Origin of the sequence: Serpens gallinarum, assembly GCF_014836765.1 — a bacterium.
Lineage (GTDB): Bacteria > Pseudomonadota > Gammaproteobacteria > Pseudomonadales > Pseudomonadaceae > Serpens > Serpens gallinarum.
On sequence record NZ_JACSQG010000012.1, the window covers coordinates 1 to 57671 of the forward strand.

Here is a 57671-nt window from a genome sequence, read left to right on the forward strand (position 1 = left end):
CCGATGAGTTTCTTCACCGTTTCCGGGGTCGCAGCCACGCGGGTTTCCCCGGTGTGAGTTTCTAGAGGAATGCCGATGTGCATAGTCTTTCCTGAGGGCGGATCAGTTGCGCAGTCAGGCTGAGCCTTTGCCATGACGAGGCGAAGAAGGCGCAGACTGGTTTCGGATAAAACGGCCAGACGAGCTTCCCGAACTCCGGAACGATCTCGAACAGATCGCCCACCAGGCCGTAGTCTGCCACCACGGCCAGCGAGTTCAGCTCGTCAGCGGACTCGACCAGGATGGCCCGGTCGGCGCCCAGTGCCAGTGCGGTGCGCAGTTGTTCCTGGACAGCGGTCGGCCCTACGGACACGGCAACAATTTCGCTAACGACGCCCTTTTCCTTTAGGCGTACGGCCTCTTCCACGGCAATTTCGCAGAAGGGGTTCATGGACGTCTTGACGTTGGCGAGATCGACGCCGGAGTTGTCCGCCTTGACGCGAACCTTGACGTTGTAGTCGACCACCTTTTTTACAGTAACCATGATTTTCAAAATGAAGTCTCGTTGCACCAAATGGCGCTGGTAGTTCCAGTCGTACAAGCAACCGCATGAGCTGCTCGGAACTGGCGGGTGCCAGCCGAGCGAAATGCATCCTCGCTAGGCGTCGATTCTCTCGAAAATGGCAGCGATGCCCTGTCCGCCACCAATGCACATCGCTACCAGTGCGTAACGCCCTTGCACGCGTTGCAGTTCGTGAATCGCCTTGGTGGTGATGATCGCGCCGGTGGCGCCCACCGGATGGCCCAGCGAGATGCCCGAACCATTGGGGTTCAGCTTGTCCGGGTCCAGGCCGAGTTCCTGGGCCACGGCGCAGGCCTGGGCGGCAAACGCCTCGTTGGCCTCGATGACATCCATCTGCTCCAGGCCGAGCCCGGTCCGCTGCAACGCCAACCGTATTGCCGGCACCGGCCCGATGCCCATGAAGGCGGGCTCGACGCCCGCATGGGCATAGCCCACGAGGCGGGCCAGAGGCTGCAGCCCCAGCTCGCGCGCAACGCCGCCCTCGGCAAGCACCACGGCGGCGGCGCCGTCATTGAGGCCCGACGCATTGCCGGCGGTGACCGTGCCGGCGGCCTTGTCAAAGACCGGGCGCATGCTGGCGAGCTGCTCGGCGGTCACGTCGTCCCGCACATGCTCGTCCGTATTGAACAGGCGCGTGCCTTTGCGCGTGCTCACTTCGACCGGGATGATCTGAGTGGCGAAGCGCTGCTCGGCGAGCGCGCGGGTGGCGCGTCGCTGACTTTCAAGGGCCAGGGCGTCCTGTTGCGCACGGCTGATGCTATAGCGCCTGGCAACGTTTTCCGCGGTGATGCCCATGTGGATCTGCTGCCAAGGATCGTGCAGGACGCCATTCATGTAATCGACGGCGTTGGCGTCGCCCAGACGCTGGCCCCAACGCAGCCCGGGGAGCATGAAGGGCCCCCGGCTCATGCTTTCGGCCCCGGCGCCAATGGCAATGGAGGTGTCGCCCAGTTGAATGGCCTGCGCCGCCGAAATGATTGCCTGCAAGCCTGAGCCGCAGAGCCGGTTGACGTTGAAGGCCGGCGTGGTGACGGGGAGGCCCGCATCGATGGCCGCGATGCGGCTGAGGTAGGCATCCTTGGGCTCGGTAGGGATCACGTTGCCCATCACCACATGCCCGACTCGCTCCGGGGCGACCCCGGAACGCTCCAGTGCCGCGCGGACCACGGTGGTGGCGAGCGAGGCGAGGGGAACATCCTTCAGCGAACCGCCAAAAGTCCCTATGGCTGTGCGAACCGCCCCGACGATGAGAATTTCGCGCTCTGACATGACATCGTCCGTTCCAGAAGTTTGATGTGTTGCTGCAACTGTGCAGCGATGCGTTGCCAGCATTCTTGGGAAGTCGAACGCCGCCGACATCGTCCACACGGCTTAGTCAGAGGCGTTGAGCCGAGGTATGGCGAATCTGGCCGACGCGAGGGAGCATGCTGCCTTTCCACGCCTTCGGAGCTGCTTCCCAAGAGCTGGACATGCACTGGCACTGGCACCCGCTAAAAGGGGTGCCAGGTATGCCAGTGGCAAATGATGGGTGGCCGACCGTGGCCAGGTTATCGGGGCGGATCACCGCCCCCTTACCGTTTTGCTGGTTGGAGCGCCGACCTCCGATGGGCGCCTTCGATGCGTCGATAGGTGCGGGAGATATCGGCTCAGGCGTTCGCCTGGCGCTGCTTGACCAGCGTCAGCGCGGTGTCCTCGATCATGTCTTCCTGACCGCCGACCATGCCGCGGCGGCCCATCTCGACGAGGATCTCGCGAGCGGACACGCCGTACTTCTTCTCGGCCCGCTTGGCGAACAGCAGGAACGAGCCGTAGACCCCGGCATAGCCCATAGTCAGGGCGTCGCGGTCGCTGCGGATGGGGAAGTCCATGATGGGCACTACCAGATCTTCGGCGACGTCCTGGATGCCGAACACGCTGACGCCGGTCTCGATGCCCATGCGGTCGCAGACCGCCACCAGCACCTCCATCGGAGTGTTGCCGGCGCCGGCGCCGAGGCCTGCGCAGGCCGCGTCGATGCGGGTCGCCCCGGCGCCGATGGCCGCGATGGAGTTGGCCACGCCCATCGACAGGTTGTGATGGCCATGGAAGCCGATCTCCGTCCCCGGTGCGAGCGCCTCGCGCAGGGCGGCGACCCGGGCGCCGACGTCGTCCGGCAGCAAATAGCCGGCCGAGTCGGTGATGTACACGCAGTTGGCGCCGTAGCTTTCCATCAGCTTGCCCTGGGCTGCCAGGCCTTCGGGGCTGTTCATGTGCGCCATCATCAGAAAGCCCACGGTGTCCATGCCCAGGCCGCGGGCGTGGCTGATGTGCTGCTCAGAGACGTCCGCCTCGGTGCAGTGGGTCGCCACCCGAATGGTGGAAACACCGATTTCATGGGCCATTTTCAGGTGATCGACCGTGCCGATGCCCGGCAGCAGCAGGGCCGACACCTTGGCGCGCTTCATCAGCGGAATGACCGCCGAGAGATATTCCTCGTCGCTGTGTGCAGGGAATCCGTAGTTGACCGAGCTGCCGCCCAGGCCGTCGCCGTGGGTGACCTCGATCAGCGGGACGCCGGCAGAGTCCAGGCCCTGGGCGATACTTTTCATCTGCTCCAGGCTGATCTGGTGACGCTTGGGGTGCATGCCGTCGCGCAGGCACATGTCGTGTACGGTGATTTTCTTGCCGCAAAGGTCCATGGCGCGCTCCTTAAAGCTCGGTCTGCTTGAGCAGTTCTTCGGCAAACATCTCGGCGGTGCGGGCCGAGGCTGCGGTCATGATGTCGAGGTTGCCGGCGTACTTGGGCAGGTAATCGCCCAGGCCTTCCACCTCCATGAAGATGGAAACACGATTGCCGTCGAACACCGGCCCGTTCACCAGCTGATAGCCCGGCACGTACTTCTGCACTTCGGCGATCATGGCGTGGATCGATGCGGTGATCGCCGCTTCGTCCGGCGTGCCTTCCACCAGGCAATGCACGGTGTCGCGCATGATCAGCGGCGGCTCGGCCGGGTTGATGACGATGATCGCCTTGCCCTTTTTCGCGCCGCCCACCTGCTCCACGGCACTGGCTGTAGTGCGGGTGAACTCGTCGATGTTCTTGCGCGTGCCGGGGCCAACCGACTTGGACGCGGCGGTGGCGATGATCTCGGCATACTCCACCGGCTGCACGCGCGACACCGCCGCCACCAAAGGAATGGTGGCCTGGCCGCCGCAGGTGACCATGTTCACGTTCATCGCCCCGGCACGAAGGTTGTCCTTGAGGTTCACCGGTGGGACGCAGTAGGGGCCGATGGCCGCGGGGGTCAGGTCGATCATCAGCACGCCCAACTCGTTGAGCTTGCGGCTGTTCTCGGCATGCACATAGGCGGAGGTGGCATCGAAGGCGATGCGGATGTCATCGGTCTTGATGTGCGGCAGCAGGCCGTCGACGCCCTCGGCGGTCACTTTCAGGCCCAGTTCCTCGGCGCGTTTGAGGCCTTCGGAGGACGGGTCGATGCCGACCATCCAGACCGGCTCCAATACCTCGCTGCGCTTGAGCTTGTACAGCAGGTCGGTGCCGATATTGCCGGGCCCGATCAGGGCGCAGCGGATTTTCTTGCTCATGGTGTTCTCCTGATTGAGATGCAGGTCACTCGACGAAGCGCAGGCTGGATTCACCGAGTCCGCTGAGGGTCAGGCTGACCCGGTCGCCGGCGGCGACCGGGACCAGAGGAGCCAGGGCGCCGGAGAGGATGATTTCACCCTTGCGAAAAGGGATGCCCAGCCGGCCGAGGGTGTTCGCTAGCCACGCGACGGCTGCGCAGGGGTGGCCCTGCACGGCGCTGCCCAGACCGCTGCCGGCGGGATGGCCGTTCTTGAACAGCTCCAGGCGCACCTGGGCGAGGTCGATCTCCCGGGGATCGATGCGCTGCGCGCCCAGGGTGAAGACGCCGCAGGACGCGTTGTCGGCGACGGTGTCCTGGATGCGGATCTTCCAGCTGTCGATCCGCGAGTCGACAATTTCGAAGCAGGGCGCGACGTACTGGGTGGCATTGAGCACGTCGTCGGCGCTGATGTCGGTGCCGATCAGGTCCTCGCCAAGAATGAAGGCGATCTCGCCCTCGGCGCGGGGCTGGACCAGGCGGTACTCGGCGAAGCCGACGTCGCTGCCGTCGGCGACCTGCATGCGATCGGTGAGGAAGCCGAAGTCGGGCTGATGCACGTTCAGCATGTCCTGGACGGCCTTGCTGGTGACGCCGATCTTCTTGCCAATGATCTGCTCGCCGAGCTGCTGCCGGCGTTCGAGAAAGCGCAGGGAAATGCGATAGGCATCCTCGAGCTGGATATCCGGGTGACGCTCGGTCAGGGGCGACAGGGTTCGCCGGCCTTGCAGGGCGTCGAACAGCTCGTCGCCCAGGGTCTCGATCAGGTTAAGGTTCATAAGCGCGCTCATGTCAGTGCGATGGGTGGGGCGGTCTTAGCGCGGACCCCAGAGGTCCGGAAGGCCGCAATCGGTAGTGGCAATCAGGCGCTTGAGCAGGACCTTGAGCATCTTGGCGTCCACCTCGCCAAGACGCGCCACCACGTCCTGCTCGACCGCTTTGGCCAGCGCGATTTCTTCCAGCGAGGCCTCGCGTCCGGTGCCGGTGAGCACATAGCGGTTCACTCCGGCGATCCGTTCGATAGCGACCAGGCCCTGCTTCTCGAGAAAGCGCATGGTGGCCGGGGTGACGGAATAGCCGGTGTAGCCGACAAACTGGTCGAGCTCTTCCAGCGTCAGCGAATCGCGGATGCACAGCACCGACAGCACGAAGAAGGCATGCTCGTCGAGTTGCTGGCTACTCAGGCGCTGACGCAGCTCGTCGAGCAGTTGGTAATGGGCGCGCCCCAGCAGATAGCCGAGCAGGTCCTCGGTGTAGCTGCATTCGGGGGGCGGCGGGCTGCCCAGGCGCAGGGCATTGCCCGGTTGGCGCGTGGCGAGCGCGTACTGGCCGCTCTGGAAGGCCAGGGGTGCGCGATCACAGTAATCGAAGGCCAGCACTTCACCGACGAAGATCACATGATCGCCACCTTCGTACTGGAACGCCGTGCGGCACTGAAAGCGTGCGGTGCACTGCGGCAGGAGAGGTGCGGTGCTGATGCCCTTGTCCAGCTCGATGCCGGCGAACTTGTCCTCACCCTGGCGGGCGAAGCGGCTCGAAAGCTCTTCTTGCTCATGGGACAGCACGTGGACGTTCCAGTGTTTCGCTTGGCTGAAGGTCGAAAGGCTCCTGGCATTCTTGGCCAGGCTCCAGAGCACCATGGGTGGGTTCAGCGAAACCGAGTTGAAGCTGTTCGCCGTAACACCCACTGGCTCGTTGTCTACGCCACGGCTGGTGATGATGGTGACCCCGGTAGTGAAGGTACCGAGGGCGGCGCGAAAGGATTGAGGATCGAAGCTGGTGTTTGCGTTCATGGCTTGCCCGCCGAGCTGGGATTACGTGAATTCAGTATCGAGAGGCCATGGTCGGCCAGCATCGTCTTAACGGACTAACGCTGGAGTCGCCGTTCGGGTCGTCCGTTTGGACGTGGCGCGGTCCCTGGTGGGGCGGCATGTTCCGGCGTTGGCGCCCGGTCTGAGCGCGCCCCGCGCCTGCGCGAGGTGCGCTCACTGGGACTGGCGCGGTCAATTCCGCCATACAAGGACATCCCGATGCTCAACCGGATCACCATCGCCCAGCGCCTCTGGCTCTGGGCCGTGCTTGCCAGTTTTCTGTTCTTCTCCGCCGTGGCGCTGGGCTGGCATGGCCTCTACCAAGCACGCGACAGCCTGCGCGTGGTGCATGACCAGCGGCTGCGGGCCCTGGAGGATTTCGCCGAGATCGGTCGGCGTCTGGATGAAAACCGCCGGCTGGTGCTGCTGGCCTTTCAATACGACCCCAGCGGGCAGCTGGTGCGGGCCCATGAGCGTCCGGTCGGAGTGCATCTGGATGCCATCGAAGCCAACAACCAGGCCATTGCCGGGCTCTGGGCGCGAGCGACCAGCTGGCCCGGCGAGCCCGCGCATGCCGAGGCGTTCGAGGCGAGTTACGCGGAATGGCTGCTGGAACTCGACAGCGTGCTGGCGTCGCTGCGCCTGGATGACTTCCGCTCCGATGGCATGGTTGCGTTTCTCGGTATCGGCATGCCGCTGGGCGAACAGGCGATGCGGGCGCTGGACGGTCTGCGCCAGGCTCAGCGGGCTCTCACCGAACAGGACTATCGAGCGGCGGAGCGGCGCTACCAGTGGGTGGTGATGGCCTACCTGGCGCTTGCGGTGTTGGGCGTGGTGGCCGGCGGCCTGACGGCGTTCTCCGTCGTGGGCCGCCTGCGGCGCGCCTTTGCCGTGGCCAGCGACAGCCTGGGGGCCATGGCGGCGGGCGACCTGTCGCGTCCCGTCCCCCAACTGGGCCAGGACGAGGTCGGCAGCATGCTGCGCGATATGGCGTTGATGCGGGACAGCCTGCGCGGGCTGATCGCCGCTGTGCGCGAGCAGATGCAGCGCCTGGAGCGGGAGGCGCGGCAAATGGCTGACGTGGCGTCCGGCTCGTCGGTTGCCACACAGCAGCAGGCGGTGGCGGTCGACGCCATGTCCCGGCTGATCATGGAGCTGTCGCGCTCCATTGAGCGGGTCGAGACCCATGCGCAGGCCACGCGGCGGATCACTGTGGAGTCGGCCAGTCGCTCCGCCGAAAGTGAAGGCGCCGTTCGTGCCATGAGCGACGAGATGCAGGGCATCTCCGAGGTGGTGGCGGACACGGCGCGGCACATTCGTGAACTGGACGCCCTTTCCAGCGACATCAGCAGCGTGCTCGGGGTCATCCGGGAAGTGGCCGAGCAGACCAATCTGCTGGCGCTCAACGCCGCCATTGAGGCGGCGCGGGCGGGCGAGCAAGGCCGTGGTTTCGCCGTCGTGGCCGATGAGGTACGTCTGCTGGCCAGGCGAACCGGGAACTCCATTACCGATGTCGGCGACATCGTCGCGCGCATCCAGAACGGCACCCAGGATGTGGTGCGCAGCATGGATAAGGCCGTACAGCGGGTGCGGGATGGGGTTGGCCTGGCGGACAAGGCCGGCGCCTCAATCGCGCAGATCAGGCACGGCACCGAGCAGGTGATCGAGGCGGTGAGCGGCATTGGCGATGTCGTCCAGGCCCAGGCCGAGGCCATGCGCGAGATCACCGAGCAGGTCGAGGGGGTGGCCAGTGGCACCCGGGAGTTGTCGCAGAGCGCCGGACGCGGCGCCGTGGCTGCTGCGGATCTGGACCGCCTGGCCGCCGAGCTGGCTCGCCTGTCGGCGCGCTTCATTGTCGAGAGCGCGCCCTCCGACGTTGCGACTAGTCCGCTTTGACGATGAATCGTCTCCTCCTCGCATCCGATTATCCAGTCACGCCTGCGCAACTGCGCATTACAAGAGAGAGCTGAAGGATGACTGCGATTCGGGAAAAAACGCCTCAGGAAATCGAATTGATCGAGCGCGCACGGCGCTTGGTGCCGCAGCTCAAGGCGCGTGCAGCCCAGGCTGAGCGCGAATTCAAGGTGCCGGTCGAAACCATTGCCGATATGCAGGAAGCGGGGCTGTTTCGTGCCCTGCAGCCCAAGGCCTTCGGTGGTTACGAGATCGATCTGCGTGCCTTTTTCGAAATCCAGATGACCCTCGCCGAGGGCTGCATGTCCACCGCCTGGGTCTACGGTGTGCTCGGCGTGCATCCCTGGCAGCTGGCGCGCTACCCGCTCGAGGCTCAGCGCGATGTGTGGGGCGAGGACAGCGGCACCCTGATGTCCTCCACTTACATGCCGGTGGCGAAGGTGACCCCGGTCGACGGTGGCTACCGCATCAGCGGGCGCTGGGGCTTCTCCAGCGGCAGCGAACACTGCAGCTGGTGTCTGCTGGGCGGCATCGTCCCGCCTGAAGGCGACCAGCCCGCCGAGCACGGCACCTTTCTAGTGCCGCGCAGCGACTATCGCATTGAACACAATTGGGACGTGCTGGGCCTGCGCGGCACCGGCAGCCACGATATCCTGGTGGAAGACGCCTTCGTGCCGGCCTACCGGGTCCAGCGCACCAACAACTGGACCCTGGAGGCCACCCCGGGTCGCCTGGTCAACACCAACCCGATCTACGCCATTCCCTTCGCCCAGATCTTCGCTCGCGCGGTGTCCACCTCCGCAATGGGTGCGCTACAGGGCGCGATCAACGAGTTCCGCAGCAATGCCGCGCAGCACATCGGCAAGCACGGCGCCAAGACCGCTGAGGACCCAGGGGCGCAGAACGCCGTGGCCGACGCCACCATCACCCTGGACATGCTCAAGCTGGTGCTGGAGCGCAACTATGGGCAGTTGATGGAGCTGGCGCAGGCCAACGAGTATCCGGACGTGGAGACGCGGCTGCTGTACCGCTTCCAGTCCTCCTACGTGACCAACATCTGTGCCGAAAAGGTCAACGAGCTGCTGCGCTGCATGGCCGCCTCCGGGCTGTACAGCAGCAACCCGGTGGCGCGGATTTTCCGTGACCTGCACCAGGCGCGTGGGCATATCGCCAACAACTACATGGCCTACGGCCGCAGCTACGGCGCGGTTTTGCTCGGTCTGCCCAACCCCGATCCCTTCGTTTGACGGCGACCGTACCGTTCGGCATCCCGACGCCGGCGGTGCGGTGATGGATTCCCTCTCTCGTGCAAGGCAAAACAACAATGACAGGCCAAGCTTCGACTGAAACCCGTTACGACGTCATCGTCGTAGGCTCCGGCGCTGGCGCCATGACGGCGGCGCTGTTCGCCGCTGATGAAGGACTGTCGGTCCTGATGATCGAGAAGACCGCCCAGTACGGTGGCACCTCGGCCATTTCCGGCGGCGGCATCTGGATTCCGAACAACCACCATTTCCAGGCCAAGGGCGGCAACGACAGTTTCGACAAGGCCTGGACCTATCTCCAGGCTGCGGTTGGCGACCGGGTCGACGAAGCACGCCTTCGCGCTTACCTGGAACAGGCTCCGCGAATGGTGCGCGAACTCGAGAAACACAGCCGCGTACGTTTCGCCGTCGCCGAGAAGTACCCCGATTATTATCCGCATCTGCCCGGCGCCTTGCCCGGCGGACGCTCGCTGGACCCGGAAATCTTCGATGCCAGCGTGCTCGAAGAGGAATTCGCCAATCTGCGTCCGGCATCACCAACGACGCTGCTGATGGGCAAGATCGCCTGGACCGCGCGCCAAGCACACAAGGCCATGTCGCGCAGTTTCGGCTGGCGTTTCGTGCTCCTGGGCCTGATGTTGCGCTACCGCCTGGATTTCAAGTGGCGGCGCAAGACCGACCTTGACCGCCGAACCGCCCTGGGGGCTTCGCTGGTGGCCTCGCTGCGCCGTTCACTGATGGATCGCCAGGTGCCGCTGTGGCTGCGGACCGATTTTCGCGAGCTGCTGGTAACGGACGGACGTGTCAGCGGCGTTCGCGTCGAGCGTGATGGCGAGCTGATTGAACTGCATGCCTCGCGTGGGGTGATCCTTGCCTCCGGTGGTTTCGAACGCAACCAGGCCCTTCGCGATCGCTACCTGCCCAAGCCCACCTGCGAGGCCTGGAGCGCGACGCCACCGGGTGCCAACACCGGCGCCGCGCTGGAGGCGGCACTGGCCGAGGGGGCCGCCACGGATCTAATGGAACACGGCTGGTGGGCACCCACCATTGCCGTGCCCGGCGAGGAAAAGCCCAGGCCGATCTTCGCCGAACGCGCCTTTCCCGGCTCCATCGTCGTAAACGGCCGAGGCCAGCGCTTCGTCAACGAGGCGGCGCCCTACCTGGAATTCGTGGCGGCCATGTATCGCGACAACCAAGCCACGGACGGGCAGTCACTGCCGGCCTGGGTGATCTTCGACGGGCGTTTTCGTTTTCGCTACGCCATGGGACCGCTGATGCCCGCCCAGATCATGCCGGATGAGCGCCTGCCAGCGGAGTGGCTGAACAGCCTGTATTTCAAGGCAGACACCCTCGACGCGCTGGCGCAGCAGATCGGCGTGGACTCGGCAGGCCTTCAGGTGAGTGTTGCGCGTCTCAACGGTTTCGCCCGGACGGGCGAGGACTTGGAGTTCGGCCGCGGTGGCAACGTCTTCGACCGCTACTACGGCAGCGTCGACGTCAAGCCCAATCCCTGCCTCGCGCCGCTGGAGAAGGGGCCGTTCTACGCGATGCGCATGGACGCCGGAGACATTGGTACCAAGGGTGGGCTGCTGACCAACCAGCATGCCCAGGTCCTGCGCACCGATGGCCAGGTGATCGACGGGCTGTACGCGATTGGCAACACATCCGCCTCGGTGTTCGGCACTACCTATCCCGGCGCAGGCGGGACACTGGGCCCAGCCATGACCTTCGGCTACATCGCCGCCGGACACCTGGCCGGCCAGCGCTGAGGAGCAGGACATGAGCACTTACGATGACGACAGCGTGACCGAGATCCTGCCGCCCTTGCGTGTGGAGGATGCGGATCGCCACGCCTGGGACGATACCTGTGACCTGCTGGCGGCGGGGTGGGGAGCTGCCGGTGCCTGTACCGCGCTGGAAGCTCACGGACGGGGCCTCGAGGTTCTGATAGCTGACCGCTTCCAGGGCGGCGGAGCCAGCGCCAAGAGCGGCGGAATCGTCTATGCTGGGGGCGGCACGCGCCAGCAGCGCGACGCCGGTTTTGCCGATACGCCTGAGGCCATGTTCGATTACCTGCGCCATGAAACGCAGGGCGTCGTCAGCGATGACACCTTGCGGCGTTTCTGCGAGCAAAGCGTGGAGAATCTGCAGTGGCTGGAAAGCCATGGTGCTGAATACGGCTCGAGCATGCCGCCCGGTGGCGGCAAAACCTCCTATCCGCCGGATGGTTACTACCTCTATTACTCGGGCAACGAAAAGGTGCCGGCCTATGCCGGTCCGGCCTCGCCGGCGCCCCGTGGCCATCGCACCGTGGGCAAGGGCCAGAGCGGCCAGGTGCTTTACGATCAGCTGCGCGACGCCTGCCGGCGCGCCGGCATTCGCACGCGGCTGCAATCCAGCATCCGCCGCCTGGTGCTCGACGGCCAGGGCGCGGTGGTGGGCGCTGAGCTCTGGTGCTTGCCTGCAGAAAGCCCTCAGGCGCGCGAGCATGCTCGTCTGGCTGCCGCTGCCGAGCGCTGGCAGAACCTCGCGCCGGCCTACAGCGACCGGCTGCGTGGACGCCTTGCCCGTATAGAGCGTGACTACGCACGGCCGCTGGCGGTTCGTGCCCGTTGCGGCGTGGTGCTGAGCACCGGCGGCTTCATCTTCAACCCGCAGATGATGCGCGAGCATGGTTCCCGCTACGTGCGCACCTTCAAGGTGGGCGCCACCGGTTGCGACGGCTCGGCCATACGCCTGGGTAGCAGCGTCGGTGCGGCCAGCGGCCAACTCGAACGGGTTTCCGCCTGGCGCTTCCTCAGCCCGCCATTGTGCTGGCCCAAAGGCATGGTGGTGAACAGCCTTGGGCAACGCGCCTGCAACGAGGAAGTCTACGGCGCCACCCTGGGCGTGCGTCTGTGCGAGGAACACGACGGCAAGGGCTGGCTGATCCTCGACCGGCGCCTGCGCCGTCAGGCGCTGAAGGAAACCCTGCGCGGCGGCTACTGGTGGTTCCAGACGATGCCGGCGTTACTGCTGATGCTCTTCGCCCGCAAGGGCAAGACCATCGAGGCGCTGGCCCGGGTGATCGGCGCTGACGCCACGACGCTGGCCGACACCCTGGCCCGCTATAACGCCTCGGCGCGGGGCATGGCCGAGGACGAGACGGGCAAGTCGGCGGACAGTCGCCAGGTGCTGGAGCAAGGCCCGTTCTATGCCTGCGACATTTCCGTTAGTAGTTCCGCCTACCCCATGGGCGGACTGACCCTGGGGGGGCTGCAGGTGGAGGAGACGAGCGGGGCAGTGCTCGATCGGGCCGGCAGGCCGATTCCCGGCCTCTACGCCGCAGGCCGTGCGGCAGTCGGCATTCCCTCGCACATGTACATCAGCGGTCTGTCCCTGGCCGACTGCGTGTTTTCCGGTCGGCGTGCGGCCCGCGCCGTCGCGGCCGTCACCGCGACGCCATTGCCGGCGAAGGCTTCCGTATGAGCATTCCACGCATGCCCGCCTGCACCGCCCGCGCCGGACAGGAGCCTCAGCCCTGCGTCCGCTTGGGCGCCAATCGGCGCGTTCACATGAGTATTGAGCCATGAGCAACTACATAGCACTGCGTGTCGCGCAGGTCATCGAGGAAACCGCCGATGCACGCTCGCTGGTCTTCGAGGTTCCGCTGAGCCTGGCCGAAGCGTTCCGTTATCGGCCAGGCCAGTTCCTCACGTTGCGTGTACCCCACGGCGATGGCTGGCTGCCGCGCTGCTACTCGCTGTCGAGTACGCCGCTGCTGGATGAGCCGCTGCGGGTCACCATCAAACGCGTCGCTGACGGGCGCGCGTCGAACTGGCTCTGTGGCCAGTTGCGCGCCGGAGACAGTCTGGATGTCATGGCGCCGGCAGGTGTGTTCGTGCCCAAGCGACTGGACGGCGACCTGCTGCTGTTCGGCGGCGGCAGTGGCATCACGCCGGTGCTGTCGATCCTGCGCTCGGCGCTGCTGGCCGGCAAAGGCCGCATCCTGCTGATCTACGCCAACCGCGACGAAGCCTCGGTGATTTTTCGCAACGAGCTGCGCGAGCTGGCCAAGGCCCATCCGAGCCGCTTACAGGTGGTGCACTGGCTGGACTCGATCCAGGGCATCCCCAGTGCCGAACAGCTTGCCGAGCTGGCGCGCCCCTTTATTCGGGCCGAAGCCTTCATCTGCGGGCCCGGGCCCTTCATGGACACCGCAGTCAGCGCGCTGAAGGCCCTGGGTATGCCAGGGCCGAACATTCACGTCGAGCGTTTCGTCTCGCTGCCCGGCGAGGGCGAAATCGTGCCCGTGGCCGCCAGCGAGGCGGCTTCCGCGGCGGCGGTCACGGTGGACCTGGACGGCCAGCAACATCAGCTCGAATGCGAGGCCGGAGAGACCCTGCTGGCGGCAATGGAGCGCGCGGGCCTCAAGCCGCCCAGCGCCTGCCGCGTCGGCGGCTGTGCCTCGTGCATGTGCACCCTGGAAAAAGGCCAGGTCGAGTTGCTCGTTAACGATGCGCTGGACGCCTCGGAGCTGGACGAGGGCTGGATCCTCACCTGCCAGGCCGTGCCCACCAGCGACCAATTGCACATTCGTTTCCCATGATCACCAGGCGACTCCGACCATGACCGACACTACTTCGCCCCAGACACTGCTTGAGCCCACAGCTGCCGCAGCGCCCATGACCATCCCTGCGCTGCTGTCAGAGGCGTCGCGGCGCTTTGCCGGGCTTGCCGCCATCGAAGAGAACGGCGTGGTCACCGGCTACGCCGAGCTCCCCGAACAGGTGATGGCCGTGACCCGTGGGCTGCTGGCCCGAGGCATCCAAGAGGGCGACAGAGTCGCTATCTGGGCACCGAACTGCCGGGCCTGGATCATCGCTGCCCTCGGCATTCACTGCGCGGGCGCGGTGATGGTGCCGATCAATACCCGCATGAAGGGTCCCGAGGCCGCCGATGTGCTGGCGCGCAGCGGAGCTCGGCTGCTGTTTGTGTGCCGTGAATTCCTGGGCGTCGATTACCCCCAGCTGCTCCAGCCCTTCCGGCCGCAAAGCCTGGAAGACGAGATCATCCTCAATGAGCGTGTCTCGATCGATGGCCGGCAGGGGTGGCAGGCGTTTCTCGCCGAGGGCGCCTCGCTGGCTCCCGAGGTGGTCCAGGCCAGAATGGCCGCAGTAACGCCCGAGCACGTCAGCGACCTGCTCTTTACCTCCGGCACCACCGGCAAGCCGAAGGGCGTGCTGAGCACACAGGGCCAGCTGCTGCGCGCCTTTTATGAATACGGCAAGGTGATCGGCCTCGGACCGGGCGATCGTTACCTGATCGTCAATCCGTTCTTTCATGCCTTCGGTTACAAGGCCGGCTGGATCAGTTGCCTGCTGGCTGGCGCGACCATTCTGCCGCACGCGGTGTTCGATGCCGACGTCGTTATACGGCGCATCGTCGAGGACCGCATCACCGTGCTGCCGGGGCCGCCGACCCTGTACCTGTCGATGCTGGCGCATCCGCAACTGGCGCAAACGGATCTTTCCTCGCTGCGGGTTGCGGTCACCGGTGCGGCCACCATCCCGGCGGTGTTGATCGAGCGCATGCGCGCCGAGCTGGGCTTCGAGGTGGTGACCACGGCCTACGGCCTTACCGAATGCGGCGGCTTGGCGACCATCTGCGACCCTGGCGCGCCGGCCGAGGTGATCGCCGCCACCAGCGGTCGTCCCATCGCCGGTACCGAGGTGAGTATCCGCAATGCCGAAAACCAGGTTGTGCCACAGGGCGAGACCGGCGAAATCTGCCTGCGCGGCTTCCACGTCATGCGCGGGTATTTCCAGAACCCCGAGGCCACCGCCGAGGTGATCGACGCCGAGGGTTGGCTGCACACCGGTGATGTGGGCCGTCTCGACGAGCACGGCAATCTGCAGATCACCGACCGCCTCAAGGACATGTTCATCGTGGGCGGATTCAACTGCTACCCGGCAGAGATCGAAGCCGTGCTGCTCGAGCACCCGGCCATCGCCCAGGTGGCGGTGATCGGCGTGCCGGACGAGCGCATGGGTGAGGTCGGCTGCGCCTGCGTGGTACGCCACGCGAACCAGCCGCTGGAGGTGGCGGAGCTCATCGCCTGGAGCCGTGAGCGAATGGCCAACTACAAGGTGCCGCGCTTGGTGCGCTTCTTCGAGGCACTCCCACTGAACCCTTCCAACAAGGTGGCCAAGAACGACCTGCGCGCGCTGCTGGCGACCTGAGCCGCAGCAGGCACTCTCAGTTTCCCTGCCTGCCGGTCACCGGCAGCCACATGGAGCGATAGCAGCACAATAACAAGAATGGAGATAGCTATGAGCGTGAAGAAAGCGAGTTTTGCCCTGCATCTGCTGGGTGTATCGGTAGCCATCGCCAGCGGTGCGGCGATGGCCGGCCCTTCCTTCGAGATTGGCGAAAGAACCACGGTCGATACCACGTTGACAGTGAACTACACCGCGTCGGTGCGAACCGGCAAGCCTGCCAAGCAATACCTCGAAAGCCTCAACAACGATGATGGCACGCGCAACTTCGATCGCGGTTCGCTGATCACCAACCGGGTCAGTGTGTTCGGCGAAGTGCTGGTGCGGCACGACAACTTGGGGGCGGTGCTGCGCGGCAGTCATTTCCACGATGAGGCCTACCACGGTCGCAACGATAACGATTCGCCGAGCACGGTGAACAAAGGTGGCCGCAACGACACCTTCACCCGCGACACCCGGCGTGACAGTGGCGGCCGCGCGCGCCTGCTCGATGCCTATGTGTACGGCAACTTCGACGTTCTGGACGGACAGTACGTCTCGCTCAAAGCCGGTCGGCACCTGGTGGCCTGGGGCGAGAGCTTGTTCTGGCCCAACATCAGCCAGGGTCAGGCGCCGGTCGACGCGACCAAGTTCAACGTACCGGGCACCGAGGCAAAGGACGCTTACCTGCCGGTGGGCCAGTTCTCCGCCTCCTGGTCGCTGAACGAGGACCTGGCATTGCTGGGCTTCTACCAGTACGAGTGGGAAGAAACGCAGCTCAATCCGGTCGGCGATTATTTCAACAGCAGCGATATCTTTGGCCCTGGCGCCGAGTACTTCCGATTTGCGGCTGGAGATCCGCAATTCACAGCGCTGTCCTATGCGGGCGAGGAAAAGCCGCGCGACAGCGGCCAGTGGGGTCTGGGCATGCGCTACCGCCTGACCGACAGCACCGAGGTCGGCCTGTTCCACTACCGTTACCACGAGCGCGTCGGTGCGCTGTTCTTCAATTTCGGCGGCGACACCCGCTATTCCTCCCTGTCCGGCAGCGTGGCGCCCGGCACCTTCAAGCTGGGGTACTTCGAGGACGTGGAGCTGACCGGCGTGAGCTTCAGCTCGAAGATTGGCGACGCGGTGCAGTTCGCCGGCGACCTGAGCTATCGCGATGGCTCGGCGGTCTACCTGGACAACGGCACGCCGGCGCGTGGCGAAGTCTGGCAGGCGAACCTCAATGCGATGTACCTGATCGGCCCCACCTGGCTGGCGCACCAGACCTCGCTGTTCGGCGAGGTGATGCACCAGCACATCGAATCCGTGGACCCGGTGGATATCACCGTCGACGGTGTGAATATCGGCAGCTTCGACAGCTTTATCTATGACGGCCAGACCCGTGGTTCGACACTGTTTGGCCTGGGCGCGCAGATGGAGCACCCGAACCTGTTCAGCGGCTGGGATCTGGCGACCAAGGTCAACTGGCAGCAGAACCTCGACGGCAGCGCCCTGCAGGGCATCGGCCGTGCCGAGAAGCGCCTGACCCTGGGCGCGGACCTCAAGTACCTGGGCAACTTCCAGGTGGGGATGACCTACGTCGACTACCTCAGCTCGCCGAACATCGCCAAGGGTCGGATGATGGCGGACCGCGACTACCTGTCGTTCAACGCCAAGTACTCCTTCTAAGGCGACGCCACGCAGCGCCGCCGCGGTGCTCCTGCGGCGGCGCTGTACCGCGCGCTCTTCACGCGAGGAACTTGCATGCAGACGTCCCCTAGAATCACTTCGGCCTTCGAGCCGCTGCGCATCGGTCCGCTGACCTTGCGCAATCGTTTCATCAAGGCCGCGACCAACGAAGGCGCGGCGCTCGACGGCATTCCCACCGGCCAGTCCCTGCGCCTGCACGAGCGCATCGCCGCCGGCGGCGCGGCGATGACCACGCTGGCCTACTGCGCTGTCAGCCCCGACGGGCGCACCTTGCCCGATCAGGTGGTACTCGACCACAACAGCCTGCCGCACCTGCGCGCGCTTACCCAGGCAGTGCATCGCCATGGCGCGGCGGCGTCGGCGCAGATCACGCATGGCGGTTGCTTCACCTTCCTGCCGCCGAGTCGTTCCGCCTTGCCGCTGTCGGCCAGCGGCGGCTTCAACAAGGTCGGGATCTTGAGCGGCATGCTGCGCAAGCAGGCCATGAGCGAGGCGGACCTGTCGCAGGTTGCTGATGAGTTCGTCCGCGGCGCGCGGCTGGCGCGTGAGGCAGGCTTCGATGCCGTCGAGCTGCACATGGGTCACGGCTACCTGCTCAGCCAGTTCATCTCACCGCTCTACAACAAACGCCATGATTGCTACGGCGGGACGCTGGAAAATCGCATGCGCTTCCCGCTCATGGTTCTGCGCCAGGTGCTGGACGCCGTGGGGCAGGACCTTGCGGTGGTCTGCAAATACAGCGTCACCGACGGCGTGCGCAGCGGCAACCGTGCAAAGGATGGCGCCGCCATCGCGCGCCTGCTCGAGGCCGAAGGTGCCCACCTGCTGGTACTCAGCGCGGGAATGAACGTGGAGTCGGTCACCACCATGTTCGGCTCGTCGTTTCCCAAAGAGAACCGCGTCAGTACCGGCAAGCCGTTGATCGATGCCGTGGTGGCCCTGAAAAGCCTGCTGGAGCCCCATGTGCAGTTTCGTGAACTCTACCTGCTCGAACACTCGCGTAAGGTCCGTGCCGCTGTGCGCATGCCGCTGGCGTACATCGGCGGCGTGAAAAGCCTGGAGGGTATCGAGCACCTGATGGCGCAGGGCTTCGATGCGGTCGCGCTCGGGCGGGTGCTGCTCGCCGAACCCGATTACGTCAACACGCTGCAGTCGGGTGCCCGCCGGGACTCTATCTGCACGGCGTGTAATCGCTGCGTGGCGATGATGTACACGCCGGGCGGCACGTCCTGCGTGTTGGGCGAGCCGGGTGATGCGCAGCTCAACAGCGTCGGGGCCGCCTTGCTCTAGTGGCCTGTTTGGCTAGTTCAGTTAGTCAATTTCGGCGCCCGAGGCCCCGATACTGCGTTGCCACTCCTCGCCATAGCCCTGCTATGACTCGTCGTGGCGCCTTGTCTCGGAACCTCAGGCATCCGAACTTGAGGGAACCAACTAACCGCACAGGCCACTAGCGGCCTTCGAAACGGGGCGGGCGTTTATCGAGAAACGCCTGCATGCCTTCCTTCTGGTCGCGGGTGGCGAACAGCAGTGCCGCGGCTCGCCGTTCCAGTGCAAGGCCGGCGTCCAGCGACGCATCCATGCCCAGGAGGATGACTTCCTTGATCTGCTCGGCGGCAAGCGGCGACATGGCGGCTATCGAGCGGGCCAGCCCCAGCGCGTGGCCAAGCACTTCGTCGTCGGCGACCACCTCGCTGACCAGTCCGGCGATCCACGCCTGTTCGGCATTCAGGGGCAGGCCGGTCAAGGCCATGTGCATCGCCTTGGCCTTGCCGACCGCGCGAACCAGGCGCTGGGTGCCGCCGATGCCGGGCATGATGCCGAGCCGGATTTCCGGCTGGGAAAAACGTGCGCTGCGGCCAGCAATTATGATGTCGGCGAGCATCGCCAGTTCGCAGCCGCCGCCATAGGCATAGCCGCAAACCGCCGCAATGACCGGCTTGGGGCAGTTCCGGATCGGCGCCCAGAGCCGTTCGGTGTGGCGCTTGTAGAGGTCCATTGCGCCGACCTCAAGCATGTCCTCGATGTCACCTCCGGCCGCGAACACCTGCTCGCCGCCTGTGATCAGGATGCAGCGGGTCTGCGGATCGTCCGACAACATCGAAAACTGAGCGGCCAGCATCGCCTGTAGGTCGGGACTGAGCGCGTTGCGCACGTCCGGGCGATGCAGGCGCAGCAGGGCAATGCCGGGCTCCGGTCGCTCCAGCAGAACGGGTTGGGATAGATCCTTCATGCCATGACTCCGATGCTGGCGGGACGCCGATTGTCAGAGGGGCACGATCAGCGCTCATCGTCCGTTCAGACGACGAGCGCGCCAGCAGTGTTTGCCCAGAATGCAGACAACATCGCAACAGGAGCAATTTATGGATATCCACGCGAGCTTGGACTACAGCGGCAAGGTGGTGCTGGTGACAGGCGGCGCCAGAGGCGTGGGCGCAGGCATTACGCGCACCTTTCTGGCGGCCGGTGCGCAGGTGGTGGTGTGCGGACGCAACGAGCCGGAGGCACTGCCGCAGGTGGCTGAAAACCGCGCCAGCTTCATTGCCGCCGACGTGCGCGATCTGCAATCACTGGAGGCTCTGTTCGGCGAGATCCGTCAGCGTTTCGGCCGCCTCGACGTGCTGGTCAACAACGCAGGCGGCAGCCCGCCTGCGGACGCCGGCAGCGCCTCGCCACGTTTCCACGAAAGCATCATCCGGCTGAACCTCATTGCGCCGCTGAACGTGGCCCAGCAGGCCAATGCGCTGATGCAGGAGCAGGCCGAAGGTGGAGTGATCGTGTTCATCGGCAGCATCAGCGCGCTCCGGCCGTCGCCCCTGACTGCCGCCTACGGCGCGGCGAAGGCGGGCATCCTGTCGCTGGCCAGTTCGCTGGCCGTGGAGTGGGCGCCGAAAGTGCGGGTGGTGGCGGTCAGTCCCGGCCTGGTGCACACCGAGCAGTCGCACCAGCACTACGGGGACGAGGCGGGCATCGCGGCGGTGAGTGCTACCATTCCTGCCAACCGCCTGGCGCAACCCGAGGATATCGGCGCCGCCTGCCTGTTCATCGCTTCCCCGCTGGGTGGCTACGCCAGTGGCTGCAACCTGCTGCTGCATGGTGGGGGTGAACGCCCGGCCTTCCTCGACGCATCGAACGCCTGAGTTCCTGCCCGGCAGCGGGGTGTGCAGATGCCACCCCGCTTGTGGCACTCAACCGTGCTGGAGGAAGTCCAGGCAGCTGCGGTTGAACAGCTCGCGGTGTTCGACCTGTACCCAGTGACCGCAGCGGTTGAGGATGACCACCTGTGCCCGCTGGGCGTTGTCGGCAATGTGCCGTGCACCGCCGACCGGGTTGAAGTTGTCGTTATTGCCCCAGAAGCACAGGATCGGGCAGTCGATTTCCTCAAGGCGCGAGGTCATGTTGGGGATCATCATGGTGCTGAAGAGATTCTTCGGTTGGGTGACTGCGACCGCTACGCGCTCGGCCAGCAGTTCCTCGGGCAGGATCGAGGGATCGAACAGCTGCAGGCTCATCATGCTGCGCATCTCTGGCAAGCCGATGGGACCGGCGCCGAACAGCGAGACCATGCGCTGGATGCCCGGCATCTGGAAATAGGTCTCGCGCTCCTCCACGCCGCCAGGCGCCAGCAAGATCAGTTTCTCCGCCAGCGCCGGTTCGGCCAGCGCCAGGCCCAATGCTATGGCGCCGCCCAGCGAGTTGCCCAGCAGGGTGCAGCGCGTGATGCCCAGTGCCTGGGTGAATGCCTGAAGCGTGGCGACGAAGAACGCCAGGTCGTACTGGCCATCGTCCGGTTTGTCGGAGCGGCCGAAGCCTGGCAGGTCGAGCACGATATTGCGGTAGCCCGCCTTTGTCAGCAGCGGATAGTTGCCCTTGAAGTTGCTGAAACCACTCGCACCGGGGCCGCTGCCATGCAGCCAGAGCACCACTGGGCCCTGGCCCTCGTCCAGGTAATGCAGGCGCAGGCCGTTGTGCAACGTGAGGTAATGGCCCACCGGCAGGGGCAGGTCTTGGTACTGGGTCATCGCGAATTCTCCGATAGCTGGGAAGGGGCATCGGCGCGCCCGGCGCCGTTACTCCCGTCACGCGATGGTCGGACGCTGGGTGGCGAAGGGCATCGTTCGTTCAGACGAGTCGGGAGCAATCGCAGGCCAGGCGGCCCCTTTAGTCTCCTTGGACGATGCGGCGCGTGGCGGCGACCCGAATCATGCGGGCAAAACAAGAACCAGGGCGTCAAGCCCGTCCGTAGGAGACTCGTTATGAAATTGCAGGACAAAGTAGCGTTCGTGACCGGCGCCGCCCAGGGTATGGGCCTGGCCATTGCCCGCCGCTTCGTGGAAGAGGGCGCACGGGTAGTGGCAGCCGACATCAACCTCGACAGCCTGCGCGAAGGCCTCGGCGATCTGGGTGACAAGGTGTTGCCGGTGGTCTGCAACGTGGCCGACAGCGCATCTGTGGCCGACGCGGTGAGTCTCGCCGAGAAACACTTCGGTCGCCTCGACATCCTGGTCAACAACGCCGGCGTCGGCGGCCTGGACAGCTTCCTCGACACGCCCGACGAGAGCTGGCAGCGGGTCATCGGCGTCAACCTCACCGGCGCCTTCTTCTGCGCCCGGGAAAGCGCCCGGCTGATGGTCAAGGGCGGCGCGGGCGGCAGCATCATCAACCTCTCCAGCACGTCGGCGCTGACGGGGGAAGGCCCCAATCACTACTGCGCTTCGAAGGCCGGAATCATGGGGCTGACCCGTGGTATCGCCAGGGAGCTGGCGGGCCATGGTATTCGCGTCAACACCCTGGTGCCCGGTCCGACCGACACGCCGATGATGGCCGGCATTCCCGACGAAATGATGGCGGACCTGCTCAAGGGCGTACCGCTGGGTCGCCTGTGCAGCACTGACGAAATCGCCCGCGTCGCGGCCTTCCTGGCCAGCGAGGAAGCCAGCTTCATCACCGGCCAGAACATCGCCGTCAACGGCGGCATGGCCTTCATCTGATCAGGGGAATTGCAATGTCACGTCTCGCAGGAAAAATCGCATTTGTCACCGGTGCCAGCTCCGGAATCGGCGAGGCCACGGCCGTTCGTTTTGCCGAAGAGGGTGCTTTGGTGGTGCTCTGCGGCCGCCGCGAAGAGGCCCTGGCTGTTGTTCAGGAAAGAATTCTGAGCGCCGGTGGCAAGGCTGAAATCGCTGTGGCTGACGTCAGCAACGAGGCCGCTTATGTCGGCGCGATCGAAGCCACCGCTCAGCGTCATGGCCGCCTGGACATCCTGGTCAACAACGCCATGGCCTTTACCTGGGGCGCGGTGGACAGCATGTCCACCGCGGACTGGCACGCCAATTTCAAGACCACCGTGGACGGCACCTTCTGGGGTACCCGGACCGCGATGCGTCTGATGAAGGAAAAGGGTGGCGGCAGCATCGTCAACATCTCCTCGATCTGCGGCCAGTTCGGCACGGCCTGGATGAGCGGCTACTCGGCTGCCAAGGCCGCGGTGAACAACTTCAGTCGGGCGGTGGCCAGTGAAGGCGCGCCTTACGGCGTGCGCTGCAACGTTGTCGTCCCGGGCGTGGTCGATACCCCCGCCATGGCCGGCATGATGAGCGATGACAAGGCCCGCGGTAACACCGAAAAACTCATCCCGATGAAGCGCGTGGGCAAGCCGCTCGAACTGGCCAACGCGATCCTGTTCCTGGCCAGCGATGAAGCGTCCTACGTCACCGGCGCCTGCCTGAACGTTGACGGCGGCCGCAGCTCCGACCTGTACACCGTGTTTGAGTGAGGTGCCCATGAGCGATCAGGATCTTTTGACGCGTATCGACCGCCTGGAGTCGCTCGACGCGATTCGCCAGCTGGCCGGCAAGTACGCACTGTCGCTGGACATGCGCGACCTGGATGCCATGGCCAACTGCTTCGCGCCGGACGTGCGCGTGGGCCGTGACAAGGTGGGCCGCGCGCATCTGAAGGCCTGGCTCGACGACACCATGCGGCTGCAGTTCCACGGCACCTCCCATCACCTGGGCCAGCACATCATCGAGTTCAGCGATCCGGACCACGCCACCGGCGTGGTGTATTCGAAGAACGAACATGAAACCGGCCCCGAGTGGGTGATCATGCAGATGCTCTACTGGGACGACTACGAGCGTATCGACGGGCGCTGGTGCTTCCGCCGCCGACTGCCGTGCTACTGGTATGCGACCGACCTGAACAAGCCGCCCATCGGCGGTTTGAAGATGCGCTGGCCGGGCCGCGAACCCTATGCCGGGTCTTTCCATGAGCTGTTCCCGTCGTGGGATGCCTTCTGGGCCAATCGACCGAACAAGGACGAACTGCCCCAGGTCGCGGAACCGGCGCCGCTGGAAGGCTTCCTCGCGACGATGCGTGGCGGGGCGGCCGATCCGAAAATCCGCGTGCGCTGACCTTACACCCCCCTTGCCCATTCGCCCGCCCCGGCGGGTGGGCTTTTTTTTGCCGCCTGGCATCGCCGAGGCCGCTTCTCGGCGTCGGCCCCATTGAGGATCGATCGATGAATCCATTGTTCCAGCCGCTGCAGCTGGGTGAGCTGCAGCTCGCCAACCGCGTCGTGATGGCTCCGATGACCCGCAGCCGCGCCGATGCGCGTGGCGTACCGACCGCCGAAATGGTCGATTACTACCGCCAGCGTGCCGGGGCGGGCCTGATCGTGGCAGAAGGCACCGCGCCTTCGCCTGAAGGCCTCGGCTATTGCCGCACGCCAGCGATCTACGATGAGCAACAGGTCGCCGCCTGGCGCGCGGTAACCGATGCCGTGCATGCCGAGGGCGGCCTGATCGTCCTGCAGCTGATGCACGTCGGCCGTGCCGCCAGCCGTCACAACAAACCCGTGGGCGCGCGCACCGTCGCACCATCGGCGCTTCGCGCCAACGCCCAGGTGTACAGCGACGCCGCAGGGATGGTGGACACCGAGGAACCGCACGCGTTGGGCACCGAGGAAGTGGCCGAGGTGGTGCGTCAGTATCGCGACGCCGCCGTGCTGGCCCGTGAAGCCGGATTCGACGGTGTCGAGCTGCACTGCACCAGTGGCTACCTGCCGATGCAGTTCATGGCCAGCGGCAGCAACCAGCGCGAGGACTGCTATGGCGGTTCCGTGGAGAACCGCGTGCGCTTCCCTGCCGAGGTGCTGGCGGCCATGGCCCAGGCCATCGGTGCGGGTCGTGTCGGCTATCGGATGTGCCCGGGCAATCCGTACAACGACATCCAGGACGAGGATCCCGCCGGTACGGCCATTGCGCTGATGAAGGCAGTCGCTGCGCTGGGGCTGGCTTATCTGCATATCATGCGTTCACCTGTCGATGGACTGGATGCCTTCGCCCTCGCGCGCGAGCACGGCAACACGGCGCTGATCCTCAACGATGGCTTCGATGGCCCCGCCGCCGCCGCCGCGATTGAGGCCGGTCAGGGTGAAGCGGTGTCCTTCGCTCGCCACTTCATCGGTAACCCCGACCTGCCCCTGCGTCTGCGCAACGGCTGGCCGCTGGCGGGTTTTGACCGCAAGTCGCTCTACAGCTCAGGCCCAGCAGGTTATAGCGACTATCCTGCGTGGTCGGCTTGAATTCACGCTGGAGCGTGCGGCGGTAGAGAAAGAAAAAGCCCGCTTCGCTGAACGCGAAGCGGGCTTTTTCTTCGAGGGAGCACGGGTTGAATCAGCGTGCCCGCGGCTCGCGGGGCATGCCCAAGGCGCGCTCGGCGATGATGTTGCGCTGGATCTCGTTGCTGCCGCCGTAGATGGTGTCCGAGCGGGTGAAGAGAAACAGCGACTGCAGCCGTGACAGCTCATACGGCGCACCCTCCAGCAGCTCCGCCTGCGGGCCGAGCACGTCCATGGCCAGCTTGCCCAGGTCCCGGTGCCAGTTCGACCAGGCCAGCTTGTAGATCATCGCTTCGCCGCGCAGGCTGCCGTCCTGGGTGCCGGAGAGCATGCGCAGCGAGTTGTAGCGCAGCACCTTGAGGCCGACCCAGGCCTGGGCCAGGCGCTGGCGGATCAGCGGGTCGCGGTCGGCCCCGTTGTCTTGGGCGGCGCGGATGACCTCCTCGAGTTCGTTGCGAAACTGCATCTGCTGGCCGAGGGTCGACACGCCGCGCTCGAAGCCGAGCAACGTCATGGCCACCTTCCAACCATCGCCCGGCGCGCCGATGATGTTGTCCGCCGCGGTGCGGGCGTCGCTGAAGAACACCTCGTTGAACTCGCTGGTTCCGGTCAGCTGCTGAATCGGCTGCACGGCGATGCCGGGCTGGTCCATCGGTACCAGAAGGAAGGTCAGGCCCTTGTGGCCCAAGCTTCCCTGTTCCGTGCGCGCCAGCACGAAACACCACTGCGATTCATGGGCCAGAGAGGTCCAGACCTTCTGCCCGTTGATGATCCACTCGCCATTTTCCAGCTGGGCGCGGGTCTTGACGCCGGCCAGGTCCGAGCCCGCGCTGGGTTCGGAATACCCCTGGCACCAGAACTCGCGACCTTCGAGGATGCCGGGGAGGAACCGCTGTCGCTGCTCCTCGCTGCCCAGCGCGACCAGCGTCGGTCCGATCAGACCCTCGCCGATGTGGCCCATGCGGCCGGGGCCGCCGGCGCGGGCGTACTCTTCATGGAAGATCACCTGCTGCGAGATGGACAGGCCGCGGCCACCGCACTCGCTGGGCCAGCCGATGCCGATCCAGCCGCCTTTGGCCAGCTCTCGCTCCCAGGCTTTGCGCTCCTCGGGGAACATGTGCTCATCGCCCGGTCCGCCGCGAAAACGCAACGGCTCGAATTCACCGCACAGGTGCGTCTGGAGCCAGTCGGCGACCTGCCGGCGGAACGCTTCGTCTTCGGCACTGAATCCAATTTTCATGGGCGGGACTCCAGGATGTGGGCGGCCAGGCGTTCACGGTGCCAGGCCGGGGTGCCCAGCAGCTGCTCGCTGGCGCGGGCGCGTTTGAAGTAAAGGTGGGGATCGTATTCCCAGGTGAAACCGACGCCGCCGTGCAGCTGGATGGACTCGGCGGCGCAGAGCATGAAGGCCTCGCTGGCCTCGCTCTTGGCAATGGGGGCGGCTTCGCTCAGTTCGGCCTTGAGTTGCGGGTCGCCGTCCGGCGCCAGCACCTGCTGGGCGATACAGGCGGCGTAGTAGGCGGCTGAGCGGCTGTTCTCGATGTGCAGCATGAGGTCCGCGCAGCGGTGCTTGATCGCCTGGAAGCTGGCAATCGGACGGTTGAACTGCTGGCGCTCGCTGATATAGCTCAGGGTGAGGTTGAGGCAGCGCTGGGCGGCGCCGGTCTGCTCGCAGGCGAGGGCGATGGCGCCGATTTGCAGCGCTTGTTCCAGCAGGGCGGTGGCGTCCTGGTCGAGCGTCAGGCTCTGCGCCGGCGCGACCGCCACGTTGGTGAGCCTGATCCGCGCCAGCCGGCGGGTCTGGTCAAGGGTCGGCAGGGCGCTGCGCTCGATACCGGCCTGGTTCGCGGGTACCGCGAACAGGGCAAGACGACCGTCCTCGTGCTCGGCGGCAAGGATCAGCAGATCGGCGCTGGCGCCGTCGAGCACCGCGTCGTATTCGCCCTCCAGTCGCCAACCTTCGGCGTCTACGCGTGCGCTCGGTTGGCGGGAGGCCAGCCAGCCGTTGCGCTCCTGCCGGAAGGCGAGGGTGGCGGTCATCGTGCCTGCGGCCAGCTCGGGCAGCCAGGCTTCGCGCAGGGGTTCGTTGCCGCCCAGCAGCAGCGCCGGCGTGGCCAGGCAGGCGCTGGACAGGAAGGGCGCGCAGAGCAGGTGTTGGCCCATCTGTTCGAGCAGGACCGCCTGCTCGACGAAGCCCATGCCGACGCCGCCGTACTGTTCGGGAATCATCAGGGCAGGCCAGTAAAGTTCCTCAGCAATCTGCTTCCAGACCCCGACGTCGTAGCCCTGCGGGCTTTGCATGGCGGTGCGTACGGCTGCCGAGTCCGACGCTTTGGCCAGGAAGCCGACGGCGCTCTCTTGAATCATCAATTGTTCTTCGTTGAAGGCGAAGTCCATGAACTGGCTCCTTAGGTAATTACGCGGCGAGTGTGGCCACTGAGATGCCGATGCGAATCCCCAAAAAGGACTAGCCCGGATCCGGGCCGCTGCCGACGTGAACGTCGCTGAAAAGCCCGGGTTCACGAGGCGGTCACCCGTAGTCTCAATGGACGATGAACCCACGGCGCGCCTTTCGCAGAATGCCGCTCAACTGGCCAGAAACCTTTGCAGGAGCAGCGGCATGATCAAGATCCGTGGTTTGAGTTACCTCGTCGCCCAGGTGCAGAACCTGAGCGAGTGGCAGCGTTACGCCGAGGACGTGCTCGGCATGCAGGTCAATCCCGCGCCGGGTGGCGGCCTCTATGTGAAGATGGATGAGCGTCCGTTTCGCATGCTCATCGTTGAAGGTGCGGATGCGCGTTATGTTGCCTCCGGCTGGGAAGTGGCCGACGAGAAGGCCTACGCGCAAGCGCTTCAAGTGTTTGCCGACAAGGGTGTGGCCGTTGAGCAGGGCTCAGCCGCCGAATGCGGCCAGCGCGGCGTGCAGGCGCTCGCCGTGGTCGTTGACCCCTCCGGCAATCGCCACGAACTGTCGTGGGGCCATCGTTCCGACTGTCAGCCCTTCGTCTCGCCCCAGGGCGTACCGCGCTTCGTGACCGGCGACATGGGGCTGGGTCATACGGTGTTGCCCGCGCCCAACTTCGACGCCACGTCGGCGTTCGCGCGCGATGTGCTGGGCTTTGAGGTCTCCGATGTCTTCAATTTCCGCCCGGCGCCTGACGCGCCGCCAGTTCGCATCCACTTTCTGCATTGCGCCAACGCCCGCCATCACAGCCTGGCCCTGGCCGAGTACCCCGTGCCCAGCGGCTGCGTGCACGCCATGGTGGAAGTGGACTCGATGACCGAGGTCGGTCGCGCCCACGACCGCATGCAGGCCGCCGGCGTAGCGCTGTCGGCGACGCTCGGTCAGCACCTCAACGACCGCATGACCAGTTTCTACATGAAGACTCCGTCCGGCTTCGATCTCGAATACGGCTACGGCGGCCTGCAAGTGGACTGGAACGAGCACAGCACCTTCGAATTCACCCGCGTGAGCATCTGGGGGCACGACTTCTCGGTCGGCCGCCAGCAATAAGGAATCGCCATGAACAAGCAGATGACAACCCAGGAGGCCGTGGCCCTGCTGAAGGACGGCATGACCGTAGGCTTCGGCGGCTGGGGCCCGCGCCGCAAACCGATGGCCGTGGTGCGCGAGATCCTGCGCTCGGACGTCAAGGATCTCACCGTGGTCGGCTATGGCGGCCCGGAAATGGGCATGCTGTGCGCCGCTGGCAAGGTCAAGAAGCTGATCTTCTGCTTCGCGACGCTGGATGCCATTCCCCTGGAACCCTGGTTTCGCAAGTGCCGCCAGGCCGGCCAGCTCAAGGAGCTGATGGAGCTGGACGAAGGCATGTACCAGTGGGGGCTGCGGGCCGCCGGCATGCGCCTGCCATTCCTGCCCACCCGCTGTGGCCTGGCCACCGACGTGACGCGCCTGAATCCCGAGCTCAAGACCATCCGCTCGCCTTACGACGACGGTGAAGTGCTGCTGGCGATGCCGGCGCTGAACCTGGACATCAGCTTCCTGCATGTCAATGAGGCTGACCGCCTGGGCAACACCCTGATCACCGGCAACGATCCCTACTTCGATCATCTGATGGCTCGGGCCTCCGCCCAGTGCGTGGTGTCCTGCGAGCGCATCAGCGATCGGCTGGAACTCTCCGCCGAGCAGGCGCGCTTCAACCTCTTCGAGCGCTATCTGGTGACCGGCGTCGTGCATGCGCCCTTCGGCGCCCACCCGACCATCTGCGCACCGGAGTACGGCTGGGACATGACGCACCTCAAGCGCTACGCCGAGTCGGCAGAGGGTGAAGGCGGCTGGGCGGCTTACATGGACGAATACGTCCACGTCAGCGAGGCCGATTACCAGACCAAGAACGGCGGCCAAGACCGCCTGCGTACGCTGGCCCTGCCGGTGTTCTGAGGAGTTCGACATGAGCGTTGCAGAGAATTATTCACTTGCCGAACTGATGATCGTCGCCGCCAGCGAGGCCTGGCGCGACAACGGCGAGGTCTTCGCGTCGGGGCTTGGCATATTGCCGCGGCTGGGCGCCAGCCTCGCCAAGCTGACCCACACCCCCGAGCTGCTGATGACCGACAGCGAGTGCTTCCTCGTGGAAGAGCCGATTCCGGTCGGCCCGCGTGGCGACTACGTACCCAAGTATTCCGGTTATCTGGGGTTTGAGCGCGTGTTCGAAAGCGTGTGGGGCGGGCGCCGCCACGCGATGATCGGCCCGACCCAGGTCGACCGCTTCGCCCAGACCAACCTGTCGGCCATCGGCGGCGACTACTACCAGCCGAAGATCGCCATGCTCGGCGTGCGCGGCCTGCCAGGCAACAGCATCAACCACAAGAACTCCTTCCTGGTGCCCAACCACTCGACCCGCTCGCTGGTGGCGGACGTGGACATGGTGTCAGGCGTCGGCTTCAACCCGGAGCGCTGGGAGGAGGGCATGGACGCTTCGCTGATGTCGGTGGGCATTCTCCTGACCGATCTGTGCGTGATCGACTACAACGGGCCGAACCATGCGCCCCAGGTGCGTTCTCTGCATCCCGGCGTGAGCTTCGCGCAGGTGCAGGAAAACACCGGCTTCGAGCTGCTGGCCGCACCGGACATGGGTATCACGCCGGCGCCCACCGAGGCCCAACTGGAACTCATCCGCCGCCTGGACCCGCACGATCTGCGCAGCAAGCAGCTCAAGGGTAATCCGCCCGGCATTCGTCAGGCCTGAATCGGGAGCCGCGTCAATGAGCGAATTTATCGAACGCGTGGACGCCAGCGAGTACGAGACCGACGAGCCGGTGCGCTACGCGGTGCAGGACGGCATCGCCACGGTGACCATGAGCCGCCCCAGCTTCAACAACGCGCAGAACTCGCAGATGACCTATTCGCTGGATGCGGCCTTTCGCCGGGCGGTGGCCGATGACGCGGTCAAGGTCATCGTCCTGCGTGGCGAAGGCAAGCACTTCTCCGCCGGACACGACATCGGCACGCCGGCCCGCGATATCAACAAGTCGTTCGACCGGGTCAATCTGCTCTGGGATCACACCAACAAACCCGGCGGCGAGTTTCTTTACATGCGCGAGCAGGAGGTCTACCTCGGCATGTGCCGGCGCTGGCGCGAGATGCCCAAGCCGACCATCGCCATGGTGCAGGGCGCTTGCATCGCTGGCGGGCTGATGCTGGCCTGGGTTTGCGACTTCATCGTCGCCAGTGACGATGCCTTCTTTCAGGACCCTGTGGTGCGCATGGGGATACCCGGCGTTGAATACTTCGCTCATCCCTATGAAATGAGTCCGCGCATCGCCAAGGAATTTCTCATGACCGGCGATCGCATGGGCGCGGCGCGGGCCTACGAGGTGGGCATGGTCAATCGCGTGGTCCCGCGCGAGGCGCTGGAAAGTGCTGTGCTTGAGCTGGCCGGCAAGATCGCCGCTCAGCCGCGCATGGGGCTGGCGCTGACCAAGCAGGCGATCAACCACGTCGAGGATCTGGCCGGCAAGCGCACCGCCATGGATGCCGTCTTCGCCTGGCACCACTTCGCCCACACCCACAACGAACTCTTGTCCGGCGACAAGCTCGGCGGTTACGACGCCAAGGCCATGGCCGCGGCGAACAAGAAATCCGCGGGAGAACGCTGATGTCCTGGCTCGAGACGGAACTGACGCGGCGCCTGGGTTGCCGCTATCCGGTGGTGCAGACCGCCATGGGCTGGGTCGCCGATGCCAACCTGGTGATCGGTACCACCCGTGGCGGCGGTTTTGGCTTTCTCGCCGCCGCCACCCTGAACACGGCGCAGACCCGCAGCGAGATCGAAAAGATCATTGCCGCCACCGGCAGCCGCAACTTCGGCCTGAACTTCCACATGTTTCAGGAGAACGCCGCCGATTGCGTGGACATGGCCATCGAATACGGCCTCAAGGCCGTCAGCTACGGCCGTGGCCCGGATGCCGCGACCGTGCAGCGCTTCAAGGATGCCGGTGTGCTCTGCATCCCTACCGTGGGGGCGATCAAGCATGCGCTCAAGGCGGTGCAGATGGGCGCCGACATGATCACCATCCAGGGCGGCGAGGGCGGCGGCCACACCGGCGGCGTGCCCAGTTCGATCCTGTTGCCCCAGGTGCTCGATGCGGTGAACGTGCCGGTCATCGCCGCCGGTGGCTTTTCCACTGGGCGAGGGCTGGCCTCGGCGCTGGCCGCAGGCGCCTGTGGCATTGCCATGGGCACGCGTTTTCTGATGAGCCAGGAGTCACCGACCCCGGCCCAGACGCTGGAACGCTACCTCAAGGTGACTGACCCGCAACAGATTCGCGTGACCCTGGCGGTCGACGGCATGCGCCACCGGATGATCGAGAACGCCTTCATCAATCGCCTGGAAAAGGCCAGCGGCCTGGGCCGGTTGCTGATCGCCCTGCGCAGTGCCTGGAGCTGGAAGCAACAGACCGGCATGAGCAGCGCACACATGCTGCGCACCTTGCTGCAGGTGCTGAAGGAAGAGCCTGAAGCGCTGTCGCAAACCATCATGGCCTCGAACCAGCCGGTGTTGTTGCAGAAATCCATGCAGGACGGCCTGCCGGACGAGGGCATTCTGCCGTCGGGCCAAGTGGCTGCGGCCATCGATGCGCTGGCCAGTTGCGAAACCATCATCCGCGAAATCGTCGAGCAGGCCGACGCCCGCCTGGCCGATCTCTATCAACGCAGCGCCCAGCCACGGGGCCAGGCAAGCAGGAGCGCATCATGAGCACCGCATTTAGCGTCATAACCGAAAACGGCATTGCCGAACTGGTGATTGCCAAGCCGCCGGTCAACGCCCTGGACAGCCACGAATGGCAGGGCCTGGCCAACCTGATCAACGAACTGGGCAGCGACCCGGAAACCCGTGTGATCGTGATCCGCGCCGAGGGCCGTGGTTTCTGCGCAGGTGTCGATATCAAGGAGCTGGATCAACACCCTGAGCTGATCGTCAAGGTCAACCGTGGCAACTATGAAACCTTCAAGGCCGTGCACCGTTGCCCGGTGCCGGTGATCGTTGCGGTACACGGCTTCGTCCTCGGTGGCGGCATCGGCATCACTGGCGCGGCCGACATTGTTGTGGCCTCCGAATGCGCCACCTTCGCCCTGCCGGAGGTGGATCGCGGCGCCATGGGCGGCGGCGCGCACCTGCAGCGCCTGTTCCCGGTGCAGAAGGTCCGCTACCTGTTCTTTACCGGCGAGAAAATCGGCGCCCGTGATGCCGAGCGTTACGGCTTTATCGAGCGTGTGGTGGCCAAAGACGAGCTGCGTGGCGCGGCCATGGACATCGCCGCCAAGATCGCTGCCAAGAGCCCGGCCATGATCCGTATCGCCAAGGAAGCGCTCAACGGCATCGAAGACGGCAACCTGGAAGACAAGTACCGCTGGGAGCAGGGCTTCACCCTGCAGGCCTACAACGAGGCCGATTCGGCGGAGACTCGCCGCGCCTTCGTCGAAAAACGCGACGCGAAGTTCTGAGGCACGCCATGGACCTGACGTATACCGAAAAACAAAAAGCCTTCCGCGCCGAAGTGCGCGCCTGGCTAAAGGCCAACCTGCCCAAGGAACCCCTGGCCAGCTACGACACCCGCGAAGGTTTCGAGCAGCACCGCGCCTGGGAAAGCACATTGTTCGAGGCGCGCTACTCCATGGTGATGTGGCCCGAGCATCTGGGCGGCCGTGGCTGCGACCTGATCGAATGGCTGATCTTCGAGGAAGAGTATTACGGCGCCGGCGCGCCCATGCGGGTCAACATCAACGGCCAGCTGCTGCTGGGCTCGACGCTGATGGAGTTCGGCACCGAGGAGCAAAAGCGCGATTTCCTGCCGCGCACGGCGTCCAGCGAGATCATGTGGGCCCAGGCCTGGTCCGAACCCAATGCCGGTTCAGACATGGCAGCCATCACCTCCAAGGCGACCCGCGACGGCGATCACTATGTGCTCAACGGCCAGAAAACCTGGTCCACACGCGCCAGCTTCGCCGACATGGCCTTTGGTCTGTTTCGCAGCGATCCGGCTTCTTCGCGCCATCACGGCCTGAGCTTTCTGATGGTGCCGCTGGATACCCCCGGCGTGACCATCCGCCCGATCAAGGCGCTCAATGGCAAGGATGCCTTCGCCGAGATCTTTTTTGATGACGTGCGGGTGCCGGTGGCGCAGCGTATCGGTGACGAAGGCCAGGGCTGGCACGTGGCCATGGCCACGGCCGGCTTCGAGCGCGGCCTGCTGCTGCGCTCGCCGGCGCGCTTCCAGTCCGCCGCCACGCGACTGGTCGAGCTATATCGCGCCAACCGCGAGCTGGCCGACCGTGACCCGAGCATTCGCGATGCGGTGGTACGGGCCTGGATGGGCGCCGAAGCCTATTGCCTGGGCGCCTACCACACCGTGGGCCGCCTTAGCCGTGGCGAGAAGATCGGCGCCGAGTCGAGCACCAACAAGATCGTCTGGTCCGAGCTGGATCTGCTGATCAACGAGACCGCGATGCGCATCCTCGGTGCCCGTGGCGAGTTGCGCAGCGGCGCGCCGCTGCTGGAGGCCGAAGAGGATGGCTGGCTGGAGGGCTTCCTGTTCGCCCAGGCCGGGCCCATCTACGCCGGCACCAACGAAATTCAGCGCAACATCATTGCCGAGCGGATGCTCGGTTTGCCGAAGTGAGGGGCGGGCGATGAACTTCATCTTTACCGACGACCAACTGGCGTTCCGTGAGGCCATCAGCCGTTTCCTGATGACCGAGGCTGCCCCCGAAATGCTCCGCGACATCTGGGAAACCGATGCCGGACGTTCGCCCGATCTGCGCGGCAAGATCGCCGAGCAGGGCCTGACCGCGCTTTCGGTGCCCGAAGAATGTGGCGGCCTGGGCATGGACGACATTGCCTGGGCGCTGATGACCCAGGAGCTTGGCTACTACGCCATTCCCGACTCGCTGGCCGACACCGCCTATGTGGCGGTGGGCCTGCTCGCCGCTCTGCCGCAGAGCGAGCAACGCGATGCCTGGCTGGCGCAGATCGCCGAAGGCAGCGTCCGCGTGGCCGTGGGCCACCCGGTCAATCCCTGGGTAGCCGATGCAGGACTGGCCGACTGGCTGTTGCTGGCCCATCAGGATGAAGTGCACATGGTCCCGCGCAATCAGGTATCGGTGCAGGGCAATGCCAGCATCGATGCCTCGCGGCGTCTGTACACCGTGACCTGGACACCGGGCAGCGCGACCCGTGTGGCAGAGGCCCAATCGGGGCGGGCGCTGTGGGCCGAGAGCCTGAATCGCGGCGCCTTGTCGGTGGCCGGTCAGTTGATCGGCCTGGCCCAGCGCATGCTCGATCTGTCGGTCGACTACGTGGCCCAGCGCAAGCAGTTCGGCAAGCCGATCGGCAGCTTCCAGGCGGTCAAGCATCACCTGGCCGATGTCGCCACCCAGGTTGAATTCGCCAAGCCGGTGCTCTACCGCGCCGCCCATGCCCTGGCCAAGGGCGAAGCGGACGTTGACGTGCGCATTTCCCACGCGCGCCTGGCGTGCTGCGAAGCCAGCTGGCTGGCCGCCCGTCACGGTATCCAGGTGCACGGCGCCATGGGGTACACCTGGGAGGTGGACCTGCAGATGTTCATGAAGCGTGCGTGGGCACTGGACAACGCCTGGGGCGACCGTGCGCTTCACAAAACCCGGGTCGAACAGCACCTGCTCGGTGCCGCGTTGCTGCCTGGCAACACTTTCGAGGAATGAACCATGCCTGAAGCCTACATAGTCGACGCCCTGCGCACGCCTACCGGCAAGCGCAAGGGCAGCCTGGCCCACGTGCATGCCGTCGACCTGGGCGCCCATGTGCTCAAGGCGCTGGTGGAGCGCAATGCAATTCCGGACGATGAATACGATGACGTGATCTTTGGTTGCGTCGATACCATCGGATCGCAGGCCGGTGACATCGCGCGTACCAGCTGGCTGGCCGCGGGGCTGGCGCTGAACGTGCCGGGTACCACAGTGGACCGCCAGTGCGGATCGTCGCAACAGGCGCTGCATTTTGCCGCCCAAGCGGTGATGAGCGGCACCCAGGACGTGATTGCCGTCGGGGGTGTGCAGACCATGACGCAAATCCCCATTTCCTCGGCCATGCTGGCCGGTCAGCCGCTGGGCTTCCCGGACCCCTTCTCGGGCAGTGTCGGCTGGCGTGCGCGTTTCACCGATCAGCCGGTGAACCAGTTCTATGCCGCGCAGCGCATTGCCGATCACTGGCAGGTCAGCCGCGCCGACATGGAAGATTTTTCGCTGGAGAGCCATCGCCGTGCCCTGGCGGCCATCGAGGCGGGCCGCTTTGCGCGCGAGACAGTCGCCTGCGAAGGGCTGTCGGTCGATGAGACCCCGCGGGTCACCACCCTGGAGAAGATGGCCAGCCTGGAGCCGGTCGATCCGCAATACCCGAGCATCACGGCAGCGGTCTCCAGCCAGACCTGCGATGCCTCGGCAGCGCTGCTGGTGGTGTCGGAGGCGGCGCTCAAGCGCTACAACCTGACCCCTCGCGCGCGCATTCATCACCTGAGCGTGCGCGGCGACGACCCGGTCTGGCACCTCACCGCGCCGATCGAGGCGACCCGTCATGCGCTGAAGAAAGCCGGCATGCGCATCGCCGACATCGGCCGGGTGGAAATCAACGAGGCCTTCGCCTCGGTGGTGATGGCCTGGGCCAAGGAGCTGGATTACGACCCGGCACGCACCAACGTCAACGGCGGCGCCATCGCCCTGGGCCATCCCCTGGGCGCAACGGGTGCGCGCCTGGCGACCACGCTGCTGCACGAACTGGAGCGCAGCGGCGAGCGCTACGGCTTGCAGACCATGTGCGAAGGCGGTGGTCAGGCCAACGTCACCATTATCGAACGCCTGTAACAAGGCCCCTGCGCCCGAATGGGCGCAGGCTACGGACTCTGGAGAGCAAGACATGGGAATACTCAACGAACGCGTCGTGATCGTTACCGGCGCCGGGGGTGGTCTGGGTGCGGCCCATGCACGGGTTTTCGCCGCCGAGGGCGCCTGCGTGGTGGTCAACGACATCAATCAGGCAGCGGCGCAGAAGGTGGTCGATGAGATCCTCGCCGCCGGCGGCCGGGCGCTGGCCAACGCTAGCGACATCACTGATTACGCCGACAGCGAGAACGCGGTGAAGCAGGCCATCGAGGTTTTTGGCGATCTGCATGTGGTGGTGAACAACGCCGGCATCAACCGTGACCGCATGTTCGCCTCGATGACCGAGGCCGAGTGGGACGCCATCATGGCGGTGCACTTGAAGGGTCATTTCTGCATCAGCTCGCATGCGGTGCACTACTGGCGCGACCAGTCCAAGGCGGGCAGAAAGGTGGACGCGCGCATCATCAACACCACCTCCGGGGCCGGCCTGCAGGGCTCCATCGGGCAGTCCAACTATGCCGCCGCCAAGGCCGGCATCGCCGCGCTGACGCTGAACCAGGCGGCAGAGTTGGGTCGCTATGGGATCACCGCCAACGCCGTTGCGCCGGCGGCGCGCACCGGCATGACCACCGCGGTGGAAGCCATGGCCGCGCGCATGGCCGCACCGGACGATGGCAGCTTCGACTACTGGGCGCCGGAAAACGTCTCCTCGCTGCTGGCCTGGCTGGCGTCCGCCGAGTCGGCCCATGTCACTGGGCGGGTGTTCGAGGCCGAAGGTGGCAAGATCTCCATCGCCGACGGCTGGCGCACCACCCAGGGCGTCGACAAGGGTGATCGCTGGCAGCCTGCCGAAGTCGGTGAGGCCATGCAGGCGCTGCTCGCCGCCGAAGTGCCGGCGCAGAAGGTCTACGGAAGCTGAGACCCCAGCACCCTTAAAGCGCCGTGGCCGCTCTATGCGGCCACGCGTGTTTCTGGCCACCGGCATTCTGCCGAGCCATGGGCGGCCACGTCCGTTTTGACGATGTTGCCGCTGCCCGCGACCGGTATACCTGGCAATGAACTGTCATTACCGAGGTATGCACCGTGAGACAAGCTCCCGCCTATGTTCCTGGTCATCAACTGCTGGCCGGCAAATCCGTGCTAATCACCGCCGCCGCCGGCGCTGGCATCGGCTACGCCGCCGCCAAGCGCTGCGCCGAGGAAGGCTGCCGCGCGCTGATGATTTCCGATATTCATCCGCGCCGCCTGGAAGAGGCGGTGGAGCGGCTGAAGGCCGAAACCGGTCTGCAAGCTGTCTACGGCCAGTTGTGCAACGTGGTGATCGAAGACGAGGTGCAGGCCTTGGTGGCCGCCGCTGAGCAGGCGCTTGGCGGTGTCGATGTGCTGATCAACAACGCCGGGCTCGGCGGGCAGAAGCGTGTCACCGAAATGACCGATGAAGAATGGTTGCGGGTCATCGACGTGACGCTCACCGGTACCTTCCGCATGACCCGCGCGATGCTGCCGCACATGGAGCGCCGCGGGACCGGTGCCATCGTCAACAACGCGTCGGTGCTCGGCTGGCGCGCGCAGAAGGAGCAGGCGCACTACGCCGCGGCCAAGGCGGGGGTCATGGCGCTGACCCGCTGCAGCGCGGTGGAGGCGGCCGAACATGGGGTGCGCATCAATGCGGTGTCGCCGTCCATCGCGCTGCACGACTTTCTGAGGAAAGCCTCCAGCGACGAGTTGCTGGAGCAATTGGCCAGCCGCGAAGCCTTTGGCCGTGCCGCCGAGGTGTGGGAAGTGGCCAACGTGATGATTTTCCTGGCCAGCGACTACGCCTCCTACATGGTCGGCGAAGTGCTCTCGGTCAGCTCGCAGCACGCCTGAGGACGCCGCCATGACAACCGTATTCAAGAGTGCAGAAGACATGCTGGCGTCCACCGGCCTGGCGCTGGGGACGAGCGAATGGGTGCTGGTCGACCAGGCGCGCATCGACCTGTTCGCCGAGGCCACTGGCGATCACCAGTGGATTCACGTCGACCCGGTCCGCGCCGCCGAGGGTCCGTTTGGCTGCACCGTTGCCCACGGCTACCTGACGCTGTCGCTGGCCAATCTGTTTCTGCCCCAGCTGATGCAGGTGCAGAACATGCAGATGGGCGTCAACTACGGCTGCGACAGGGTACGTTTCCCCGCGCCGGTAACGGTCGGATCGCGGGTGCGCGGTCGTGGAGAAGTGGTCAAGGTCGAGCAGGTCGGCGCGGCGGTGCAGCAGACCGTGCGCGTGACCGTGGAAATCGAGGGCGCCGACCGCCCTGGCTGCGTGGTGGATACCGTCAGCCGCTACACCTTCAATTCCCTTAACGAGTGAGAAACCCATGAACGAAGTCGTCATTGTCTCCACGGCGCGTACCGCGCTGGCCAAATCCTTTCGCGGTTCGTTCAACGACACCGAGGCCCCAGTGCTGGGCGGGCACGTGGTGCGCGCGGTGCTCGAGCGCGCCGGGGTCGAGGCTGAAGCGGTTGAGGACGTGATCATGGGTGCCGCGGTGCAGCAGGGTACCCAGGCCTACAACATCGGTCGGCTGTGCGCCTACACCGGTGGGTTGCCGCCAAGCGTGCCGGGCATGGCACTGGACCGCATGTGCGCGTCGGGCCTGATGAGCATCGGCGTGGCGGCGAAAAGCATTATGGCCGGCGAAATGAACATTGCGATTGCCGGTGGGGTGGAATCCCTCTCGCTGACCCAGACGAAGCACAAGAACACCTACCGGGCGCAGTCCGAGGCCGTCATCGAATGCATGCCGAGCGCCTACATCCCGATGATCGAGACCGCCGAGATCGTCTCGCAGCGCTATGGCATCAGCCGCGCCGCCCAGGACGAATACGCGCTGCAAAGTCAGCTGCGTACCGCGTCGGCGCAGCAGGCCGGACGCTTTGCCGACGAAATCGTGCCGCTGGCCGCGCGCAAGCGGGTGTTTGACAAGGAAGGCACTCCGACCGGGCATGAGGACGTCCTGGCCGAACGTGACGAATGCAATCGGCCCAGTACCCGTATCGATGACTTGCAGGCGCTCAAGCCGGTCTGGAAGGGTGGCAAGTGGGTCGAGCAGGGCGAGTTCGTCACCGCTGGCAATGCCTCGCAGTTTTCCGACGGCGCCAGCGCCTGCCTGTTGATGAGCGCCGCCGAGGCCCAGCGTCGCGGACTCCAGCCCTTGGGTATCTACCGCGGTATCGCCGTCGCGGGCTGCGCGCCGGAGGAAATGGGTATCGGGCCCGTTTTCGCAGTGCCGCGGCTGCTTCGGCGCTTCGGTCTGACGGTTAACGACGTCGATCTCTGGGAAATCAACGAAGCCTTCGCCAGCCAGGTGCTGCAGTGCCGCGATGCCCTGGGCATCGATAACGACCGCCTGAACGTCAACGGCGGCGCCATCGCCATCGGCCACCCGTTCGGCATGTCCGGGTCGCGGATGGTCGGCCATGCGCTGATCGAAGGGCGCCGTCGTGGTGCGCGCTTCGTGGTGGTTTCCATGTGCATCGGCGGCGGCATGGGCGCGGCGGGCCTGTTCGAGCTGCCGTGACCTGACGCAGGCGCCCCTCCGACCGTCGGGGCGCAGTTGTATGTAATCCGTTTGGACGATGTTGCGGGCGCGGCCCTGGCCAGATGATCAAGGCGGTCGTCAGGGTTGCTCCCCAGGCGTCCCGCAAGCCCAGATATCTATAAAAATAAAAAGGATGCAGCCATGCGTTTATCAGAACTCGCTTCGCTTCCCAAGCGTCGCTGGGGCCGGACCACGGCCTATTCACTAACCGCCCTCGGATTTGTCGCCCTGGCGGCGGCCCAAGCCCTAGAACAACACAACGCTCCTAGCCGGGGCGCTAGCCTCAATGCCCATTCCATCCAGCTGCCCTTTGGCTTGAACGTCCCCTCGGACTCATTTCGCTGATTGGTAATGTTTGAAGAGGACGCGAAATGCCATCCTACGAGACTGCCGGCTGCCGTCGATCGACAGGCAGGCGTCAATTGATTGCCTATGCCCTAAGCGGCCTGGTCATGGCAACCGTTGCATTTGCCTTCGCCCCGCGTGCCCCGGCGATGCTAGAACCCACTCAACTTCATCCCGATCGCGTGCATATCAACGACATGTTGATCAATGGCGAGCGTCTGGTCGCCGTCGGCGAGCGTGGCACCATCCTGGTCAGCCTGGACCATGGACGCTCTTGGCAGCAGGCGACACTGGCCACACAGCGCGCGGCAACCTTGACCGGCGTCGCGGCGCTGGATGAAAACGTATTGCTGGCCGTTGGTCATGATGGCTGGAAGCTGCGCTCCGCAGACGGTGGCGCCACCTGGCATGAGGTCGCCTTCGGGGGCGAGCTGGGTGAACCGCTACTGGACGTCTGGAGCGCAAACGGGCGGGACGCCTTCGCGTTGGGCAGCTTCGGCAAGTTTTACGAGTCCGCTGACGGGGGCAACACCTGGGCGGCCCGCGAGGTGACAGCGGACGGCTGGCACCTCAATGGAATGGGGGGAGCCCGCAACGGCCGGCAGATGCTGGTGGGCGAGCAGGGGTTGGTGCTCCGCAGCGAAGACGCCGGCCGCACCTGGGAAACTCTGCCGGCGTTCTACAACGGCTCACTGTTCGGGGTAGTGAGACTGAGCGATGAGCGGTGGGTGACCTACGGCATGCGCGGGCGGGTGTTCCTTACCGATGATTTCGGTGAGAGCTGGACGCAGGTCGAGCTCGGTCACAGCCACGCGCTGTATGGCCATGTCCTGCTGCCCGATGCGGCGGGAGTCATGCTGGTGGGTGCTGACGGCAGCGTGGTGCACTTGGCTGCCGATGGACGCCTGCTGCAGAGTACCCAGCGCAGCGGCCTGGGCACCCTGACCTCGGCGGTTGCAGTGAGCCAACGACTGGTGCTGGTAGGAGGCGAACGTGGCGTTTTTCAGGGCGTTGAAGCGCAACGCCTGGCGGTCAGCACACACAGGAGCATGCCATGAGCCATAAACCGAGCAGAATCGAGCGTTGGGTAGAGTGCTGTGCCGACGGGCTGATGGCGTGGAGAAGGAGCCTGCTGGCGCTGTTCGTGCTGATCACGCTTGGCTTGGGCTACAGCGCGACCCAGGTTCGGCTGGACCCTGCATTCAACAAGCAGATTCCGGTTAGCCACGACTACATGCTGAACTTCCTCGACTACAGTCGCATTTTTACCGGTGCCAACCGGGTGCTGGTGAGCGTGCGCTGGAAAGGCGAGGGCGACATCTATAACCGGGAGTTCCTCGAGACGCTGCAAAAGGTCACTGACGACGTCTTCTTCATCTCCGGTGTCAGCCGACCCAGTGTGACATCGCTGTTCACCCCGAACGTGCGCTATATCGAAGTCACTGAAGAAGGCTACGTGGGTGATATGGTGGTGCCGCCACACTACGCGGGGTCGGCGGAGGATCTGGCGCAGGTGCGCAGCAACGCGGCCCGTTCGGGGCAGATCGGCAGCCTGATTGCCAACGACCTCAAGTCGGCCTTGGTTCGCGCCGACCTGCAGGACAGCGACACGAGAACCGGCGAGGCGGTGTCCTATGCGGCGATTGCCGAGGAGCTCGAAGCCATCCGGGAGCGTTACGCCAGTGACACCATCGAGATCAACATTGTGGGGTTCGCCAAGCTGGTGGGCGATGTGATGGAGGGGCTGAGTACGGTGATCGGCTTCTTTGTGGTGGCCTTTGTCATCACTGCCGTGCTGCTCTGGCTTTACACCCAGTCGCTGAAGCTGACGGTGGTTTCGCTGATCGTGGCCCTGCTGCCGGTGATCTGGCTGCTCGGTCTGCTGCCGCTGCTGGGGCTGGGCATCGACCCGATGTCGATCCTCGTGCCGTTCCTGATCTTCTCTATCGGTGTTTCCCACGCCGTGCAGATGACCAATGCCTGGAAGCAGGATGTGTTGCAGGGCTGCGACTCGATTGGCGCGGCACGCTCGGCGTTCTGCAAGATCTTCATTCCCGGCGCCCTGGCGTTGCTGATGAATGCGCTGGGCTTCGCCGTGATCATGCTCATCGACATTCCGATCGTCCACGAGCTGGGCATCACCGCCTGCATCGGCGTGATGCTCATGATCATCACCAACAAGATGATGTTGCCCATCATCATTTCCCACCTGAGACTGGAAGGCAGCGCACGTTCGGGCAGCAGGCCGGCGTCCGCCGGACGGCATCCGCTGTGGTGGCGCCTCTCCGCGCTGGCGCTGCCGGGGCCGGCGCTCGTCGTGTTCGCCTGCTGCGTGGTGCTGCTCGGCTTTGGCGTGAGCAAGGCGCGTCAGCTGGAAGTTGGCGACATCGGCACCGGCGCGCCGGAGCTGCGGGCCGATTCGCGTTACAACCAGGACAACGAAAAGATCATTGGCAGCTATTCCATAGGTCTCGACGTGCTGGCAGTGTTTGTCGAGTCCCCCGGGGGGCAGGAGGCATGCCTCGATCCGAAGGTGATGCGCGCCATCGAGGCGTTCGATTTCGAGATGCGCAATGTCACCGGCGTACAGTCCGTGCAGAGCGTGGCGAGCATGGCCAAGGCGGTGATTGCCGGAAACAACGAGGGCAACCCGCGCTGGTCAGCCATTCCCGGCGCCTCGCGGGGCCTGCAGCAGGGCTCGCTGGCGTATTCGCCGGACCACGGGCTGGTCAGCGAAGGCTGCCAGCACCAGCAGATCCTGGTGTTCCTGACCGATCATGAGGGCGCGACGATTTTCCATGTCATCGATGAGGCGAAACGGGTCATCGCCGACGTCTCGATCCCCGAGGCGCGCTTCAAGCTTGCCGGTGGCAACGTCGGGGTGATGGCGGCGTCCAACGAGGCGGTCAAGCGGGCCGAAGTGATCATGCTCGCCGCACTGTTTTGCTCGGTGGCTTTGTTCTGCCTGCTGACCTTCCGTTCGCTGCGAGCCGTTCTGTGCATTCTGGTGCCGCTGGGCATCGTCGCCATCCTCTGCAATGCCCTCATGGCCATGCTCGGTATCGGTCTGAAAGTGGCAACCTTGCCGGTGATGGCGCTTGGGGTGGGCGTCGGCGTGGACTATGGGATCTACCTCTACGAGCGCATCCAGCATGAAATGGCCGAGGGCCGGGATTTGCGAACGGCGTTCTACGAGGCCATGTGCCAACGCGGTACAGCGGCGGTATTCACCGCAGTGACCATGTCCATCGGCGTCTGCACCTGGGCATTCGCACCGCTCAAGTTCCAGGCGGACATGGGGGTGCTGCTGGCTTTCATGTTCCTGGTCAACGTGTTCGGCGCAATCCTTGTGCTGCCGGCGCTGGCGGCCTGGTTCAACCAGGGCAGGGCACTGGTCAAACCCAGCAAGACGGCGGCACCGCTCGCCCAGGCCCAGGCCTGATCGAGCCGTGCAGTGTTATCAGCGGCCTCTTTCGAAACCCGGGAGAGCCGCTCTATAGTGAGGCTTTCGGAGTAAGGGCCTAGCGCCTGAACTGCCGTTCAGCGGTCTGGGCATGACCAAGGTCTGCCCAGACCGCAAGCAAATAATAACAACAAGGGGGCTGCAGGCCCCCAATGCCGAGGTGAGCGAGCATGAATCCACAGCAGAGACAATTGCTGGCCCAGGCGGGTATCGGGGTTGAGCAGTACGATGAAATCATCAGCAGCATGTACGACGCTGCACTCGATTCGCTGAGCCTTGGGCGTGCGATGAACCTCATGCGCAACTTGTTCCAGGCCAACTACGTCACGCTGATTCTTCGCGTCTCGGAGGATGCGGTGATGGCGCCGATGATCGTGTCGGGTGAGGTGGACGGCATAGATGATCCCAGTTGCGCAGTCACGTACCTGACCTATCAGAACGAGGGCGCGCCGTTCAACGCCATCGAGCCGGACGTGGTGTTTACGATCGAAGACTTGATGACCTTGGCCGAGTGGTCGAGCTCCACCTACTATCTGATGTACTGCCATCCCCATAGCACCTTCCACATGCTGGGCGTGAATATCGCCACGTCTGAGGGCGGTGTGCTGCGTTTTCGGATCAACCGACCCAAGTCCGCGCCCGCCTTCAGCGAGACGGATCGCCTCCTATGCGAGCTGCTGGTTCCGCATCTGCGTAGAGCGATGCGTTTTTACTCGCAGCTCGATCGCAGTGCGTCGCTGGGTACGTTGTACTCGCAGGCCATCAGTCGCCTTTCCGTGGCCACCCTGGTGCTCGACGAAAATGGCAAGGTGCTTGAGTACAATCCCGTGGCCAGCGAGATCCTGGAAAGCAATGACGGGCTCAAGCTGGTCGGAGGCCGTCTGGAGGCGACCTATCCAAGCGACAATCGAGAGTTGCAGCGGCTGCTGCGTGCAGCCTTCGCGGGACAGAATGTGGAGGGCGAGAGCGCTACGGCTGCGGTATCGATTTCGCGCCCGTCGGGGCAGGTGAACTTCGGCGTCGTGGTCGAGAGCGTGCCCTCCCAGGACCTCGCCGACAGCAAGGCGCGGCCAGCTGTGGTGGTCTACATCCGCGATGCGGCTGGAAGATCCCTGGCCAACACCATGGTAACCAAACAGCTGTTCAACCTGACCCCCGCCGAGACCGCCCTGGCGCTGGAGCTGGCCAACGGTCTGTCGCTGGAGGAGGCGGCCGAAGAGCTGAATATCCGGCGCAACACGGCGCGCGCGCACCTGCGTTCGATCTTTTCCAAAACCGGCGTGCGACGCCAGACGGAACTGGTCCGGATCATGCTCAACAGTGTCATGGCCTTGGGCAGTTCACCCAGCGTTTACGAAAGTCCGGTACCGCGTCCGCAACTCGCGACCTCGGTCAGACGCTCCGCCTGACCTGCACGTCGTCCTCCGTAGTCCGTGCGGACGATGCTGCGCTCCGACGCCCCTGTTGATACTCGATGCACTGCTACACGCAGTTACAGGGGCTGATCGGGGCTACGCCGCCTACGTGTTTTTAATCCAGGCGTTGAAGCCTTCCGGTCCTCCTGTCATTCGAGCCGTGCCGCGCACTGCCGTCGAACCAATAAGGAGAACAATATGCGACGTAAAAAGATATTGGGCCTGGGCCTCGCCAGCGTACTCGCCTTGCAAATCCATTCTGGCCTGGCGCTGGCACAATTGCCGGCGGATCAGATTGCCCGTCTTGGTACGGAGCTGAGCTGCTTCGGCGCCATCAAGGCGGCTAATGCGGAGGGGTCCATTCCTGAATTCAGCGGCAAATGGTTCGGGGCGCCGGATGGCATCGACCCCGAGGCAAGCAGCCACCCGCAAGATCCCTACGCCGGCGAAAAGCCGCTGTTCGTGATCACTGTCCAGAACATGGATCGCTATGCCGAGCGCCTATCCGCTGGCCAGAAGGCCCTGTTCAAGCAGTATCCAGACACCTTCAAAATGCCTGTATACCCTTCGCACCGCGACTTCAGCTACAGCAAGGGCGTGTGTGACGCCACGCTGGAGAACGCGCGCATCGCCAAGCTGGTGAACAATGGCGAGGGCATTGAGGGGCGCGCCGGAGGGGTGATGTTCCCCATCCCGCAATCGGCCGAAGAAATACGCATGAATGCGACCATGGGCGGCCGTTACGCCTGGACCGAGGACTACATCTCCGACAACGCCTACGTCCTGAAGGACGGCAAGGTCAACTGGGGACGGGTGCACTCGCGCAACTCGGCGCCGGGTAACGAACCGGGCAAGGTGATCTACACCAAGGATCTGAAGGCGTCGGCCTACTACAGCAACCTGACCCTCCTGCCGCAGCGCGACAAAGGCGAAGTGAACAACGGGATTCACAGTTGGGATTATGTCGCCAATCCCTCCCAGAGCTGGCGCTACGACCCCGGCACCCGCCGCGTGCGCCAATCACCGGGCTACGGCTACGACATGTCGTTCCCCGGCACCGGCGGTTCCATCACCGTGGATGAGGTGCGGATCTTCAATGGCTCGGGTCAGCGCTACGACTGGGAAATCCTGGGCAAGAAGGAAATGTACATTCCGGCGAACAACTACAAGATTCATTCTAACGAATGGAAGTACGCCGACATGCTCACGCCCAACCACATCAATCCCGACGTGATGCGCTATGAGCTGCGTCGTGTGTGGGTGATACGGGCCACGCTGAAGGCGGGTTACCGTCACCTCTACGGCAAGCGTGACTTTTACATTGACGAAGACAGCTGGATGCCGGTGATGGGCGACAACTACGACAACCGTGGCGAGCTGTGGCGTACCTCCATGCTCAACACCATTCATCTGCCGGAGCTGCAAGGCTGGCAGGCGGGGGTTGGCCTCTACCACGACCTGAATGCCGGAACCTACCTGGCCTTCAACCTCATCAATGAGCAGCGTCGCGGCTACTACCTGAACCGGGGCGGCATCACGCCCAGCGATTTCGGGCCCGAGGCGGCCCGGCGCGCAGGACAGTAAGCGCAGCACTGACGCATGAGTAACCGTCGCGGCGCTCAGCCGCGACTTCATCGGTAACGAACCGTGCGTCGGCGCTCCCCGCGACGGCGTACCGGAGGTTCCTTGAAATACCTGAGCCTGATCCGGCGCCGAGAGGATTTCACTCCTGAAGCCTTTCGGCGCTATTACGAAAACCAGCACGCGCCCCTGGCGCTTGGTTTCTTTCCGCCGCAACTGTATCGCCGCAACTACGCGGATCCGTCCGTGTCGGTGGGGTTCGATTGCCTCTGCGAGTTCGCCTATCCGGACGACTTCGATATCGAGGCGGCCATGGCGACGCCTGCTGGGCCGGCGCTGGCAGAGGACGAAAGCAAGTTCATCGAGCGTGAACGTACCCGAACAGCGCAGGCATCTCTGTTGTGTGGCGAGCCGCTTGCGCCGCGCCCGCTTGCTGAGCGCGAGCTCTGGCTGATCCCGCACAGCACGGTCGACCGCCAGGCGTTGACAGCAGCGTTCCAGAACATCCCGCTGCATTTACGCTCGGCTGCTTGCCTGGAAGAGCTGCAGCCCTACTGGTGCAGCGATTTCCCCTATGCCGCGTTGCTCAGTTTGGAGTCGCCAACAGTCGATGCGCTGCCAGCGGCCTTCTCGGCGCTCGGTGCAATACGTCTGAACGTCGCTTCCTGCGCCTCCGTGTGCAACTGAGCGGTATGGCGTTATGACCTTTGGCCTAGTCCATGCGGAGGATGAATGGCGAGCTGCTGTGCTCGAAGATGCGGGCCAGCAGTACCTGACAGTCACTGGGTTTCATTAGAGGATAATAATGATGACGAAACTCGTAGAAATCAGTGTCGAAGACACGCTCAAACCCTACCGCTATGCCCGTGGATGGCACTGTTTGGGGGCGGTTGAAGAATACCGTGACGGTAAACCGCACACCTTGGAGGCCTTCGGCACCCGCCTGGTGGCTTTCGCCGACACCAAGGGCGATATCCACGTACTTGATGCCTACTGCCCGCACATGGGGGCCGACCTTTCCCATGGCACCGTGGAGGGCGACCGCATCGTCTGTCCGTTCCACCACTGGAAGTACGATGCCAGTGGCAAGTGCGTCGACATTCCCTATTGCAAGCGGATACCGCCGAAAGCCAAGACGCGCAGCTGGCTGACCTGTATCGAGAACGGGCTGGTGTTCGTCTGGAACAATCCTGAAGGCAGGCCCCCGCGCGAAGGCGTGGTGATTCCTCATCTGCCGGAAATGGACAGCGACGAGTGGATCCATGAGTGGAACATCGACACCATGGTGATCGAGACCAACCCGCGCGAGTTGGTAGACAACCTGGCCGATGCGCAGCACTTCGGGCCCGTGCATGGCACGCCGACCACCTATTTCACCAACATCTTCGAAGGCCATATCGGCCATCAGATCTTCCGCGGAGACTCCGAGCGCCTGGGCGGCGGCCTGTCTGCGGACTCGGCCTATTACGGCCCGGCGACGCATTTCACCCGCCTCAGCTCCACCTTCGGCGGCGTCGAGGTGCATGCCATTCTGCTCAACAGCCACGTGCCGATCTCGCCCAATAGCTTCGTGCTGCGCTTCGGCTGCATGGTCAAGCGAGTGGAAGGCATGACCGAGGAGCAGACCCGCGAGGTCGCCAAGCAATACGTCACCGGCAACCGCAACTCGTTCTACCAGGACGTGGTGATCTGGAAGAACAAGATCCGTATCGACAAGCCGGTCCTGGCCGAGAACGACGGCCCGGTGTACCAGCTGCGCGAATGGTACGAGCAGTTCTTCACCGACGAGGACCAGGTGCCGGCGAGCATGGCCGAGCGCCGCGAAATCGTCACGGTTGATCTGCGTCCGAAGTGATCAGGCGGTTTGCCCTGAGCGGCCGCTCCTACCTGTCTTAACCGAGGCCCAAAAGGGCCTCCTTGGTTCGGTGACCCGGAACATGCCCCGTTCTCCCGTTTTGCTTGAGCGTAATGGCCATGTCGCCCACATCCGCTTCGCGCGGCCCGAGGTGCTCAACGCACTGAATGCCGAAACGGCTGAAGCCCTGCTAGAGACCTGCCTGCAGGTCGCGAACGATCCTGACGCCCGTGTCGTGCTTCTGAGTGGTGAAGGGCGCGCATTCATGGCTGGGGGCGACCTTCACGAGCTGAGAAAGCAGGGTCTCGATGCCGCCAAGCGCATACTCACGCCGTTGCACCAGAGCATCCGCCTCTTGGATGCCATGCCGGTCCCGGTTGTGGCAAGCGTGCACGGTGCGGTTGCGGGTGCCGGCCTCAGTCTGATGATGGTCGCGGATCTCGCGATAGCCGCCGAAGGCACGCGCTTCAATTTCGCCTATAGCGACATTGCGACATCCTGTGACGGTGGCGCGTCGTGGGCGCTGCCGCGGCTGGTAGGGGTGCGCAAATCGATCGAGATCGCAATGCTCAGCGAACAATTCGATGCTCAGGAGGCACTGAAGCTGGGTTTGCTCACTCGCGTCGTCCCCGCTGCGCAGTTGACGCAGGCAACGTGGAACATGGTGGAGCGCCTCCAGGCGCGTGACCCGTTTGCGCTAGCGCACCTCAAGCGGCTTCTGCGGACTTCATTCGATAACTCCCTCGACCGTCAGTTGGAGGCCGAGCGGGAGGCGTTTGTCGAATGCGTGGCACGCCCCGGTTTCCCAGCTGCGCTGGACGCTTTTTTCGAGGCCAAGGCACGACGCAGCGTTCGCCAAGACCAGCTGGCGGCGACAACGGCCTCGACATCGACGTAACGGCGGCGGCTGCGATCTTGGTCGCAGTCGCGCTCCTCATGGTGAGGCCGCTATCCCCGTGATTGCTCGAGCGCCTTTTGCTGACCGAAAAATCCAAAAAACCCAGGCACCTGGCGGTGACTGGGTTTTTTTATGCCTGGTATTTTGTTTTCCCATACGCCGGGCCGTACGGCACCGCCTTTGCTCAATCAGCACTTGACGGTGTGGTCTTCCGTGAGGAAAAAGCCCGTCGCGCAGACGGGCCAACCCTGCGTAAAGGAATCAAACGCCAAGGAACCGCTGACCGCCTTACAGAATCGACAGCGGGTAGTGAACGATCAAACGGTTTTCATGCAGGTCGAAGCCTGGGCCCACACCGCTATCGCGACGCACGTCGGAGTTACGCCAGCGTACGCTGAGGTGTTTTAGCGCACCTTCCTGGAGGGTGTAGGCCAGCTCGGATTCACGGCCCCACTCTTCAGCGTCCTTGCGGCCTGCTGCGGTATGGATGCTGTCGCCGCTGATGTAGCGGTTCATCAGGGTCAGGCCGGGGATGCCCATGCCCGCGAAGTTGTAGTCGTGGCGAATCTGCCAGGAGCGCTCGTTGGGGTTGCCGTAGTCGTTGGTGAAGCTGTCGTTGACCAGGGTGCGGCCGCTGGAGCCATCGATACGCATGAATTTGGTGTCGCCGCTGAGCTTCTGGTAGGCGAGGGTGAAACGGTTGTTGCCGGTTTGGGCCGAGAAGCTGCCTTGGTAGACCTTGTTGTCCAGATCGCCGGCCTTGGCGGCACCTTCTTCCTGGCCGTTGACGTAGCCGAGATTGGCGCCCAGTACCCAGTTACCGACCGGTTGCTTATGGGTGAGTTGTACGTAGCTCTGTTTGTAGACGTCTTCCAGGCGAGCGTGCCAGACGCCGACCATGGTGTTGTTGTCGTTGAAGCGGTACTCACCACCCGCAAAGTCGAAGGCACTGCTGTAAATGCCGCTGTAGGACATGCGCTCCATGCTGGCGTCGTTGCGCTGGCTGTTGCCGTTGAAACGGCCACCGTACAGGCTCAGGCCAGCGATTTCCCGGGACGTGAGCTGGCCACCTTTGAAGGTTTGTGTCAGCGAACGACCATCGTCAGCCCACAGCACGGGCAGTGCAGCAGCCCACTCACCAACCTTCAGCTCTGTATTGGAAAACTTCGCCTTGGCGGCCACTGCGAGGCGGCCGAAGTCATCAGCAGCACGGCCGTCATCCTGTATCGGCAGCAAATCGCTACCGCTGGCGGTGCCGCGACCGCCGTCGAGTTTGACTGCGTACAAACCCAGCACATCAATACCGAAGCCGACGGGGCCTTCGGTGAAGCCCGAGCGGGCGTCGAGGATGAAGCTCTGCGTCCACGCCTCGGCCCGGTCTTGGTCCGTACGAGGGTGCTCGAGGTAGTTGCGGTTGAAATAAAAATTACGCATGCCCAGGTTGACCTTGGCATCTTCGATGAAGCCTGCGGCCTGGACGCCAACCGAGAGGCTGGAGGCCATGACGGCAATGGCAAGCGTGCTGGGAATGAAGTAAAGCGATGCTTTCATTCTTATTGCTTCCTTTTTTCAAGGTGAAAAGTTCCCCGCCGCGCTTGCGGATAGGCGTTTGCAGAGGGGAGGGTGTTGGCTGTTCTAGGAGATTCGGCGTTTCAGCATGGCGCCTCGGTCAGGCCAACCTGCGCGTTGCGAGGGTGCCGTTGCGGGGCGGGCAGTCTGGGAAGTCAAGTGAGCGGATTCAATTCGGTTGATGTCTTTTTGTGCGATTAACGAACGCGTTAATGCTGTCTGAAGAAGCAATAAGAACCGGTCTACAAAAGGGGGTTCGGGCGATAAGGTCCTCACGGAGCGCGCGACCGCTCGACGGACCTTATGCCGGGTCTTGGCCTCCCGGTTATTGAACTTATCGACCTGAGGGGACCCGAAAAGCTGTGCCTGCGCGTCCGGCCGTTGCCGGAGCAGGCCGGCATTTGGCGTTTTTTCGGGAGAGGCTCAAATAATGAATTGGGATGTAGTGCTGGACGAATCCTTGTGGATTCGGGTCGCCCTGGTACTGGCCGTTACGCTGACCAGTTACGGGGTGCTGCGCGTTGTACTGTCCTTTGTCACGAAGCGGCTGCAAGAGCGTGCCGAGAAATCCAATGGCCGGTTGACCGCCATCGCGGCGCAGATGCTGGCGCGTACCAGCCACTTGCTGCTGTTCGCCTTCTCGTTGTTGATCGGCCTGAAAGTGGTGGAGCTGCCGGAGCGCTGGCAAGCCATGATGTCCCACGGCTGGTTCATTGCCCTGGCGTTTCAGATAGCGCTCTGGGCGGATGTCGGCGTGCGTCTGTGGATGGACAGCCTGACGCGCGATGGCATCGCGCGCAATCCGGTGACGACCACCCTCATCGGCATCATGGTGCGCCTGGTCGTGTGGACCATGATGCTGTTGTCCATCCTGGCCAATCTTGGCGTCAACATTACCGCTCTGGTGGCCAGTCTTGGTGTGGGCGGCATCGCCATCGCACTGGCCGTGCAGACGCTGCTAAGCGATGTGTTCGCCTCGCTGTCCATCGGTATCGACAAGCCTTTCGAGATCGGCGACTTCGTGGTGTTTGGGTCGGTGTCCGGCACCATTGAGCACATCGGGCTGAAAAGCACCCGCATACGCGCGCTGAGCGGCGAGCAAGTGGTCTGCTCGAACGCTGATTTGCTCGGGCAGGTCGTGCACAACTATAAGCGCATGAATACCCGCCGCATCGTCTTCACGTTCGGCATCGCCTACGACACGTCGAGCGATAAGGCGCGTCAGGTTGGCCAACTGGTAAAGCGCATCATCGACGCTCTAGACGAGGTGAAATTTGATCGCGCCCATCTTCTTGCCTTCGATGAAAGCCGGATGACTTACGAGGTGGTCTACATCATGCAGACGGCCGACTACAACCGGTACATGGATATCCAGCAGGAGATCAATCTGGGCCTGATCGACGGGCTCAAGGAAATGGGCGTGCGCTTTGCCTTTCCGATTCGCCGCGTGGAATTCAGCGGTGGGCGATTGCCCGAGGTCAGAGTCGGCGGGCTGCCGATGGAAGCTCCGCCCGCCAACCAGCCAGAGGGGGACGCGCAGTGGCTTACTCGCCGCTAGTTGCGCGTTGCAGTACATACTCGCCGTGTAGCCGCACGGCGTCGGCGCCACCAGCGGCAGGAATGCGGATGTCCAGGTACAGCCGGGCCAGGCCACGACGGCGGTACTGGGCGACGAACTTATCCCAGACGTCATCGGCGGGGGCGGCGCAGATCGCCACTGAATCCTCGGCCACCGGCAGTGGGTATTCAATTTGGCCACCCTTGATGACAATGTGCCCCGCGTCCAGGTCGCTTTCACGCAGGCGCAGCGTCAGCCAGCCCCAGCCGGCGAGCACGCTGAGGCTATACAGGCTGCCCCCGAACATGGTGCCCTTGTGGTTGCTGTTGGCGGCCAGGGGCATGGCCAGTTGCAGTTCATTGCCGTCCCAACTGCGGACCGTCAGGTCCATGGCACGGGTCAACGGGATGTCTTGATGGATTAGGTCTTCAAGGAAGCGGCATTCGGATGTCATGGTGCGGGCCTGGGTGTGGTACGTGGGCGCATGATCCTCGCCGGTCACGCAAGCTGCAATGTTCTGTCAGTCGGTGCGGCGCAGGCAGCGGGTGGCAATAGAGTCGTCGGCAGGGTGTATTACTGTACATCCATCCAGATAAAGTCCTTGCCTCAACGCGTCCCTCTGCGCATCCTGTGGCCATCGCAACAATCCAGATGGCAGCTATGCGGCTTTTTTTGTGTGAAAAACCTTCCCAGGCCAAGGACATTGCCAAGGTGCTCGGCGCCAGCCGCCGTGGCGACGGGTGCTGGCTGGGGGCCAATGTCACGGTGACCTGGTGCATCGGCCATTTACTGGAAACCGCGCCGCCGGATGCCTATGACGCGCGCTACAAACGCTGGGCGCTGGCTGATCTGCCGATCATCCCGGCGCAGTGGAAAATGCAGGTCAAGCCCAGGACGGCTAGCCAGTTCAAGGCGGTCAAGCGTCTGCTGGGCGAGGCGCGTGAGCTGGTGATTGCCACGGATGCGGACCGCGAAGGAGAGATGATTGCCCGCGAGCTGGTGGAGCATTGCCGTTATCGCGGGCCGATCCAGCGGCTCTGGCTGTCGGCGCTGGATGAGGCGTCGATCCGCAAGGCGCTGGCCTCGCTCAAGCCGGGTGCCGAGACCTTCAACCTTTACCATGCCGCGTTGGGGCGTTCGCGTGCCGACTGGTTGATCGGCATGAACATGAGCCGCTTGTTTACGCTGCTGGGTCGGCAGTCTGGTTATCAAGGTGTGTTGCCGGTGGGGCGAGTACAGACGCCGACGCTGCGGTTGGTGGTGGACCGTGATCGCAGCATTGAGGACTTTGTGCCGGTGCCGTTTTGGGCAATTGACGTCGCGCTGCTGGCCGAGGGGTGTGTTTTCACCGCCCAGTGGCGAGCGCCGGAAGAGGCCTGCGACGATCAAGGTCGCTGCTTGAATCAGGCGCTGGCGCAGAATGCCGCGAACGCGATGAGCGATGCTACCCACGCTCGGGTGATGAAACTGCGCACCGAACGCGTGCGCGAAGCGCCGCCCTTACCGTTCGATCTCGGCACGTTGCAGGAGGTGTGTTCCAAGAAGCTGGGACTTGGCGCCCAGGAAACCCTGGATATCGCACAGGCCCTCTACGAAACCCACAAGCTAATTACCTATCCACGCAGCGATTGTGGCTACCTGCCGCTCAGCCAGCATGGCGAAGCGCCGGCCATCCTTGCAGCCCTGGTACGTGCCGATCCGGGGCTGACCACATTGCATAAATATCTCGACCCGCAGCGCCGTTCACGGGCTTGGAACGATGCCAAGATCAGCGCCCACCACGGTATCATTCCGACCGCCGCCGCAGCGGGGCTGGAGCGGCTGCAGGGCCGGCAGCGCGCGGTCTACACCCTGATCCGGGCGCGTTATCTGGCTCAGTTTCTGCCCAGCCATGAATACGACCGCACCCAGGCGGATTTCGCATGCGCCGGGCAGGCGCTACGCGCCGTGGGAAAACAAATTGCCGAGCCGGGCTGGAAGCGCGCCTTGCCCGAGGCGTTGGCGCCTGCCAAGGGTCGCGAAGCGGTGCAGCCGCAAACCTTACCGGCGCTGGCCGAAGGGTTGGATTGCGCGGTAACCCAGGTCACGCTCAAGGACCTGTGGACACAGCCACCCAAGCCCTTCACCGAGGGTGACCTGATCAAGGCGATGAAAAACGTCGCCAAGCTGGTGGACGATCCTCTGCTCAAGCAGAAACTCAAGGACACCACCGGCATAGGCACCGAAGCGACGCGCGCCGGGATCATCCAGGGATTGCTGGATCGAGGTTATCTCACCAAGCAGGGCAAGGCCCTGGCGGCCAGTCCGGCGGCGTTCAGCCTGATCGATGCGGTGCCGCGTGCCATTGCCGATCCCGGCACCACAGCGATCTGGGAGCAGGCGCTGGACATGGTACAAAGCGGCGAGATGTCGTTAGAGGAGTTTGTCGCCAAGCAATCGGCGTGGATGAGCAAGCATGTGCAGCGCTGTCTCGGTTTGTGTCTGACCATCAGCGGGCCGGCGCATCCGGGCGGGCAGGGCAAAGCACCCTGGAAGAAAAAGCGTACCGCTGGCGCTGCAAAACGCACGACGAAACCGGGCCGAAAAACAGCGCGTTGAGCGCTCAGGTGCATCATCCCGCCTGGGATGGTGTAGAGTTTCGCGCCGTCGCGCTCAGCCACTGTGAGCACTGCGACGGATCTTTTTGGTGAATGAAGAACGGGGATTTATGGGCAAGCAGATTCGCATCGGTATCGTCGGATACGGCAACCTGGGGCGCGGCGTCGAGGCCGCTATCGCGAAAAATCCGGACATGACGCTGGCGGGGATTTTTACCCGCCGCGCGCCGGCTGACCTGAAGCCGCTGTTCGCGCAAACACCGGTGCATGCAATGGCGTCGCTGAACGAGTTCCAGCAGACCATCGACGTGCTGATCCTCTGTGGTGGCTCCAAGGACGACCTGCCCGAGCAGGGGCCGGCCCTGGCCGCGCTGTTCAATACCGTGGACAGCTTTGACACCCATGCACGCATTCCCGAGTATTTCGCTGCGGTGGACGCGCCGGCCCAGGCCCACGGCAAGACGGCGCTGATATCCATTGGTTGGGACCCGGGCATGTTCTCCATCAACCGCCTGTATGGCGAAGCGCTGCTGCCCGATGGCGTGACCTACACCTTCTGGGGCAAGGGCCTGAGTCAGGGGCATTCCGATGCCGTGCGCCGGGTGCCGGGCGTCAAGGCCGGTGTGCAGTACACGCTCCCTTCGCCGGATGCAATCGAGCGGGTACGTAGCGGTGCGCGTCCCGAGCTGTCCACTCGCGAAAAGCACACCCGTGAATGCTATGTCGTGCTGGAAGAAGGCGCTGATGCCGCTGTGGTGGAGAAGGCGATTGTGGGCATGCCGCATTACTTCGCCGATTACGACACCCGCGTGAACTTCATCAATGAAGAAACCTTGCGCACCGAGCACAACCGCATGCCCCATGGCGGTTTCGTGATTCGCAGCGGCAACACCAGCGAGGCCCATGCGCAAGTGGTCGAGTATTCGCTGCAGCTGGAAAGCAACCCCGAATTCACCGCCAGTGTTCTGGTGGCCTACGCACGTGCGGCTTACCGCCTGAATCAGCAGGGCCAGTTCGGCGCCAAGACCGCTTTCGACGTTGCACCGGGCCTGCTGTCGATCAAGTCGCCGGCGCAGCTGCGCGAAGAGTTGCTGTAACGCGACAACGCCGATCGGCTGTTTAAGGCTGTCTTTCTGGGGCCGCGAGTTGCTTGGGATCAATTTTTGCTTTGTACGGGACGGCTATGGTCTCCCGTACCGTTGCTGATCCCTTCAAGCACATTCGGTGTTCAACCCACAGAGGAAGACAGACATGATTTCCAGTCGTGAAGACGTCACCAAAATGATTCTGGCCGCCAAGGTCAGCAAAGGCCTGAAATGGCGGCAGGTTGCGGAAGCGCTCGGCTTGTCCAAGGAGTGGACCACGGCCGCCTGCCTGGGCCAGATGACGTTTGACAAGGCCCAGGCAGAAGCCGTGGGCGACCTGTTTGGCCTGTCTGACGAAGCCGTGGCCTGGCTGCAGATCGTGCCCCATAAAGGGTCATTGCCCAGCGCTGTGCCCACCGATCCACTGATCTATCGCTGGTACGAGATCGTCAACGTCTATGGCAGCACCCTCAAGGAGCTGATTCACGAGGAGTTTGGTGACGGCATCATGAGCGCCATTGATTTTTCGATGGACATCCAGCGAGAGGAAGACCCCAAGGGCGATCGGGTCAACGTGGTGCTGTCCGGCAAATTCCTGCCCTACAAAAGCTATTGAGGCGACAGGGCTAATCGGTTCCCGGACCGGCACGCGTGGCCGGTCACGGGGCAGCGTTCGATTGCGTCTCTGGCTTCCTGTTAGAATCGCTCCCCGGCAATTCCACACCAGACGTTATCGAATGCACGCTGAACCCGTTTTGACCTCCGCAACAACGTTTCCCACCCTGTCCCGTCGCTTTTCCGTGGCGCCGATGATGGATTGGACGGATCGGCATTGCCGGTACTTCCTGCGCCAATTGTCCCGCCATACCTTGCTCTACACCGAGATGGTCACCACCGGGGCGTTGCTGCATGGTGATCATCCCGAGCGTTTTTTGCGCCATGACGAGTGTGAGCATCCGCTGGCGCTGCAGTTGGGCGGTAGTCGGCCGGACGAGTTGGCCGCCTGCGCGAAAATGGCCGAGGCCGCCGGGTACGATGAGGTAAACCTGAACGTCGGTTGCCCCAGCGACCGCGTGCAGAACAACATGATTGGCGCCTGCCTGATGGGCCATCCGGCGCTGGTGGCCGAGTGCGTCAAGGCGATGCGCGATGCGGTCGGCATCGAGGTGACGGTCAAGCACCGGATCGGCATCGATGGCCGTGACAGTTACGCCGAGTTGTGCGATTTCGTCGGCCAGGTGCGCGAGGCGGGCTGCCGCAGTTTTACCGTGCATGCGCGCATCGCCATTCTCGAAGGCCTGTCGCCCAAGGCCAATCGCGAAATCCCGCCGCTGCGTTATGACGTCGCCGCGCAGCTGAAACGCGATTTTCCGGACCTGGAAATCATCCTCAACGGCGGGATCAAGACCCTGGATGAATGCCGAACCCATCTGCAGACCTTCGATGGTGTCATGCTCGGCCGCGAGGCCTACCACAACCCTTATTTGCTGGCCCAGGTGGATGCAGAGCTGTTTGGTAGCGAGGCGCCGTCGATCAGTCGCGCTGAAACGCTGGCGCGCATGCGTCCGTATATCGAGCGTCACCTGGCCGAAGGCGGCGTGATGCATCACATCACCCGTC

General features: G+C 64.2%; 50 protein-coding genes and 1 pseudogene (1 of these 51 running past the window's edge). 38 read left to right on the forward strand and 13 right to left on the reverse strand.

Annotation, left to right across the window (positions count from 1 at the left end; genetic code table 11):
- The 7 genes and pseudogenes from H9642_RS16170 to H9642_RS16200 all read right to left on the reverse strand — a co-directional run.
- On the reverse strand, positions 1–83 hold an 83-nt coding region (locus tag H9642_RS16170; RefSeq protein ID WP_251837586.1), incomplete at its 3' end, for a hypothetical protein.
- Positions 84–241: 158 nt separating this feature from the next.
- Positions 242–532: pseudogene (locus tag H9642_RS16175) on the reverse strand (electron transfer flavoprotein subunit beta/FixA family protein); the annotation flags it as partial.
- A gap of 105 nt (positions 533–637) precedes the next feature.
- Entirely contained in the window at positions 638–1831 is a 1194-nt protein-coding gene (locus H9642_RS16180; protein ID WP_251837501.1) for an acetyl-CoA C-acyltransferase family protein, read from the reverse strand.
- A gap of 377 nt (positions 1832–2208) precedes the next feature.
- On the reverse strand, positions 2209–3240 hold the full coding sequence (gene dmpG / locus H9642_RS16185) for a 4-hydroxy-2-oxovalerate aldolase (protein WP_251837502.1): 1032 nt from the start codon (positions 3238–3240) through the stop codon (positions 2209–2211).
- Between the two features lie 10 nt (positions 3241–3250).
- Positions 3251–4147, reverse strand: coding sequence for an acetaldehyde dehydrogenase (acetylating) (locus tag H9642_RS16190; RefSeq protein ID WP_251837503.1), 897 nt, complete (start codon positions 4145–4147; stop codon positions 3251–3253).
- A gap of 25 nt (positions 4148–4172) precedes the next feature.
- Positions 4173–4964, reverse strand: coding sequence for a fumarylacetoacetate hydrolase family protein (locus H9642_RS16195; RefSeq protein ID WP_251837504.1), 792 nt, complete (start codon positions 4962–4964; stop codon positions 4173–4175).
- A 36-nt stretch (positions 4965–5000) separates the two neighbouring features.
- Positions 5001–5978 carry a flavin reductase gene (locus H9642_RS16200; protein ID WP_251837505.1) on the reverse strand — a complete coding sequence of 326 codons (978 nt, stop codon included), beginning with the start codon at positions 5976–5978 and terminating at the stop codon, positions 5001–5003.
- 237 nt (positions 5979–6215) lie between these two features.
- Between H9642_RS16200 and H9642_RS16205 the strand changes: the two genes are divergently transcribed.
- The 8 genes from H9642_RS16205 to H9642_RS16240 all read left to right on the forward strand — a co-directional run bounded on the left by H9642_RS16205 (position 6216) and on the right by H9642_RS16240 (position 18399).
- Positions 6216–7892, forward strand: a complete 1677-nt coding sequence (locus H9642_RS16205; RefSeq protein ID WP_251837506.1) for a methyl-accepting chemotaxis protein — start codon at positions 6216–6218, stop codon at positions 7890–7892.
- Positions 7893–7969: 77 nt separating this feature from the next.
- Complete coding sequence (locus tag H9642_RS16210; RefSeq protein ID WP_251837507.1) at positions 7970–9157, forward strand: acyl-CoA dehydrogenase family protein; 1188 nt, start codon at positions 7970–7972, stop codon at positions 9155–9157.
- Between the two features lie 77 nt (positions 9158–9234).
- Positions 9235–10944, forward strand: coding sequence for an FAD-binding protein (locus H9642_RS16215; RefSeq protein ID WP_251837508.1), 1710 nt, complete (start codon positions 9235–9237; stop codon positions 10942–10944).
- Positions 10945–10954: 10 nt separating this feature from the next.
- Entirely contained in the window at positions 10955–12643 is a 1689-nt protein-coding gene (locus tag H9642_RS16220; protein WP_251837509.1) for an FAD-binding protein, read from the forward strand.
- Positions 12644–12743: 100 nt separating this feature from the next.
- Complete coding sequence (locus H9642_RS16225; protein ID WP_251837510.1) at positions 12744–13763, forward strand: ferredoxin--NADP reductase; 1020 nt, start codon at positions 12744–12746, stop codon at positions 13761–13763.
- 19 nt (positions 13764–13782) lie between these two features.
- Positions 13783–15396, forward strand: a complete 1614-nt coding sequence (locus tag H9642_RS16230) for a FadD3 family acyl-CoA ligase (RefSeq protein WP_251837511.1) — start codon at positions 13783–13785, stop codon at positions 15394–15396.
- A gap of 90 nt (positions 15397–15486) precedes the next feature.
- Positions 15487–17088, forward strand: a complete 1602-nt coding sequence (locus tag H9642_RS16235) for a DUF1302 domain-containing protein (protein WP_251837512.1) — start codon at positions 15487–15489, stop codon at positions 17086–17088.
- A gap of 75 nt (positions 17089–17163) precedes the next feature.
- Complete coding sequence (locus H9642_RS16240; protein ID WP_251837513.1) at positions 17164–18399, forward strand: NADH:flavin oxidoreductase; 1236 nt, start codon at positions 17164–17166, stop codon at positions 18397–18399.
- A gap of 157 nt (positions 18400–18556) precedes the next feature.
- On the opposite strand, the gene H9642_RS16245 is transcribed toward H9642_RS16240, so the two are convergent.
- A complete protein-coding gene (locus H9642_RS16245; RefSeq protein ID WP_251837514.1) occupies positions 18557–19339 on the reverse strand; it encodes an enoyl-CoA hydratase in 783 nt (260 codons plus the stop codon).
- 130 nt (positions 19340–19469) lie between these two features.
- Between H9642_RS16245 and H9642_RS16250 the strand changes: the two genes are divergently transcribed.
- Positions 19470–20246, forward strand: coding sequence for an SDR family oxidoreductase (locus H9642_RS16250; protein WP_251837515.1), 777 nt, complete (start codon positions 19470–19472; stop codon positions 20244–20246).
- Between the two features lie 48 nt (positions 20247–20294).
- Here H9642_RS16250 and H9642_RS16255 read toward each other — a convergent pair whose 3' ends face one another.
- Positions 20295–21128, reverse strand: a complete 834-nt coding sequence (locus H9642_RS16255) for an alpha/beta fold hydrolase (protein WP_251837516.1) — start codon at positions 21126–21128, stop codon at positions 20295–20297.
- Positions 21129–21362: 234 nt separating this feature from the next.
- On the opposite strand from H9642_RS16255, the gene H9642_RS16260 reads away from it, so the two are divergent.
- The 4 genes from H9642_RS16260 to H9642_RS16275 all read left to right on the forward strand — a co-directional run bounded on the left by H9642_RS16260 (position 21363) and on the right by H9642_RS16275 (position 24691).
- On the forward strand, positions 21363–22097 hold the full coding sequence (locus H9642_RS16260) for an SDR family NAD(P)-dependent oxidoreductase (RefSeq protein WP_251837517.1): 735 nt from the start codon (positions 21363–21365) through the stop codon (positions 22095–22097).
- 14 nt (positions 22098–22111) lie between these two features.
- Entirely contained in the window at positions 22112–22882 is a 771-nt protein-coding gene (locus tag H9642_RS16265; protein WP_251837518.1) for an SDR family NAD(P)-dependent oxidoreductase, read from the forward strand.
- A 7-nt stretch (positions 22883–22889) separates the two neighbouring features.
- The gene (locus tag H9642_RS16270) at positions 22890–23519 is read left to right on the forward strand and encodes a nuclear transport factor 2 family protein (RefSeq protein WP_251837519.1); all 630 of its coding nucleotides are present in this window, start codon (positions 22890–22892) and stop codon (positions 23517–23519) included.
- A gap of 107 nt (positions 23520–23626) precedes the next feature.
- Positions 23627–24691: an alkene reductase gene (locus tag H9642_RS16275; protein ID WP_251837520.1), complete on the forward strand. Its 1065-nt coding sequence runs from the start codon at positions 23627–23629 to the stop codon at positions 24689–24691.
- Positions 24692–24782: 91 nt separating this feature from the next.
- On the opposite strand, the gene H9642_RS16280 is transcribed toward H9642_RS16275, so the two are convergent.
- Positions 24783–25967: an acyl-CoA dehydrogenase family protein gene (locus H9642_RS16280; protein ID WP_251837521.1), complete on the reverse strand. Its 1185-nt coding sequence runs from the start codon at positions 25965–25967 to the stop codon at positions 24783–24785.
- Complete coding sequence (locus H9642_RS16285; protein WP_251837522.1) at positions 25964–27124, reverse strand: acyl-CoA dehydrogenase family protein; 1161 nt, start codon at positions 27122–27124, stop codon at positions 25964–25966. Before H9642_RS16285 ends, H9642_RS16280 begins: the two co-directional genes overlap by 4 nt.
- Positions 27125–27347: 223 nt before the next feature.
- Between H9642_RS16285 and H9642_RS16290 the strand changes: the two genes are divergently transcribed.
- The 20 genes from H9642_RS16290 to H9642_RS16385 all read left to right on the forward strand — a co-directional run bounded on the left by H9642_RS16290 (position 27348) and on the right by H9642_RS16385 (position 49242).
- The gene (locus H9642_RS16290; protein ID WP_251837523.1) at positions 27348–28241 is read left to right on the forward strand and encodes a VOC family protein; all 894 of its coding nucleotides are present in this window, start codon (positions 27348–27350) and stop codon (positions 28239–28241) included.
- A gap of 9 nt (positions 28242–28250) precedes the next feature.
- Positions 28251–29129: a CoA transferase subunit A gene (locus tag H9642_RS16295; RefSeq protein WP_251837524.1), complete on the forward strand. Its 879-nt coding sequence runs from the start codon at positions 28251–28253 to the stop codon at positions 29127–29129.
- Between the two features lie 10 nt (positions 29130–29139).
- A complete protein-coding gene (locus H9642_RS16300) occupies positions 29140–29937 on the forward strand; it encodes a CoA-transferase subunit beta (RefSeq protein ID WP_251837525.1) in 798 nt (265 codons plus the stop codon).
- A 16-nt stretch (positions 29938–29953) separates the two neighbouring features.
- Entirely contained in the window at positions 29954–30847 is an 894-nt protein-coding gene (locus H9642_RS16305; RefSeq protein ID WP_251837526.1) for an enoyl-CoA hydratase, read from the forward strand.
- A complete protein-coding gene (locus tag H9642_RS16310; RefSeq protein ID WP_251837587.1) occupies positions 30844–31947 on the forward strand; it encodes an NAD(P)H-dependent flavin oxidoreductase in 1104 nt (367 codons plus the stop codon). The genes H9642_RS16305 and H9642_RS16310 overlap by 4 nt, the downstream gene beginning before the upstream one ends.
- Complete coding sequence (locus tag H9642_RS16315) at positions 31944–32696, forward strand: enoyl-CoA hydratase family protein (RefSeq protein ID WP_251837527.1); 753 nt, start codon at positions 31944–31946, stop codon at positions 32694–32696. Before H9642_RS16310 ends, H9642_RS16315 begins: the two co-directional genes overlap by 4 nt.
- 8 nt (positions 32697–32704) lie before the next feature.
- On the forward strand, positions 32705–33871 hold the full coding sequence (locus H9642_RS16320) for an acyl-CoA dehydrogenase family protein (protein WP_251837528.1): 1167 nt from the start codon (positions 32705–32707) through the stop codon (positions 33869–33871).
- A gap of 10 nt (positions 33872–33881) precedes the next feature.
- Positions 33882–34931, forward strand: coding sequence for an acyl-CoA dehydrogenase family protein (locus H9642_RS16325; protein ID WP_251837529.1), 1050 nt, complete (start codon positions 33882–33884; stop codon positions 34929–34931).
- A gap of 3 nt (positions 34932–34934) precedes the next feature.
- Positions 34935–36086 (forward strand): acetyl-CoA C-acetyltransferase, encoded by a 1152-nt coding sequence (locus H9642_RS16330; RefSeq protein ID WP_251837530.1) that lies wholly within the window; start codon positions 34935–34937, stop codon positions 36084–36086.
- A 52-nt stretch (positions 36087–36138) separates the two neighbouring features.
- On the forward strand, positions 36139–37023 hold the full coding sequence (locus H9642_RS16335; RefSeq protein WP_251837531.1) for an SDR family oxidoreductase: 885 nt from the start codon (positions 36139–36141) through the stop codon (positions 37021–37023).
- Between the two features lie 164 nt (positions 37024–37187).
- Positions 37188–37973, forward strand: coding sequence for an SDR family oxidoreductase (locus H9642_RS16340; RefSeq protein WP_251837532.1), 786 nt, complete (start codon positions 37188–37190; stop codon positions 37971–37973).
- Between the two features lie 10 nt (positions 37974–37983).
- Positions 37984–38454 (forward strand): MaoC family dehydratase, encoded by a 471-nt coding sequence (locus H9642_RS16345; protein WP_251837533.1) that lies wholly within the window; start codon positions 37984–37986, stop codon positions 38452–38454.
- Between the two features lie 7 nt (positions 38455–38461).
- Entirely contained in the window at positions 38462–39664 is a 1203-nt protein-coding gene (locus H9642_RS16350; protein ID WP_251837534.1) for an acetyl-CoA C-acyltransferase, read from the forward strand.
- 473 nt (positions 39665–40137) lie between these two features.
- Complete coding sequence (locus H9642_RS16355; protein WP_251837535.1) at positions 40138–41088, forward strand: WD40/YVTN/BNR-like repeat-containing protein; 951 nt, start codon at positions 40138–40140, stop codon at positions 41086–41088.
- A complete protein-coding gene (locus tag H9642_RS16360) occupies positions 41085–43472 on the forward strand; it encodes an efflux RND transporter permease subunit (protein WP_251837536.1) in 2388 nt (795 codons plus the stop codon). Before H9642_RS16355 ends, H9642_RS16360 begins: the two co-directional genes overlap by 4 nt.
- A 191-nt stretch (positions 43473–43663) precedes the next feature.
- Entirely contained in the window at positions 43664–44902 is a 1239-nt protein-coding gene (locus H9642_RS16365) for a helix-turn-helix transcriptional regulator (protein ID WP_251837537.1), read from the forward strand.
- 204 nt (positions 44903–45106) lie between these two features.
- Complete coding sequence (locus H9642_RS16370; protein ID WP_251837538.1) at positions 45107–46492, forward strand: DUF1329 domain-containing protein; 1386 nt, start codon at positions 45107–45109, stop codon at positions 46490–46492.
- A gap of 102 nt (positions 46493–46594) precedes the next feature.
- Positions 46595–47176: an EthD domain-containing protein gene (locus H9642_RS16375; RefSeq protein WP_251837539.1), complete on the forward strand. Its 582-nt coding sequence runs from the start codon at positions 46595–46597 to the stop codon at positions 47174–47176.
- A 121-nt stretch (positions 47177–47297) separates the two neighbouring features.
- The gene (locus H9642_RS16380; protein WP_251837540.1) at positions 47298–48344 is read left to right on the forward strand and encodes a 3-ketosteroid-9-alpha-monooxygenase, oxygenase component; all 1047 of its coding nucleotides are present in this window, start codon (positions 47298–47300) and stop codon (positions 48342–48344) included.
- An 82-nt stretch (positions 48345–48426) separates the two neighbouring features.
- Positions 48427–49242: an enoyl-CoA hydratase/isomerase family protein gene (locus tag H9642_RS16385; protein WP_251837541.1), complete on the forward strand. Its 816-nt coding sequence runs from the start codon at positions 48427–48429 to the stop codon at positions 49240–49242.
- 288 nt (positions 49243–49530) lie between these two features.
- Here the strand turns inward: H9642_RS16385 and H9642_RS16390 are convergent, their stop codons facing one another.
- A complete protein-coding gene (locus H9642_RS16390) occupies positions 49531–50793 on the reverse strand; it encodes an OprD family porin (RefSeq protein WP_433962719.1) in 1263 nt (420 codons plus the stop codon).
- Between the two features lie 448 nt (positions 50794–51241).
- Here H9642_RS16390 and H9642_RS16395 point away from each other — a divergent pair, with 448 nt between their 5' ends.
- Complete coding sequence (locus H9642_RS16395) at positions 51242–52369, forward strand: mechanosensitive ion channel family protein (protein WP_251837542.1); 1128 nt, start codon at positions 51242–51244, stop codon at positions 52367–52369.
- Here H9642_RS16395 and H9642_RS16400 read toward each other — a convergent pair.
- Entirely contained in the window at positions 52356–52823 is a 468-nt protein-coding gene (locus H9642_RS16400) for a YiiD C-terminal domain-containing protein (protein WP_251837543.1), read from the reverse strand. The genes H9642_RS16395 and H9642_RS16400 overlap by 14 nt on opposite strands.
- A 206-nt stretch (positions 52824–53029) precedes the next feature.
- Between H9642_RS16400 and H9642_RS16405 the strand changes: the two genes are divergently transcribed.
- From H9642_RS16405 to dusA, 4 genes are all read left to right on the forward strand, one after another.
- Complete coding sequence (locus H9642_RS16405; protein WP_251837544.1) at positions 53030–54967, forward strand: DNA topoisomerase III; 1938 nt, start codon at positions 53030–53032, stop codon at positions 54965–54967.
- 88 nt (positions 54968–55055) lie between these two features.
- Positions 55056–56063 (forward strand): diaminopimelate dehydrogenase, encoded by a 1008-nt coding sequence (locus tag H9642_RS16410; RefSeq protein WP_251837545.1) that lies wholly within the window; start codon positions 55056–55058, stop codon positions 56061–56063.
- Between the two features lie 154 nt (positions 56064–56217).
- On the forward strand, positions 56218–56667 hold the full coding sequence (cynS, locus tag H9642_RS16415; RefSeq protein WP_251837546.1) for a cyanase: 450 nt from the start codon (positions 56218–56220) through the stop codon (positions 56665–56667).
- Positions 56668–56788: 121 nt separating this feature from the next.
- Positions 56789–57671: the 5' portion of a tRNA dihydrouridine(20/20a) synthase DusA gene (gene dusA / locus H9642_RS16420; protein ID WP_251837547.1), read on the forward strand. 131 nt of this gene lie beyond the right edge of the window; the window shows 883 of its 1014 coding nt (coding positions 1–883); its start codon is at positions 56789–56791; its stop codon lies off the right edge, out of view.

What these genes read in the sequence shown, in the direction of transcription:
- H9642_RS16180 (WP_251837501.1), bottom strand. Translation starts at nt 1,831, where the DNA reads ATGTCAGAGCGCGAAATTCTCATCGTCGGGGCGGTTCGCACAGCCATA.
- dmpG (WP_251837502.1), bottom strand. Translation starts at nt 3,240, where the DNA reads ATGGACCTTTGCGGCAAGAAAATCACCGTACACGACATGTGCCTGCGC.
- H9642_RS16190 (WP_251837503.1), bottom strand. Translation starts at nt 4,147, where the DNA reads ATGAGCAAGAAAATCCGCTGCGCCCTGATCGGGCCCGGCAATATCGGC.
- H9642_RS16195 (WP_251837504.1), bottom strand. Translation starts at nt 4,964, where the DNA reads ATGAACCTTAACCTGATCGAGACCCTGGGCGACGAGCTGTTCGACGCC.
- H9642_RS16200 (WP_251837505.1), bottom strand. Translation starts at nt 5,978, where the DNA reads ATGAACGCAAACACCAGCTTCGATCCTCAATCCTTTCGCGCCGCCCTC.
- H9642_RS16205 (WP_251837506.1), top strand. Translation starts at nt 6,216, where the DNA reads ATGCTCAACCGGATCACCATCGCCCAGCGCCTCTGGCTCTGGGCCGTG.
- H9642_RS16210 (WP_251837507.1), top strand. Translation starts at nt 7,970, where the DNA reads ATGACTGCGATTCGGGAAAAAACGCCTCAGGAAATCGAATTGATCGAG.
- H9642_RS16215 (WP_251837508.1), top strand. Translation starts at nt 9,235, where the DNA reads ATGACAGGCCAAGCTTCGACTGAAACCCGTTACGACGTCATCGTCGTA.
- H9642_RS16220 (WP_251837509.1), top strand. Translation starts at nt 10,955, where the DNA reads ATGAGCACTTACGATGACGACAGCGTGACCGAGATCCTGCCGCCCTTG.
- H9642_RS16225 (WP_251837510.1), top strand. Translation starts at nt 12,744, where the DNA reads ATGAGCAACTACATAGCACTGCGTGTCGCGCAGGTCATCGAGGAAACC.
- H9642_RS16230 (WP_251837511.1), top strand. Translation starts at nt 13,783, where the DNA reads ATGACCGACACTACTTCGCCCCAGACACTGCTTGAGCCCACAGCTGCC.
- H9642_RS16235 (WP_251837512.1), top strand. Translation starts at nt 15,487, where the DNA reads ATGAGCGTGAAGAAAGCGAGTTTTGCCCTGCATCTGCTGGGTGTATCG.
- H9642_RS16240 (WP_251837513.1), top strand. Translation starts at nt 17,164, where the DNA reads ATGCAGACGTCCCCTAGAATCACTTCGGCCTTCGAGCCGCTGCGCATC.
- H9642_RS16245 (WP_251837514.1), bottom strand. Translation starts at nt 19,339, where the DNA reads ATGAAGGATCTATCCCAACCCGTTCTGCTGGAGCGACCGGAGCCCGGC.
- H9642_RS16250 (WP_251837515.1), top strand. Translation starts at nt 19,470, where the DNA reads ATGGATATCCACGCGAGCTTGGACTACAGCGGCAAGGTGGTGCTGGTG.
- H9642_RS16255 (WP_251837516.1), bottom strand. Translation starts at nt 21,128, where the DNA reads ATGACCCAGTACCAAGACCTGCCCCTGCCGGTGGGCCATTACCTCACG.
- H9642_RS16260 (WP_251837517.1), top strand. Translation starts at nt 21,363, where the DNA reads ATGAAATTGCAGGACAAAGTAGCGTTCGTGACCGGCGCCGCCCAGGGT.
- H9642_RS16265 (WP_251837518.1), top strand. Translation starts at nt 22,112, where the DNA reads ATGTCACGTCTCGCAGGAAAAATCGCATTTGTCACCGGTGCCAGCTCC.
- H9642_RS16270 (WP_251837519.1), top strand. Translation starts at nt 22,890, where the DNA reads ATGAGCGATCAGGATCTTTTGACGCGTATCGACCGCCTGGAGTCGCTC.
- H9642_RS16275 (WP_251837520.1), top strand. Translation starts at nt 23,627, where the DNA reads ATGAATCCATTGTTCCAGCCGCTGCAGCTGGGTGAGCTGCAGCTCGCC.
- H9642_RS16280 (WP_251837521.1), bottom strand. Translation starts at nt 25,967, where the DNA reads ATGAAAATTGGATTCAGTGCCGAAGACGAAGCGTTCCGCCGGCAGGTC.
- H9642_RS16285 (WP_251837522.1), bottom strand. Translation starts at nt 27,124, where the DNA reads ATGGACTTCGCCTTCAACGAAGAACAATTGATGATTCAAGAGAGCGCC.
- H9642_RS16290 (WP_251837523.1), top strand. Translation starts at nt 27,348, where the DNA reads ATGATCAAGATCCGTGGTTTGAGTTACCTCGTCGCCCAGGTGCAGAAC.
- H9642_RS16295 (WP_251837524.1), top strand. Translation starts at nt 28,251, where the DNA reads ATGAACAAGCAGATGACAACCCAGGAGGCCGTGGCCCTGCTGAAGGAC.
- H9642_RS16300 (WP_251837525.1), top strand. Translation starts at nt 29,140, where the DNA reads ATGAGCGTTGCAGAGAATTATTCACTTGCCGAACTGATGATCGTCGCC.
- H9642_RS16305 (WP_251837526.1), top strand. Translation starts at nt 29,954, where the DNA reads ATGAGCGAATTTATCGAACGCGTGGACGCCAGCGAGTACGAGACCGAC.
- H9642_RS16315 (WP_251837527.1), top strand. Translation starts at nt 31,944, where the DNA reads ATGAGCACCGCATTTAGCGTCATAACCGAAAACGGCATTGCCGAACTG.
- H9642_RS16320 (WP_251837528.1), top strand. Translation starts at nt 32,705, where the DNA reads ATGGACCTGACGTATACCGAAAAACAAAAAGCCTTCCGCGCCGAAGTG.
- H9642_RS16325 (WP_251837529.1), top strand. Translation starts at nt 33,882, where the DNA reads ATGAACTTCATCTTTACCGACGACCAACTGGCGTTCCGTGAGGCCATC.
- H9642_RS16330 (WP_251837530.1), top strand. Translation starts at nt 34,935, where the DNA reads ATGCCTGAAGCCTACATAGTCGACGCCCTGCGCACGCCTACCGGCAAG.
- H9642_RS16335 (WP_251837531.1), top strand. Translation starts at nt 36,139, where the DNA reads ATGGGAATACTCAACGAACGCGTCGTGATCGTTACCGGCGCCGGGGGT.
- H9642_RS16345 (WP_251837533.1), top strand. Translation starts at nt 37,984, where the DNA reads ATGACAACCGTATTCAAGAGTGCAGAAGACATGCTGGCGTCCACCGGC.
- H9642_RS16350 (WP_251837534.1), top strand. Translation starts at nt 38,462, where the DNA reads ATGAACGAAGTCGTCATTGTCTCCACGGCGCGTACCGCGCTGGCCAAA.
- H9642_RS16355 (WP_251837535.1), top strand. Translation starts at nt 40,138, where the DNA reads ATGGCAACCGTTGCATTTGCCTTCGCCCCGCGTGCCCCGGCGATGCTA.
- H9642_RS16360 (WP_251837536.1), top strand. Translation starts at nt 41,085, where the DNA reads ATGAGCCATAAACCGAGCAGAATCGAGCGTTGGGTAGAGTGCTGTGCC.
- H9642_RS16365 (WP_251837537.1), top strand. Translation starts at nt 43,664, where the DNA reads ATGAATCCACAGCAGAGACAATTGCTGGCCCAGGCGGGTATCGGGGTT.
- H9642_RS16370 (WP_251837538.1), top strand. Translation starts at nt 45,107, where the DNA reads ATGCGACGTAAAAAGATATTGGGCCTGGGCCTCGCCAGCGTACTCGCC.
- H9642_RS16380 (WP_251837540.1), top strand. Translation starts at nt 47,298, where the DNA reads ATGACGAAACTCGTAGAAATCAGTGTCGAAGACACGCTCAAACCCTAC.
- H9642_RS16385 (WP_251837541.1), top strand. Translation starts at nt 48,427, where the DNA reads ATGCCCCGTTCTCCCGTTTTGCTTGAGCGTAATGGCCATGTCGCCCAC.
- H9642_RS16390 (WP_433962719.1), bottom strand. Translation starts at nt 50,793, where the DNA reads ATGAAAGCATCGCTTTACTTCATTCCCAGCACGCTTGCCATTGCCGTC.
- H9642_RS16395 (WP_251837542.1), top strand. Translation starts at nt 51,242, where the DNA reads ATGAATTGGGATGTAGTGCTGGACGAATCCTTGTGGATTCGGGTCGCC.
- H9642_RS16400 (WP_251837543.1), bottom strand. Translation starts at nt 52,823, where the DNA reads ATGACATCCGAATGCCGCTTCCTTGAAGACCTAATCCATCAAGACATC.
- H9642_RS16405 (WP_251837544.1), top strand. Translation starts at nt 53,030, where the DNA reads ATGCGGCTTTTTTTGTGTGAAAAACCTTCCCAGGCCAAGGACATTGCC.
- cynS (WP_251837546.1), top strand. Translation starts at nt 56,218, where the DNA reads ATGATTTCCAGTCGTGAAGACGTCACCAAAATGATTCTGGCCGCCAAG.